The sequence below is a fragment of the Actinocatenispora comari genome, from assembly GCF_017312725.1.
Classification (GTDB): domain Bacteria; phylum Actinomycetota; class Actinomycetes; order Mycobacteriales; family Micromonosporaceae; genus Actinocatenispora; species Actinocatenispora comari.
Map to the genome: position 1 here is coordinate 1 of NZ_BOPO01000123.1, position 48,151 is coordinate 48,151.

Consider the following 48,151-nt stretch of genomic DNA (forward strand, 5'->3'; position numbering starts at 1 on the left):
CGCTGCGTACCCGGCGGCGCCGGCACCGGGCGCGCCGGCTGGTGCGCAAGGCGGTACGGCGGGAGGCTCGCGGCTCGGCGAACCGGCGGGGCGCCAAGGCGCGCGGCCGGCAGGCGAGCCGGCTGACCCGCCGGTTGCAGCGGGCGCAGGGCTGGATCGCGATCACCGCGGCGACCGCGCCCGACCAACTGCCGGCGCTGCGGACCCGGATCACCAGCCTGCGCATCGATCTCGCCCGGTTGGGCGTCGCGCCCGGCGCCAGCGGTACCGAGCGGCGCCGCCGGCACCGCCGCGCCGACCGACAACGCGCCCGCCGCGACGTCAACCGGCAGCGCGAGCAACGCGGTACCGACTGGCAGGGCGACGCCCGGCTGCGGGAGCCGTCCGGCACCGACGCGGCGAACACCGAGCGCGGGGAGCGGTAGCCGGTCGTCGCCGGGTGCGATCAGATCTGCAGCCGGCGGACCGTGACCAGTCCGCCGGCGAGCAGCAGCGCGGCCAGGCCGGCGAGGATCGCGGCGATCGGGCTGGTGGCGAGCAGGTGACCGAGGCGCAGCCAGTTGTGCGTCCAGGTGACGACCGCGGCGAGCAGGGTGAGCAGGACGCCCTGCGCGGCACCGAACACCACGGTGCCGATCAGGCCGGCCCGGCGGTGGACCAGGCCGTACCACATGCCGTAGGCGAACACGAGCACGAACGCGGCGGAGGCGGTCAGCCAGGTCTGCCACCAGGCTCCGTCCAGCACACCGGGCGCCCGGAAGTACGCCATTCGGATGCCCCAGCCGCCGGTGCCGCGCTCGACGAGCTGGCCGATGGTGACGACGGTACCGAAGCAGCCGGCCAGCCCGGCGGCCAGCGCGCTGGCGCCGAGGAAGTAGGTGCGGCGGCTGACGCCGAGTGCCAGGCCGAACGGCAGGGCTCGGGCGACCGTCTGGATGCCGAGAACGAACACCACGGCGAACGCGGCGAGCAGGCCGCCCACCCAGCGCTGCGCGGAGTGGTCGTCGGGGACGAGTTGGAGGATGACGACGTCGAGGCCGAAGGCGAACGCGGCCCACAGCCAGGGCAGTGCCAGGTAGGTGACGCGATCCAGCAGCAGGTAGCGGGCCACGGTGAGGATCGGCGGAACACGCGGTGCGGCGGTGGTGGTCACGATGCCCCCGTCGGGATGAGGGTGGCGCCCGCCGCGGAGTCCACGGCGTGCATGGCCAGCTGTTGCAGGGTGAGGTAGTCGACGTCGAGGTGCAGGTGCTCGGCGAGCTGCCGGTCACGCTGGTCGAGCCGGCCGGCCATCACCACGGTGGTCCGCGCACCGAGGGCACGCCGGCTCAGGGTCGCGCGGTCGGCGACGAAGCGGTCGACGTCGGCGGTGCGGCCGGTGACCGTGACCGCGTTGCCGCGCAGGTCGTCGGTGAGCGCGTCGATCACCAGCCGGCCGTGGTCGATGACCAGGACCCGTTCCAGCAGGTCGGCGACCTCGTCGATGAGGTGCGTCGAGAGCACGATGCAGCGCGGATGCGCGGTGTAGTCGGCCAGCAGGTGCTGGTAGAACATGTCCCGCACGACGGCGTCGAGACCGGCGACCGGCTCGTCCAGCAGGGTCACCTCGGCGTGCGCGGCGAGGCCGAGCACGATGCCCAGCGCGGCGCGCATGCCGCGGGACAGCTTCTTGATGCTGCGCCGCACCGGCAGCTCGTACGCGTCGAGCAGGGTCGCGGCGAGCGCGGCGTCCCAGTTCGGGTGGAACAGCGCGGCCGCGGCGAGCGCCTGCTCGATCTTCAGGTCCGGATAGGTCTGGTCCTCGCGGATCAGCACCATCCGGCGCAGCACCGCGTCCCGCTCCAGCGGCGGGGAGCCGAAGACCCGCACACTGCCGGTGCTGGCGAACCCCTGGCCGGTCAGGATGCGCAGCAGGGTGGTCTTGCCGGCGCCGTTGCGGCCCAGCAGACCGACGATCGACGGGCTCGGGATCTCGAAGCTGACCTCGGACAGCGCCTGGTGCCCGCCGCGTCCCGGGTATCGCAGGCCCAGGCCCGCCACCGCGATCGCCGGCGTCACGACGTGCTCCGGGCGGGTGCCGGGGCAGCCGCGGCGAGGTCGGCGAGCTCGTCCCGCACCAGCGCCAGCAACTCCTGCCGGCCGAGCCCGAGCCGGTGCGCCTCGGTCACCAGCGGCCGCACGTAGCTGTCGGCGAACTGGCGCCGGCGTACCCGCATCAGCCGCTCGCGCGCCCCGGCGGCCACGAACATGCCCACGCCGCGTCGCTTCTCCGCGATCCCCTCGTCGACCAGTACGGACAGGGCACGGGCGGCGGTGGCCGGGTTGACCCGGTGGAACGTCGCGAGCTCGTTGGTCGAGGGGATGCGCTCCCCCTCGGCGAGGGTGCCGTCGGCGACCTCGTCGGTCAGCCGGTCGGCGATCTGGGCGAAGATCGGTCCACTGTCTCTCACGCGTCACTCCCGCGGGGCAGAGCTGGATTGGTTCATTAGTTGAGTAGCATACCCCATAACCAGTGAGCCAGCGAACCGCCTTCCCGCGCCGGCAGGGCCCGGGCGTCTCGACGCAATCTCTACAACGTTGTACATTCCTGGCAGGACTTCTCGCCCCTCGGAGGTCGCCATGGTCCTGCCCTCGTCGTTTCCGTTGCGCCGCTGGTCGACCAGACGAGCGCTGGCGGCGGCCGCACTGGTCACGGTCGCGCTGGTGACCGGAGTGCTGCTGTCCCCCGCCGGCCACGCCGGCACGCCGCCCGCCGACTCGCCGCGCGCGACCGGCACGTTCGCCAACCCGATCCGGGGCACCACCAGCGATCCGTACCTCGTGCGCTGGAACGGGTACTACTACATGACCAGCACCGACGGCTGCGACGGCGGCTGGCTGTGCGTGTGGAAGTCGGCGACGCTGACCGGGTTCGGCAGTGCGGAGAAGCACGACGTGTGGCAGATCCCCAGCGGCGCACCGAACTCCGCCGAGGTGTGGGCGCCGGAGATCCACCGGATCGGCGGCGCGTTCTACATCTACTACACCGCCGGAGCCGGTGCCGCACACCGGATCTACGTGCTGCAGGCCGACGGCGCGGACCCGACCGGCGGCTACCACGAGGCGAACACCGGCGCGGCGCACGGCCAGCTCACCGAGCCGAGCGGACAGTGGGCGATCGACCCGGACGTGTTCACCGGCGCCGACGGCACGCTGTACCTGACCTGGTCGGGCTGGCGGTCCACATCGGACACCGCGCAGCGGATCTACGTCGCGCCGATGAGCGATCCGCTGCACGTGTCCGGCAACCGGGTGGAAATCTCCGCGCCGACCCGACCGTGGGAGACGGTCGGCAACCCCGACCAGCCGGACCAGTCGTCGGTCGGGTACTTCCCGGTGAACGAGGGGCCGGTCGGCTTCCGGCACGGCGGGAAGACCTACCTCACCTACTCGGCGAGCTTCTGCGGCACCCGCAGCTACGCGGTGGGGCTGCTCACCAACGGCAGCAACGACGTGCTGAACGCCGCGGCGTGGAGCAAGACCGGGCCGATCTTCAAGTACCACGGCGGGGTGATCGGATCGGCGTCGTTCCAACCGATCACGTCGGAGGACGGTACCGCCGACTGGTTCATCGTGCACGACAACACGACCGGCTGCGACCCGGGTCGTCGGCTGCGGGCGCAGCAGCTGTACTGGGATCCCCGGGACGGCTCACCGCTGCTCGGCTACCCGGTGAACGACGGCGTGCCGCTGCCGTTGCCCTCCGGTGAGCCGGGTTCGAGCCCGAACACCGACCCGTACGCCTCGGGCTGGGGCGACGCGTTCGGCGACGCGGCCGAGGGCGACACCACCGCGGGCCGGCGTACCGGAAGCTGGACGGTGACCGATCCGCACACCGCGGCGCTCACCTCGTTCGGCGGCACCGGCTGGACCCAGCTGTTCTACGCGGCGAACCCGAACTACGAGAACTTCACCATGTCCGCGGACGTCGCCTGGCACGGCACCGGCACCACCTCCGCGTACCCGAAGTACGGCATCTACGCCTCCTACGCCGATGCCGGCAACCACGTCGAGGTGTTCCTGGACCGGCAGTACGGCGTGCTCGCCACTCATGCGGTGGTGCAGGGCGTCGAGCAGCCGTGGCAGAACTCGCCGCTGCCCGCCGGGTTCGACCCGGCCGCGTACCACACGCTGAAGGTGGTGAAGTCGGGCGCGCACTACACGTTCTTCCTGGACGGCGCCCAGGCGCAGGACCGCACCTTCACCGGGGCGAGCTTCCCGGTGCTGCTCAACGGCCAGCCCGGGCTGGTCACCGAGGACACCACCGCGGCCTACCGCAACGTCACCGTCACCGCCACGTACTGAGCCGAGGGCTCAGGAACGGCAGAGGCAGAACTCGTTGCCCTCCGGGTCCTGCCACACCTGCCAGAGGTCCTCGTACAGCGGGCCGAGCGGGCTCGCGCCGAGCCGGGCGGCGCGGGCACCCGCCCGCTCGAAGTCGTCCGCGACGAGGTCGAGGTGGAGCCGGTTCTTCACCGTCCGGCGCTCCGGCACCCGCTGGAGCGCCAGGTCGGGGCCGAGACTGACCCAGTCCGGTTCGCGCCGGGTGACCGACCGGCCGAGCAGCGCCGCCCAGAACCCGGCCAGCAGGTCCAGATCGTTCGCGTCGATCACGACGCCGCCGATGCGCACCCGCGCGCCGTCGGCCGGTACCGCCCGTGCCTGGTCGTTGCTCATCCGTCCGCTCCGATCCGGCTCCCGGTGGTGGCAGTCGCGACGATCGCCGCCACCGCCCGGTCGGGATCCTCGGCGGCGATCGCGGTGCCGAGCCGCCGGGCCGCACGCGCGTACGCCGGTCCGGTCAGCACCCGACGCGCGCCGTCGGCCAACGCCGCCACCGATGCATCGGCCGGCAACACGATCCCGGCACCATGGTGGGAAACCCGGGCCGCCACGTCGTACTGGTCGCGGCCCATCGGCACGCACACCAGCGGTACGCCGGCCCGCAGGGCGGCGAGCACCGTGCCGTGCCCGGCGTGCGTGATCACCAGCTCGGCCCGGTCGAGTACCGCCGCGTGCGGCACGAACCGCTCCACCGCCACGTTGTCCGGCGGGTCCAGCCGGGCGGGATCGACGACCGGACCGACCGTGACCAACCCCCGTACCGGCAGCCGCTCGAGCGCCGCGACCAGCCGCCGCAACAGCGCGAGCTGGTCCTGTTCCTCGGTGCTCAGGCTGGCGAGCACCAGTGGCCGGTCACCGCGCGGCGGCCGCCAGTCGCCCGTACCGGTGGCGGAACCGAGCTGCGGGCCGACGTACTCGACGTGCGGCGGCGGCTGCACGGTGGGCAGCTCGAAGGCGCGGCTGGTGAGCACCAGTACCCGGTCGACGGCGAGGATCTGGTCGGTCACCGAGTCGACGGCGGGTAGCCGCACCGCGCGCCGCGCCGCGTTGATCCCGGTCAGCACCGTCGCCCAGTGCGGTTGCGCGGCGAGCGCGGACCCGGCGAGCCGGTCGGCGAGGTACACGGTCGGCATCAGGGCCGCGGAAGGCAGCCCGGCGACGGTCGCCGCGATCGGCGCGCCGTGGAGCAGGCAGTCGGCGACGACGATGTCCGCGCCGGACAGCAACCCGCCCGACGGCGGCGTCCGCGCACCGGCCGGGGCCCCGTCGGTGCCGCGCGAAGCGGTGCCGCGCGAAGCGGTGCCGCGCGAAGCGGTGCCGCGGCCGAGCAGTGCCGCGCACAGCGGGGTCGGCGCGAGGTCGGCGAGTGGGTGGAAGGGCAGGCCGGATGCCAGCGGGGCGATGCCCGGCGGCCCGGCGACCCGGACCCGGTGGCCGTGCGCGACCAGCCGGCGGGCGAGCCGCAGCTCGGCCGGGGCGGTGCCGCCGCCGTCTCGTACCACGAACAGTGCGTCGGTCATGGCGGATAGGCTGGCACTTGAACCGCGATTCAAGTCAAGGGGCGGATGATGGCCGAGCTGCTGGACATCGCCGAGGTGGCGCGACGCGGCGGGGTGTCCGCCTCGGCGTTGCGCTTCTACGAGCGCCGGGGGTTGATCGAGGCGGACGCGCGGCACGGGCTGCGCCGGGCGTACCGGCCGGAGGTGCTGACCCGGCTGGCCCGCATCCGGGCCGCCCAGACCGCCGGGTTCACGCTGCGGCAGATCGCCGAGATCCTCGCCGACCGGCCCGCCGACGCGGCGCTGCGCCGGCTGCTGCGCGAGCAGGCGGACAAGGTGGACGCGCAGATCGAGCGGCTGACCGAGATCCGGGACGGCCTGCGGCACGCGACGACCTGCCGGCACCAGCCGTTGAGCAGCTGCCCGCACTTCCTCGCCGCCGGCACCGACGCGAGCCGCTGACCCGAGCGTCGAGGCCGGCGGCGGGTCGTGAGCGCCGCCGGTGGCGAGCCCGGCACCGACGCTGACCGTACCGGCTCGACACGGTGTGCGACCACCGGTGCGCGGATGCCCGGTCGGTACTGCAACGAGCGGCGGCATGGTCTTTACAGGAAATGTACAACGATGTAAAAACATGGTCACCCGCTCCGGCTGGAGGCCGCCATGACCGTGTCGTACCCGCAGGGCACCTCCCGGCGCGCCGCTCTCGGCGCACTCGGGCTGGCCGGAGTCGGCGCGCTGACCGCCGGCTGCGGCAGCCCGATCGCCGCTGGGATCGCCGGCACCGGGCCGAATGCCACCTCGCTGACCTACTGGAACCTGTTCACCGGCGGCGACGGCATCAACATGGTCGCGATGACCGACCGGTTCCGGGCCGCGCACCCGAGCGTGCACGTCGACGCGGTCACCCTGGCCTGGGGTACGCCGTACTACACGAAGTTGGCGCTGGCCGTCATCGGTGACCGGCCGCCGGACGTGGCGATCACCCACCTGTCCCGGCTGCCCACGCTCGCCGAAGGAAACCTGGTCGAGCCGCTGCGCGCCGACGACCTGGCGGCGCACGGGCTGACCGGCGACCGGTTCACCGCGGCTGCCTGGCGCAAGGGGCAGGTCGGCGGGCAGCAGTACGCGGTCCCGCTGGACACCCACCCGTTCGTGATGTTCTACCGCACGGACGTGTGCAAGAAGGCCGGGTTGCTCGACGCGACCGGGAAGCTGAAGCCGATCGAGGGTACCGACGGGCTGGTCGCGGCGCTGTCGGCGTGCGCGAAGGTGACCGGCGGGTACGGCGGGGTGGTCAACGTCAACGCCGACCCGGCGACCTGCTGGCGCTGGTTCGACACGCTGTACGGGCAGCTCGGCGGCCAGGTGCTCGCCGACAACGGCACCCGCATCGTGCTCGACGACGCGAAGGCGGAGAAGGCGCTGTCGTTCGCCCGGGAACTCACCGTGCAGCGCAAGCTGATGCCGTCCAACATCGACGGTTCCGGGGTCACCCAGCTGTTCGCGTCCGGCAAGGTGGGGCTGCTGTTCGACGGCGAGTGGCAGATCCCCACGTACCAGGGTGCCAAGACGCCGTTCTCGGTGGCGCCGGTGCCGAACCTGTTCGGCGGCACGTACCACTGCTTCGCCGACTCGCACGCGCTGATCCTGCCGCGCAACGGCCGCCGCGACGCGCGGCGCCGGGACGAGAGCCTGACCCTGGTCCGCGGGCTGCTCGACAACAGCCTGGTCTGGGCCAAGGGCGGGCACATCCCGGCCTTCCGCGAGGTCCAGGACTCGGCCGCGTTCCGGAAGATGCAGCCGCAGGCGCAGTACGTGCCGGCGGCGAAGGCGGCGATATACGACCCGGCCGGCTGGTACTCCGGTGCCGGCTCCGACTTCGAGAACATCATGGGCTTCGCGGTGTCGGCCGTCGAGGCGGGGCAGCTGCATCCGGCCGCCGCGATCGCGCAGCTGCGCCAGAAACTGGCCGACTACGCGAGCAAGCCGGCCCCGGTGGGAGGGACGGGTTCATGAGCGGATCGCGGGTGCGTGCCCTGGCAGGGCGGCAACGCCCCGACGAAGGGCGAACGGGTCACGAGCGAGCGTCAGCGCGCGAGTCATGGGCATCGCGGGTTCGGTGCCTCGTGAGCGTTCCGACGAAGGAGGAAGGTTCATGAGTACTCCACCGAGGGAGGACCCGTCGTGACTTCCACCGTTGCGGCGCCGCCGGCCGGCGCGTTGCCCGGCGTCAAGGACGAGCCGCGCGCCGCCGGCGCGATCGGCCAGACCCGCGCCGGCTGGGGGCTGCTGACCCCGTTCCTGGTGCTGTACCTGGCATTCCTGATCGGCCCGGCGGTCTACGGGCTGGTGATGAGCTTCTTCGACGGCAGCTCGGTGCGGAGCGGGCTCGGCCCGTTCGCCGGGCTGGACAACTACACCGAGGCGCTGACCAGCGGCGACTTCTGGTCGTCGATGTGGCACACGGTGCTGTTCACCATCCTCACCACACCGCCGCTGGTGATCGTGGCGCTGCTGCTCGCGATGCTCACCGACCGGATCCGGCGCGGCAAGTGGTTCTTCCGGCTGGTGTTCTTCGCCCCGTACGTGATGCCGGTGACCTGCGTCGGTCTCGTCTTCACCTGGATGTACGTGCCGCAGACCGGGCTGTTCGCCTCCTGGCTGAGCGCGCTGGGGCTGCCGGCGCCGGCCTGGCTGGCCGACCCGAACTGGGCGATGATCGCCGTCGCGCTGATGACCGTGTGGTGGACGATCGGCTTCAACTTCGTGCTCTACCTGGCCGGCCTGCAGGACATCCCGCGCGAGCTGTACGAGGCGTCCGCGGTGGACGGCGCCGGCCCCGGCGCGCAGTGGTGGCGGATCACCGTACCGCTGCTGTCACGGACCACGGTGCTCGTCACGATGCTGCAGATCATCGCCTCGTTGAAGGTGTTCGACCAGATCTACCTGCTCACCGCCGGGGGTCCGAACTACTCGACCCGGCCGGTGATCGAGTACATCTACGACGTCGGGTTCACCGACTTCCGCACCGGTTACGGCGCTGCCGCCTCGATGCTGTACTTCGTCGTCATCCTCGCGGTGTCCGCAGTCTGGTTCGCGATCAGCCGCAGGAGGGCCTGACATGGCGACGCTGACCGTACCCGAGGCACCGACCCGCCGCGCGCCGGCCAAGGCGCCGACCGATCCCCGGCACCGCGCCTTCACCGTGCTGTGCGTGGTGGTACTGGTGATCCTCGCGGCGCTGTGGCTGGTGCCGATGCTGTGGGCGGTGGACACCTCGATCCGACCGGAGAGCGAGATCACCACCTCGCCGGCGACCTGGTGGACCAGCCACCCGAGCCTGGACGCCTACCGCCAGGTGCTGTCGGCCGGCCGGATGCCGGTGTGGTACCTGAACAGCTTCCTCGTCGCGCTGCTCACCGCGGTGTTCGCGGTGGTGGTGTGCTCGATGGCCGGCTTCGCGGTGGCCCGGGTGCGCTTCCGCGGCCGGCGGATCGTCACCGGGCTGGTGCTGGCCGGGCTGCTGATCCCGCCGCAGACGCTGATCATGCCGCAGTTCCAGGAGTTCGCCGGGCTGCACCTGCTCAACACGTACTGGGCGCTGATCCTGCCGTCGGTGCCCACCTCGGTGGCGGTGTTCGTGTTCGCGTCGTTCTTCTCCGGGCTGCCGGGCGAGCTGGCCGAGTCGGCGCGCATCGACGGCGCGGGCTGGTTCCGGGTGTACTCGCGGATCTTCCTGCCGCTGTGCAAACCGGCGGCGTCCGCGGTGTTCATCTTCACGTTCGTGTGGAGCTGGAACAACTTCCTGTGGCCGCTCTTGACGATGACCTCGACCGAGGTGATGACGATCCCGGTCGGCCTCAACGTCGTGCAGGACTCCTACGGCATCCGGTACGCGCAGGTGATGGCCTCCGCGGTGCTCGGCGCGCTGCCGCTGTTCGCGGTCTTCCTGATCTTCCAGCGCCGCATCGTCGAGGGCATCGCCAACACCGGCATCAAGTAGCGCCTCGTGGGGAGGGCGGGCGCCCTCCCCACGTCGCCGGGTCAGGCCCCGGTCTCGCTGGCCGCCGGCTGTTGCTGCGCGGCCCGCAGCCGGTCCATGTCGACGCCGGGCTTGACGGTCCGGTCGAAGCGGTAGACGCCGTTCTGCTCCTGGAACACGTCGGTCAGCTGGGTGTAGCAGTAGCCGAACATCCGCGGGTCGGCGAGCAGCGCGCCGACCAGTCCCTCGAACCGCTGGTGGAACTCCTCCACAGTGGACGGACGTTCGCCGTAGCCCCAGGAGTACTCGTCCTCGCCGGCGTCCGGGTTCCACCAGATGCCGCCGAACTCGCTGACGAAGTACGGCTGCCCCGCGTACGGCAGCGACCACGAGCCGGCCTGCTCGCCGCCCGGGTTGGTGTACGGGAAGCCGTCCACCACCTCGGCGGTGAACGTCGCCGGGTCCTGCGTGTAGTTGTGCGAGTCGTACACGTCGGCCGCCGGGACGCGGTGCGAGTAGCCGGAGGCGTCCAGCACCGGCCGGCTCGGGTCGGCGAGCTTGGTGGCGAGATACATCGCCCGGGTCACGTCGTCGAGCACCGTGATCCGATCCGTGCGGCGCTGCCAGGTCTCGTTCAGCGGGCACCAGCCGACGATCGACGGGTGCGAGTGGTCGCGCTCCAGCGCCTCCAGCCACTGCGCCACGTAGCTCGCGTCCGGCCGCTGGTTGTCGCCGTCCGGGCCGTAGCCGTTGCAGCCCCAGTCGCCGAACTCGCCCCACACCAGGTAGCCGAGCCGGTCGGCGTGGTAGAGGAACCGCTCCTCGAACACCTTCTGGTGCAGCCGGGCGCCGTTGAACCCGGCCGCCATCGACAGCTCGATGTCGCGGACCAGCGCCGCGTCGTCCGGCGCGGTGAGGATGCCGTCGGCGTAGTACCCCTGGTCGAGGACCAGCCGCTGGAACACCGGCGCGCCGTTGAGCCGTACCGCGGTGCCGTCGATCGACACCGACCGCAGCCCGGCGTAGCTGTCCGCGGTGTCGACGACCGCGCCGGCCGCGTCGAGCAGCTCCAACCGCAGCTGGTACAGGTGCGGGTCGCCCGGCTGCCACACCCGGCGCCGCTCTTCCGGTACGGCGAGCCGCAGCCGCGGCGCGAGATCCAGGTCGGCGGCGGCGTCGGCGAGGGCGACCGTCCCGTCGGCATCGGCCAGCGTGGCCCGCACCCGGTACCCGGACCGGTTCGCCGACAGCGGCAGCACGACCTCGAACGCGGAGCCGGCGAGGTCCGGGGTGATCCGGGGTCGGCGCAGGTGCACCTGCGGCACCGGTTCGAGCCAGACGGTCTGCCAGATGCCGGTGGTGCGGGTGTAGTCGCAGTCGTGGTTGGCGTACCGGGTGGACTGCTTGCCGCGCGCCTGCGGCCCGGTGCGCGGATCGCGGGCCCGGACCACGATCGTGGCGGTCTCCCCCGGCGTCGCCACGTCGGTGAGATCGACGGTGAAGCCGGTGAAGCCGCCGCGGTGCCGGCCGACCTCGGTGCCGTCGACCCAGACCGTGGCGTCGTGGTCGACGGCGCCGAAGTGCAGCAGGGTACGGCGGCCGGCCCAGTCGGCGGGCAGCTCGACGTCCCGGCGGTACCAGACGGCGGTGAGGAAATCGGTGTCGCCGACGCCGGACAGACTCGACTCGGGGCAGAACGGCACGGTGATCTCGCCGGCCAGCTCGCGGCCGACCAGGCCGCGCTCCAGGCCGCTGTCGCCGCGGTCCGTCTCGAACTGCCAGTTTCCGTTGAGGTTGAGCCAGTCCGCCCGGACGAACTGGGGCCGCGGATGTTCCGGGCGCGGTACGGGGTGGGGCACGGTGGCGCTCTCCTCGGCTGGTGTGCGGCAGGTCCGGGCAGTCTATTACATCGTTGTAAAGAGGTCCTGGCAGGAAGGCGTCGGATGCCCAGCGAGGCTCAGAGCGGGGCTGCCAAGGCGGAAGTGCGAGTGCATACCGGTGTTGTATGCGCTCGTGCCGACAACGCCGGCAGCGTCGTTCTGAGTCCGCTGGGCGCCGACAGTCCTTCCTGCCAGGACCTCTCCACTGCCAGCGGATCGCAGCTGTGACGAGCGGGATACCCTGCGGGGCAGGGTGGGGGTGAGATGGGGAGCAACCTGAAGGACGTGGCGGCACTCGCCGGCGTCTCGGTCAAGACCGTGTCCAACGTCGTCAACGGGTACGTGCACGTGTCCGCCACGACCCGGGAACGCGTTCAGGCCGCCATCGACGAGCTCGGCTACCGGCCCAACGCGACGGCGCGCAGCCTGCGCTCCGGGCGCAGCGGGGTGCTGGCGCTGGCCGTACCGGAGCTCGGCGTGCCGTACTTCGCCGAGCTCGCCAGCCTGGTGGTGGACGCCGCCGCGACCCACGGGTACACGGTGCTGATCGACCAGACCGCCGGCGCCAAGGACCGGGAACTGGTCGTGCTGGGCGGTATCCGGCACCACCTGGTCGACGGGGTGCTGTTCAGCCCGCTCGCGCTGGGCGTCGCCGAGCTGCGCCGGCGCACCGACGCGACGCCGATGGTGCTGCTCGGCGAGCGCGGCCTGCGCGGCCCGACCGATCACGTCGGCATCGACAACATCCGGGCCGCCCGGCAGGCCACCCGGCACCTCGCCGAGCGCGGCTGCCGGCGGATCGCCGCGATCGGCGTGCAGTCGGTCGGTACCGGCGCCACCGCCCGGCAGCGCTACGCCGGCTACCGCAAGGGGCTCGCCGACGCCGGGCTGGAGCTCGACCCGGCCCTGGTGCTGCCGGCGCCGCGGTTCCACCGCGCCGAGGGGTACGCGGCGATGGCCACCCTGCTGGAGCTGCCCGACCCGCCGGACGGGGTGTTCTGCTTCAACGACCTGCTCGCCCTCGGCGCGCTGCGCTGCCTGCACACCCGCGGCGTGCCGGTGCCCGAGCAGGTCGCGCTGATCGGGTTCGACGACGCCGAGGAGGGCTCCTACGCGACGCCGTCGCTGTCCACGATCGCGCCGGACAAGGCGGCCATCGCCACGACCGCGGTCGAGCTGCTGCTGTCCCGGATCCGCGCCGGCGAACCGCCGGACCGGCCGCGCCGGCTCACCGCCGGCTACGCCCTCGTCGCCCGCGAGTCCTCCGCCCGCTGATCGCCGGACGTCACGCGCCGGTGCTCCTCCGGCGGCGCAGGATCAGGGCGCGGCCGGCCAGCCCGACCGCGAACAGCAGCACGCCGGCCAGCACCGAGGGCCAGGGCAGCGTGACCACCAGCGTCAGGCAGCCGACCATGCCGAGCACCTGCAGCGCCCGCGGCCAGCGCCGGTCGGTGGCCGGTTGGGTGAACGCGGACGCGTTCGCGATGCCGTAGTAGACCAGCACACCGAAGGACGAGAAGCCGATCACGCCGCGCAGGTCGACGCCGAGTACCAGCAGCGACACCACCACCGCGAGCGCCAGCTCGGCATGGTGCGGCACCCGGTGGCGCGGGTGCACCGCGTCGAGCCACCGGGGCAGGTCGCCGTTGCGGGCCATGGCGAGGCTGGTCCGGCCGATGCCGGCGATCAGCGCCAGCAGCGCGCCGAGGCTCGCCAGTGCGGCACCGACCCGTACCACCGGGGACAGGCCGCCCGCGCCGGCGTCGGTGACCGCCTCGGCCAGCGGCGCGACGGCGGCGGCGAGCCGGTCGGGTCCGGCGGCGAGCAGCGCCGCAACGCCGACCACCGCGTACACCACGACGACGATGCCCAGCGCGGCCGGGATCGCGCGCGGGATCGTCCGGCGCGGATCGCGCACCTCCTCGCCCAGCGTGGCGATCCGGGCGTACCCGGCGAACGCGAAGAACAGCAGCCCGGCCGACTGCAGGATCCCGTACGGACCACCGACCGTCACCGCCGACCAGCCGCCCAGGTGCGCGGTCGACGCGCCGCCGCCCACGCCGACCCCGACCACCAGTACGGCCAGCGCCACCAGCGTCGCGGCCACCAGGATCCGGGTCAGCAGCGCGGTCTTCGTCACGCCCCGGTAGTTGACCGCGGCCAGCGCCAGCACCGCGACGACCGCCACCAGCCGCTGGATCAGCGCGTGCCCGGGGATCGCGTACGCGGCGAAGGTGAGCGCCATCGCCGCGCAGGACGCGGTCTTGCCGACCACGAACCCCCAGCCGGCGGTGAACCCGAACCAGTCGCCGAGCCGCTCCCGGCCGTACACGTAGGTGCCGCCGGAGGTCGGGTAGACGGCGGCCAGCTGCGCCGAGGAGGTGGCGTTGCAGTAGGCGATGGCAGCGGCGATCGCGAGCCCCACCAGCAACCCGGTGCCGGCGGCGCGGGCGGCCGGGCCGAACGCGGCGAACACGCCGGCGCCGATCATCGAGCCGAGCCCGATGACCACCGCGTCGCCGGTGCCCAGCCGGCGAGCCAACCGTGCGGGCGGATCCGTGGCGTCCGTGCCGCCATCGTACGGGTCGCCCGGCGCCTGGGCCGCCCCTTCGGTCAGCGCGCGACCGGGCGGCGGGACAGCCGGCCCGGCCACCAGCTCGCCCGGCCGAGGTCCAGGATCGCCGCCGGTACCAGCAGCGAGCGCACCAGGATGGTGTCCAGCAGGACGCCGAACGCGACCAGGAAAGCCACCTGCACCAGGAACAGGATCGGCAGCACCGCGAGCGCGGCGAAGGTCGCCGCGAGCACCACGCCGGCGGAGGTGATGACGCCGCCGGTGGCGCGCAGCGCGTGCAGCGTGCCGTCCCGGGTGCCCCGCCGTACCGACTCCTCCCGGACCCGGCTCATCAGGAAGATGTTGTAGTCCACCCCGAGCGCGACCAGGAACACGAACGCGAACAGCGGTACCGCCGGGTCCGCGCCGGGGAAGTCGAACAGGTGGTTGAACACCAGCGCGGCCACCCCGAGCGTGGCGGCGAACGACAGCACCACGCTCGCGATCAGCACCAGTGGCGCCACCACCGCCCGCAGCAGCAGGACCAGCACCACCAGCACGACCGCGAGCACCAGCGGGATGACCACCGTACGGTCGTGCTCGGAGGTGGCGTTGGTGTCGGCCTGGATCGCGGTGAACCCGCCGACCTTCGCGTCGGCACCCGGTACCGACGCGAGCCGGTCCCGCAGCCGGTGCACGGTGTCGATGGCGGCCGCCGAGTCGGGCGCGTCGGCGAGCGTCGCCTCCACCAGTACCCGGCCGTCGACCACCTTGGCCGGTCCGGCACCGGGCCGGCCGCCGGCGCCGACCACCGCCACCGACGTCGGCGCGACACCGGGCACCGACCGGGTCACCGCGACCACCCGGTCGGCGGCGCCGGCGCGGGCGGTGATCTGGGTCGGGTTGCCGGCGCCGGCCGGGAAGTGTTCGGCCAGCACCTGCTGCCCGGTCACCGAGTCCTCGGTGTGCAGGAACACGTCGGTCTGCTTGGTACCGCTGGCGTGCAGCTGCGGCAGGAACGCCACCGCGACGACCAGCAGCACGCCGCCGACCACCAGCCAGCAGCGTCGCGGGTACCGGCCGACGAACGCGGCGATGCGGCCCCACAGCCCCGCACCGCCCGACCCCGCACGGCCCCGGGTGCGGGACGTGCCGTACCGGGGGGCGAACGGCCAGAACGCGGCCCGGCCGAGCAGCAGCAGGCAGGCCGGCAGGAAGGTGAGCGCGGCGAGCAGCGAGGCGCCGATGCCGATCGCCGCCACCGGCCCGAGGTCGTGGGTGGACTTGAGGTTGGTGACGAGCAGGCAGAGCACGCCGAGGATCACCGTGCCGCCGCTCGCCGCGATCGGCTCCAGCGCCGCCCGGTACGCGGCGGTCAGGGCCCGGCGCCGATCCGCGTGCCGGTGCAGTTCCTCCCGGAACCGGGCGACGAGCAGCAGCCCGTAGTCGGTACAGGCGCCGATCACGAGGATGAACAGGATGCCCTGGCTCATCCCGCTCAGTTCCAGCACGTCGTGCCGGGCGAGCTGGTAGATGACCCCGCCGGCGGCGGCCAGCGCCAGCGTCGCGGTGGCCAGGACGACCACCGGCAGCAGCGGCGAGCGGTAGACCACGATCAGGATCAGGAACACCAGGACGCCGGTGACCAGCAGTAACCGCCCGTCGATGCCGGCGAACGCGGCGCCTAGGTCGGCCGACAGCCCGGCCGGCCCGGTCACGTGCGCCCTCAGGCCGGCGCCGTCCCGGGCGGTGTGCCGGATCGTGTCCACCGCGCCGGCCACGTCGCCGGCCGAGTCGAGCGGCACGACCAGCTGCGCCGCGCGGTGGTCGGCGCTGAGGAGCGGGCCGACGACCGCGCCGCGCAGGCCGGGCAGCCGGCCCAGCGACCTCGCGTCGGCGGCGACGCGCGCCCGCTGCGGGCCGGTCAGCGGCGCGGCCGCCGAGTACACCACGACGGCGGGCACGACGCCCGGCTCGGTGAACCGGGAGACCTGGTGCGCGACCTCGGTCGACTCCGACGAGGTGGGCAGGAACGAGGAGTTGTCGTTGGTCTGCACGTCGGCGAGCTTGCCGATGCTCGCGCCCTGCGGACCGGCGCCGACCAGCCAGAGCAACACCAGCAGCGCGGGCACCACCCACCACACCACCCGCCTGGCCGACACGGCCGGACCCCCTCGTCTCTCCGTCGTGTCGACGATCCTGGCACATCCGCGGCGTCCGGGCGCGCCCGAACGCCGACGGGGGCGAGGTGTCTCACCCGGCAGGCGAGATAACGTTCCGTGGTGGAAGTCGGGCGTATCGTGGTCTTCCACCGGTGCCGCTCGCCGTGGTACCGGCAGCCGGCGTCGGGGGGTAGCGCATGGCCGCACGGCCGGAGCTGACCTGGCGGCTGGCCGCCGGGTACTCGGCGTGGATGGTGGTGCTCGCCGCCGGATACTTCGCCCGCCCCGACTGGCACCTGGTCACCTGGGGGTTGATCGGCCTCACCTGCGTCGGCGGCATCATCGCCGGCATCGTGCTGTACCGACCGGCGCGGATCTGGCCGTGGCTGCTGCTGGCCGCCGCCAACCTGGCCTACAGCTCCGGCGACACCGTCTACAACGTGCTCACCACCTACTTCGGCGCGGTGAACCCCTACCCGTCCGCCGCCGACGTGCTGTACCTCGCCACCTATCCGCTGTTCGCGATCGGTCTCACCGGTTTCAACCGGTACCGCACCGGCCGCGACATGGGTGCGGTGATCGACGCGCTGATCGTCACCGGTGGCGTCGCCCTGCTGTCCTGGGTGTTCCTGATCCGTCCGTTGCGCGCCGAGGACGATCCGCTCAGCCGCATCGTCGGCATGGCGTACCCGCTGGGCGACGTGCTGATGCTGCTGATGCTGGCGCGGCTGGTGTTCTCCCCGGACGGCATCCGCAACCCGTCCGTACGGCTGCTGACCATCGGCACCGCCGGCATCCTCGGCTCCGACGTGGTGTACGGACTGCTGCAGCTCAACGGCCGCTGGGCGGTCGGCAGCGGCGTCGACATCGGCTGGCTGCTGTTCTACTGGGCCTGGGGGCTCGCCGCCCTGTGGCCGTCCATGGTGGGCCTCACCAGACCGTTGCCGCACAAACCGGCCGGCCTGCTCCCGCTGTACCGGCTGATCCTGATCAGCGCCGCGGCACTGATCCCGCCGGTGCTGTTGCTGGTCGAGGTGGTCATCCACGACCAGTCGTTCATCCGGGCCGGCATCGGCGCGACGATCGTGCTGTTCACGCTGGTCATCCTGCGGCTGGCCGGGGTGGTCCGGACGCATCGACGGGCGGTGGAACGCGAGCGTGCGCTGCGGGCCTCCGCCGCCGACCTGGTCGGCGCCCTGGACCACGGTCAGATCCGGGACCGGATGCAGCAGGCGGTCGGCCGGCTGGTACCCGCCGGCGTCCCGCACCGGACCCTCGCCGCGGTCGGCCGCGACGACCGGATGGTGGAGGTCACCGACGATCCGGAACCGCTGACCTGGCCACGCGGCAGCATCGCCGCCGTCCGGGAGGTGCGGCTCGGCGAGACACCGACGACCATCACGCCGGCCGCCGGGCTGCCGGCGCCGCTGGCCGACCGGTTCCGCGGCTCCGGCAGCGTACTGATCTGCGCGCTCGCCGCGCAACGCGTGTCGGCGACGCAGCCGGGCGGGGTGCTGATGGTCGGAGCGGACAAGGTGGCGCTCGCCGCGAGCCAGGACGCGCTGGAGACGCTCGCCGCGCAGATCGCGCTCGCGGTCGGCCGGGTCGATCTCGCCGAGGAGGTCGGCCGGCGCAAGAGCGAGGCGTACTTCCGGACCCTGGTGCACAACTCGTTCGACGTCATCCTGATCGTCGACGAGGGCGACATCGTGCGGTACGCGAGCCCGTCGGCGGCGGCGATGTTCGGCGAGCCGCCGCTGCCCGGGCAGCCGCTGCCGGAGCTGGTCGGGGGTACCGACCGGGGCCGGGTGGTGGCCTCGCTGGGCCGGATGCGCGCGTACGACTCGGCCGAGGGACACGAGGAGTGGCGGCTGTCGGCCGACAGCGACGGCGAGGTCTTCTGGGAGGTCCGCTACGCCAACCTGCGTTCCGATCCGACGGTCAAGGGGCTGGTGTTGACCCTGCGCGACGTCACCGCGCGTCGCCGGCTGGAGGCCGAGCTGCGGCACCGGGCGTTCCACGACCCGCTGACCGGCCTCGCGAACCGGCCGCTGTTCGCCGACCGGGTGGCGCACGCGCTGGCCCGCTCCCGGCGTACCGGCAAGCTCGCCGCGGTGATGTTCGTCGACCTGGACGACTTCAAGATCGTCAACGACACGCTGGGACACTCGGCCGGCGACGGGCTGCTGGTCGCGGTCGCCAACCGGCTCGCCGGTTCGGTCCGCAGCGCCGACACCGCGGCCCGACTGGGCGGCGACGAGTTCGCGCTGCTGCTGGAGGACGTCGACTCGGTGGCCGACCTGGAACGCATCGCCGCCGGGCTCACCGACACGCTGGCCCTGCCGTACACGCTGACCGACGGGACCACCCGGGCCACCGCCAGCGTCGGGATCGCCACCTCCGCCGAGTCCGGCGACGTGGACGAGATGCTGCGGCACGCCGACCTCGCGGTGTACGCGGCGAAGGCCGCCGGCCGCCGCCAGTGGTGCCGGTTCCAGCCGGAGCTGCACACCGGGATGCTGGAGAGCCGGGCGCTGTCCGCGCAGCTGGAGGAGGCGGTGCGCGGCGACGAGTTCCGGCTGAGCTACCAGCCGATCGTGGAACTGGCCGACGACCGGATCGTGGCGATGGAGGCGCTCGCCCGCTGGCCCACCCGGCGGCACGGCGTGGTGCTGCCGGAGCGGTTCATCACGCTGGCCGAGGAGACCGGGCACATCGTGCAGCTCGGCGCCTGGGTGCTGCAGCGCGCCACCGCCGACCTGGCCGGCTGGCGGCGCGCCGGCAACTGGCCGACCCCGCCGTACGTCAGCGTCAACGTCTCGGCCCGGCAGCTGCACGACGGCGGGTTCGTCGCCGGGGTCCGCGCGGCGCTGGACTCCGCGCAGCTGCCCGGCGAGGCGCTGGTACTGGAGCTGACCGAGAGCGTGCTGATGGGCCGGCACGACCAGGTCGAGGCCGACCTGCGCGCGTTGAAGGCGCTCGGGGTGCGGCTGGCCATCGACGACTTCGGCACCGGGTACTCCTCGCTGAGCTACCTGCGCGAGCTGCCGATCGACGTGATCAAGATCGACAAGTCGTTCGTCCGCGGGATCGCCCGCAACCAGCAGGATCTGCGCCTGATGGAGGGCATCATCCGGATCACCGACACGTTCGGGGTGCAGCTGATCGCCGAGGGCATCGAGACCGCGCAGCAGCGCGACCTGCTCATCGAGATCGGCTGCGGATTCGGCCAGGGGTACCTGTTCTCCAAGCCGGTGCCGCCGGGCGAGGCGCAGCGGCTGCTCGCCGCCTCCAACGACCGATGACCGACCCGACCCCCAGGAAGGACACCGCCATGGCCCTCCCCTCGACCCGCTGGCCGGACCTCGCCGAGCTGCAGCGGACCCACCCGATGTGCGACGCGGTGATCGACGAGATCGACGGCCGCCGGATCAGGATCGGCGACGACTGGCTGATCGACTTCGCCTCCTGCAACTACCTCGGCTTCGACCTGGAACCGGAGATCCAGGCCGCGATCGCACCGGCGGTGCGCCGCTGGGGCACCCACCCGAGCTGGTCCCGGCTGCTCGGCAGCCCGCGCCTGTACGTCGACGTCGAGGACCGGCTGACCGAGCTGCTGCACGCCCCCGACGTGCTCGCACTGCCCACCATCACGCTCATCCACGACGCGGTCGTACCGGCGCTGGCCGCCGGCGGCACCGTGTTCGTCGAGGCCCGCGGCCACCGTTCCCTCTACGACGCGGCGAAGGCGGCGACCACCACCGGCGCCACCCTGCAACGCTTCCGCGCCGAGGACCTGGACGGGCTGCGTACCGCACTGGCGCGGGCCGCGGCGCCGCGTCTGGTATGCCTGGACGGGGTCAACAGCATGACCGGCAACCTGCCGGACCTGGCGGACATCGCCGCGGTCTGCGCCCGCTACGACGCCACCTGCTACGTCGACGACGCGCACGGCTTCGGCGTGATCGGTGAGCGGCAGCCGGGCGAGACCAGCCCGTACGGGATGCGCGGCAACAGCGTGCTGCGCCACCTCGACGTGGGCTACGACCACGTGATCCTCGTCGGCGGCTGCTCGAAGGCGTACTCGTCGCTGCTGGCGTTCCTCGCGCTGCCCACGCCGGTCAAGGAGCACCTGAAGATCGCGGCCGCCCCGTACCTGTACTCCGGGCCGTCGCCGACCGCGTCGCTGGCGACCGTGCTCGCCGGGCTGGACGTCAACGAGCGGCGCGGCGACGCGCTGCGCGCCGACCTGTACCGGCGCACCGCCCGGGTGCTCGACACGGTACGGACGCTGGGGCTGGTCACGCCGAACCGCAGCGGGCTGCCGGTGATCGAGCTGCCGATCGGCGCCGCCGGGATCGCCGAGGTGGGCCAGTTCCTGTACGACCGCGGCATCTACGTCACGCTCGCGCCCTACCCGCTGGTACCGCGGGACGAGGTCGGCGTCCGCATCCAGGTCACCGCGGCCAACACCGACGCCGAGATCGACACGCTCAACGCCGTGCTGATCGAGCTGGCGGACCGCTTCAAGCTGCCCCGGGAGCAGGCATGACCGCGGAGCCACGGCGCAACGCCGACGCGGACTGGGACGCCTGGCCGGTCGAGCAGTACCTGGCCGAGAACTACCGCACCCTGCATCCCAGCGACGCGGCGGTGATCGCCGCGCATTCGGCGCTGTACCAACGGATCGAGCCCGGGTCGCTGCACCGCACGGTGGAGTTCGGCGCCGGGCCCAACCTGTACCCGCTGCTGCTGGCCGCGGCGGCGAGCCGGCACATCGACGCGGTCGAGCCGGGCGCCGCCGGGGTGGCGTACCTGCGGCGTGCCCTGGCGGACGGACCGGAGCCGAGCTGGCAGCCGTTCTACGCGGAGTGCCGGCGGCTCGACCCGGCGCTGCCGGCGACCATGCGGGAGGCACTGTCGGTGGTGCACGTGCACCGCGCGCCGCTGACCGCGCCGCCGGCCCCGCCGTACGACCTGGCGTCGATGCACTTCGTCGCGGAGAGCGTGACCGCCGAGCCGGCCGAGTTCCGGTCGCTGTGCGACAGCTACGTCGCCGCGGTACGCCCGGGCGGGTACCTGGTGGCGGCGTTCATGGCCGGGATGCCGACGTACCGGCTGGGCGACGGATCGGTCTGGCCCGGGCTGCCGGTCACCGCCGAGACGCTGCACGAGGTGTTCGAGCCGCTGGTCGACGACCTGCAGATCACCGCCGTCGGGCGCGACGACACCCTGCCGGCCTACGGTGACGAGGGCATGCTCGTCCTGCACGCCCGCCGCCGCTGACCCTGCCGGCCACCACCGCGGCGGCGCACCGATTGCGCCGCCCGGCGATCATGGATGGCGTGCCCGCCCGCCGCCGCTGGTTCGTCGTCTCCGTCGTCCTCGCCGCCACGTCGATCGGGCTCTACCTGCTCGGCGGCTACCTCTACCGGCGCGGGCTGAGCCAGGCCGACCAGCTGGCCAGCGTCGGCGCGTTCTTCCTGGCGCTGCTCGCGTTGCTCGGCCCGCTGGTGCTGCGACTGGTGGGCTGGACTCGCCGCCCGCCGCCGCTCACCGACGTCGACGTGCCCGCCATCCTCGACCAGCTGGCCGCCGACCTGGACGCCCGCTGGGCGGGCGAGGAACGCATTCGCCGCATCCACGACCCGGCACCGCTCACGGTGCGCTGGCGGCGCACCGATGGTGCCGACCACGCCGGCTCGCTCGCCGAGGAGTACCTGCGCGCCGAACCGGCCCGGCTGGTCGTGCTCGGTGCGCCGGGAGCGGGCAAGAGCGTCCTGGTGATCCGCCTGCTGCGGGAGCTGCTGGCCCGCCGACCGGGCGGCCGGGTGCCGGTGATCGTCCCGGCGACCGGCTGGGACACCGGATCCGAGCTGGACGAGTGGCTGGCGGCGGAACTGGGCCGCGGGCACCCCGGGCTGTCCCGGCCGGTCCGCACCGCGACCGGCACCCGTACGACGGTCGCCGCGATGCTGGTGACCGGCGGCCACGTCCTGCCGATCATCGACGGGCTGGACGAGGTACCGCCGACCCGACACCCGACGCTGATCGCCCGGATCAACGACGCCGGCTCCACCACGCCGCTGGTGGTCACCTGCCGCACCGAGCAGTACCGGGTCGCGATCGAGCACGGCGGGCGGCCGATCGGCCGGGCCACCGAGGTCGAGCTGCGCCCGGTCGACCCGGACCAGCAGCGCGCCTACCTGTCCGAGGCGACGGCGGTGGTACCGGCGGACCGGTGGTCGGCGGTGTTCGATCGGCTGCGGGACGAACCCGACGGTCCGCTCGCCCGGGCGCTCAGCACCCCGCTGATGCTCTGGCTGGCCCGCACCGCGTACGAGTCGCCGGCCAGCTCGCCGAGTGTCCTGGCCGACCGGGACGCGCTGCCGGACCGGGACGGCATCGAGGGCCACCTGCTCGACACGTTCGTCGCCGCCGCGTATCGCTCCGGCACACCGCGGGCGTGGCCACCGGGCCGGATCGGTCGCTGGCTCGGGTTCCTCGCCACCCAGGCCGACGGCGCGCGTACCGGTGGGCTCACCTGGTGGCAGCTGCGGCGCGGCATGCCCGCCGGCCGGATGCTGTGGCGGGCGATCCGGTTCGGTCTCGCGGCCGGCCTGGTGTGGGGGTTGGCCGGGCTGCTGACCGGCATCGTCGACGCTGCCGCGCGGGGACGCCCGGGCACGGCGCTCGGCGCGCTGCTGGGCGGCCCGCTGGGTACGCCGTTGCGGGCGGAGCTGGCGCTGCTCACCGCGGGAAGCAGCGAGCGGTACGCGGATCGCGGCTGGGCATGGACCACCGTGCAGCTGCGCAGCGCCCCGGTACTCGCCGTCGTCCTGCTGGCCGCCTTCGTCGCGGTCATGGTCGAGCTGGTGGCGGAGGATGCCGAGCCGGTGCCGCGGCAGCTGCGGTGCTCGGCCGCCCGGGTACCGGAACGGTGGCTGTCCGGTGTCGTCGGCTCCGTGTTCCTGGTGACGGGCCCACCGTTCCTGGCGCTGATGCTGTACGAGCCGCAGACGGCGGCTGCACTCGTCGCCGCGACCCTGGCGCACGGGCCTGGCATCGCCGGTGCGACCGTCCTGCTGGGACTGCTCGCGCCGCTCGGGCTCCGGCGGCCGGGCCGGTTCGTGCTCGCGCCGGCCGACGACCGGGCCGCCGACCCGCTGGCGGTGGCGCGGGCCGATCGGCGCGCCGACCTCGCCGACTCGGTGCTCGGTGCGATCGCGCTGGTCGGCCTCACCGCACTGTACGCGGGGCCGATCGTCGTGCTGTTCGTCGCCGGTTACACCGCGGTCATGCTGCCGTTGCGGCTCCTGCTGGGCGGCTCGTCCTCCGCGCCGTCCCAGGCGTACCTGTCGGCCCGGCTGTGGCTCGCCCTGCGCGGGCGGCTGCCGTGGCGCACGCTCGACTTCCTGTCCGACGCGCACCGCCGCGGCGTGCTGCGCCAGGTCGGCACCGAGTACCAGTTCCGGCACGAGCGGCTGCGCGTCCGGCTGCGGGACGACTACCAGCGGTCCCGCTGGTACGAGCGGGTCGTCCCGGCGGCACTGGCCGCGGTGCCGCCGCGGTGGGCGTGGGCGGCGACGGCCGCCCGGCGGTGGGCGGCGGCACCGGCGGCGCAGCGCGAGGCGTACCAGCGGTTCCTCGCCGCGTCGTCGGCGCGCCCGGGCTGGCCGGTCGGGTGGCCGGCGCGCCCGGACGACGCGGACGACGACTTCTGGGGCTCGCTCACCGTCGACACGGCGACGCTCACCGAGCGCGCGGTCGCCGCCGCCCGACACCGGAGCCGCTCGCCGGGGTCGTGGCAGGCGGGCCGGAGCGACCGGTGACGGCGGCGGTCAGCCGGGCAGCAGCGCGACCTTGCCGCGGTGGCCGGTGTCGGCGACGCGGTAGGCGGTGGCGGCGTCGGCGAGGTCGAACCGGTCGGTGACCACGACCTCGGGGTGCAGCCGCCAGCGGGCCAGCCGGTCGAGCAGCTCGGCCATCCGGTACGTGCTGGTCACCCAGGACCCGTGCACGGTCAGCTGCCGGTGCAGCAGCAGCGGGCTCGCCTCGACGTCGAGCCGGGCGCCCTCGCCGAGCAGGACGACCCGTCCGCGGCGGGCGGTGCCGCGGACCGCGAGGGTGCGGCCGGCGGTGGCACCGGAGCAGTCCACCGCCACCTCGCAGCCCGCTCCCCCGGTCAGCTCCGCGATCGCGGTGTCCGCCGCATCGACGGTCACCGCGTGGTCGATCGCACCCAGCTCCAGGGCGGCGGAGAGCCGGCGTTCGTCGACGTCGACGCCGATCCGCAGCGGCGCACCGAGCCGGCCGCCGAGCAGCCCGACCGCCTGCCCCACCGGGCCGAGCCCGACCACCAGCAACCGGTCCGCACCGCAGACCGCGGCGCGGCACAGCCCCTCGTACGCGGTGCCGAAACCGCACGCGACGCAGGCACCGTCCACCATGGACAGTTCCGGGGGCAGCGGCAGGCAGTCGCGCGCCTGTGCCAGCAGGAACTGCGCGTGCCCGCCGTCGCGCTGCCAGCCGTACGCGGCGCGCTCCGGCGAGGTGCAGCTGATCTGGTACCCGAGCCGGCAGTCGGCGCACCGCCCGCACCCGCTGATGTGGTAGACCACCACCCGGTCGTCCACCGCCAGCCCGCGCACCTGCGGCCCGACCTCGACCACGGTGCCGGCCGGCTCGTGCCCGGCGATCACGTCCTGGTACGCCTCCGGGCCGGCGCCGAGGTGCTCCCGGTAGATGGCGCGCAGGTCGCTGCCGCAGATCGTGGAGGCGCCCACCCGCAGCAGCACCTGACCCGGCCCGGGCACCGGTACCGGCACCGAAGCGAGACGCACGGTGCTCCCGCCCGGCAGGTACACCCCGGTCATCGTCTCGCCCATGCGCCCTCCCACCTCGCCGGCCCCGAGGGCCCGCATCCGTGCAGCCGCCACGGCCCTCCCATCGACCCTAGGGTCCGTACCGGCCGGTGGCGGTGTGCAGGTGGTCACGCCGCGGCGACGTCGGCGAGCAGCTGGGCGGCGTTGTCGTGCAGCACCGCGCGCAGCCAGTCCGGCCCGAGGCCGAGCCGGTGCAGCACGGCGAGCTGGTGCGCGTACGGGTACGGGATGTTCGGGAAGTCGGAGCCGAGCACGATCCGGTCGGCCAGTGCGTCGAGCCGCGGCACCAGCTCCGCGGGGAATGGCGCGATCCGCTCGGTGAAGTCGGTGAACGCCATCGTGGTGTCCAGGTACACGTGCTCGTGCTGCTGGGCCAGATCGAGGAAGTCCGCGTAGTCCGGCATGCCCAGGTGCGCCACCACCAGCCGCAGGCCGGGATGGCGGGCCAGCACCTCGGCGATCGGCCCGACGCCGGTGAACGCGCCCTCCTCCGGGCCGCGGCCGCAGTGGCAGACCACCGGGATCCGGTGCGCGGCGAGCAGCGCCCAGACCCCGTCGAGCAGCGGGTCACGCGGGTCGTACCCGCCGACCTGCAGGTGCGACTTGACCACCACGGCACCGCGGCGCAGCGCGCCGGTCAGGTAGCCGACCGCGTCCGGCTCGGGGAAGAACGTCGCCGACGGCAGGCAGTCCGGCGTCGCCGCGGCGAAGTCCAGCGCCCAGTCGTTGAGCCAGCGCGCCATGCCGGGCTTGTGCGGGTAGACCAGCGCCGGGAACCGCAGCACGCCCAGCGAGCGCAGGTGCGCCAGCCGCGCCGGCTGCGCCCAGCGGTACGTGATCGGCCAGTCCACCCCGAGCAGTGACCCCGCACCGTCGAAGTAGCGCCACACCTTGTGCAGCACCCGGTCCGGCAGGAAGTGCACGTGCAGGTCGATCGCGCCGGGCAGGCCGAGCGAGCGCAGGTAGCCCGGCACCGCCCCGTCGTCGTCCGGCGGCAGGATCGGCATCGCCCGATCGTACGAGCCGGCCCGCCCCGGCCACCCACCGGTCAGCGCGAGCGGAGCACGGCGACCGGGCACGGCGCCCGGTGCAGCAGCGAGCGGCTGGTCGAGCCGAGTACCAGTCCGGCGAAGCCGCCGCGGCCGCGCGAGCCGACCGCGAGCAGCCAGGCGTCGGCGCTGCGCTGCAGCAGCTCCGGCACCGGCGTGCCGTGCACCAGCACCGGTTCGACCGGCACGTCCGGGTACTCGGCCCGCCAGCCGGCGAGCGACTCGGAGAGCATCCGCCGCTCCTCCTCGGCCACCTCGTCGAGGTTGTAGTACAGCGGGACGCGGTCGTGCGGGCGGTCGGAGCCGGGCGCCATCCAGGCGTGCACGGCGACCAGCCGGGCCCGCCGCCAGGACGCCTCGGCGAACGCGAACTCGATCGCCGCCTCGGACAGCGCCGAGCCGTCCACCCCGACCACGACCGGGCGGTCGGCGTCGGACGGCGGTACGTTCTCGGTCGCCGGGACGACCACGACCGGGCCGCTGGCGTGCGCGGCGACCTGGGCGCTGACCGAGCCGAGCAGCAGCCCGGACAGGCCGCCGAGGCCGCGCTGACCGACCACGGTCAGCGCCGCATCGGCGGAGCGCTCCACCAGCACCCGGGCCGGCGACGCCTCGACGAAGTCACCGTCGATCGCGATGTCCGGGTACTCGCCGCGCAGCCGGTCGACCTCGGCGGCGAGCTGCCGGCGGGCCTCGTCCCGGATCGCTTCGGTGTCGGGCAGCTCGCCCCGGGCCCGCACCGTGTACGCCTGGGCGGGCCAGCGGAACGCGGCGACCAGCCGCAGCGGGTGCCGGCGCAGCGTCGCCGCGTCGGCGGCCCACCGTGCGGCCGCCAGGCTCGCGGGCGAGCCGTCGACGCCGGCCAGGATCGGCGGGTTGGCGGTACCGGTCATGTCGTTGCCTCCCTACCAACCGTCGGTCTCGTGTTCGTCGGTGCTGCCGACCAGCGGTCCGGTCCGGACCGGACGACGGGGGGGTGGGTACCCATGATCGTACCGGCGCGGCGGCCCGCGGACCCGGTCCTCGCGGCGACGACACCGGCCGATCGGGCGCCGCACCTCGCCCGTTCGGCCGAACGCCGCACCGCGCGGCAACCCCGATACTTGCCCAGGCAAAAATGAGAGGGGATTCAGGCCGGTGACAGCTTTGGGCGCTAGCTGGGTGGTTCCGGCCTTCGGGGCCGTCGCCGGCGCCTATCTGCTTGCCATCGCCACCTGGGTGGTCTTTGAGCTGGTGCAGGATCGCCGCCGCGGCGGCACGGTCGAGGCGACCGACCCGGACGATCCCCGGATCTGGTTCCGCACCGGTACGGTGCGCTGGCTGCCGGAGTCGACCGACGGCCCGGCGCCACCCGCCGGGTCGCAGCTCGGGATGTCGCTGACGCTGTGGCGCGACGTGCTCGGGTTCGACGTGACCGCGGCGAGCGGCCCGGCCGGCCCCTCCGGTACGGGCGGGGCGCCGTCGCTGCACGTGGTGCTCAGCGCCGGTGGCCGCCGCATCGAGCTCGCGCCGGGCCCGCCCGGCCGGTACCGCGCGTTCGACGTCAAGGGCATGCGGCTCGCGCTGATGGTGGACGACCTCGACGCGGTGCTCGCCGCGGCCGACGACGCCGGCTGGCACCGGACGGACCCACCGGTACCGGGTGAATTCGCCGGGCCCGGGCCACGGTACGGCTACCTGCACGACCCGTCCGGCGCCACCGTGGAGCTGATCCAGCCGGCCTGACCGGCGCCCCGCCGCCGAGCGGATCCGCGCCCCGCCGCCCCGCCGCCGCGCCGCCGACCCGGCCCCGCACCCGCCGCCTCGCCGCCGACCTGATCGCGCAGCCGCCGCCTCGCCGCCGACCCGGCGCCGCGCCGCCGCGCCGATCCATCCCGTCCGGGCCGCGCCCGGGCCGTCGCCGGCGGTTCGCGCCGAGCGGTGTGGCCTGGGTCGCCGGGTGCCGCGAACCGGCCCGCCACCACCGATCCGGCCGCACAATGGAGCCACGGACTCGCCCGGGTCCGCGCGCACCGAGACCGGTGCACCCAGCCGGCGGGAGCCGGCAGCCAACCGAGGGCCCCGCGACGACACCGCCGGCCGGGCGGTGCCCGACGACGCGGCGGCGCGGCGTGGGAGGAGTGCGGATGAGCGAGCTCCGCGACCTGCTGCGGCGGGCCGAACGCGATCTGCAGCGCGGGCCGCGCGGCGCCGAGCACTCCGACCCGGCCCGGCTCTGGCGCGAACTGGTCGAGCTGCGCGAACGGGCCGCGCACGTCGACGACGACACGCGGCTGCTCGGCGCCGCCCGGCAACTCGCCGAGCGCGCCTCGGACGTGGCCACCGGCCCGCCGGTGTCCGCCGAGACACTGGCCGGTACGGTCGGCGCGGCGGTCCTGGCGCCGTCGATGCACAACAGCCAGCCCTGGCGGTTCGCCGTCGGTACCGGACGGGTCGAGGTACGGCTGGATCTCCAGCGGCGGCTGCCGGTCGCCGACCCCGACGACATCGCGGCGCGGATCGCCTGCGGCGCCGCGGTGCACAACCTGCGGCTGGCGTTCCCCGTCCGGCTGGGCCGCGCCGCCGAGGTGGCGCTGCTGCCCGACCCGGCCGACCCGACGCTGCTCGCGGTGGTCCGTCCCGGAGCCGCCCGGCCGGCCGCGCCGCGCGAGCACGCGCTGCACGCCGCGATCGCCCGCCGGCACAGCAACCGGTACCCGTTCCGGGACGACGTGACGGTCGAGCCGGCGCTGCGTGCCGCGCTGACCGAGGCGGCCCGTACCCGGGGGTGCTGGCTGGATCTGGTGGTGGAGCCGGCCGCCCGGCGGCTGCTGGGCGAGCTGGTCACCGACGCCGACCGGGTGCTGCGCGCCGACCCGGCGTACGAGCGGGAGCTGTCGGGGTGGATCCGGCGCGAGGCGGGAGCCACCGACGGCGTACCGGGTGGTGCCGCCGGGCCGCGGCCGGAGCCGGGCGACCCGCTGCCGGGCCGCGACTACGGTGGCGCACCGCGGCGGCCGGACCGCGGGTTCGAGCCGGCGCCGCTGGTGGCGGTACTCGGCGGGCCGGGCGAGCATCCGGCCGACCAGCTCGCGGTCGGCGAGGCGCTGCAGGCGGTACTGCTCGCCGCCACCGACGGCGGTCTCGCGGCGTCGCTGTACTCGCAGGTGCTGGAGGTGCCGGAGGCACGGTCCCGGCTGCGGCGGATGGCCGGCCGGCTCGGCTCGCCGTACCTGGTGCTGCGGATCGGCTACCCGTCGCGCCCGATGTTCGCCACCCCGCGTCGCCCGGTGGACGAGGTCGTCGACCGGCTCTGACCGCGCGCACCGCTGCCGCCAGCGACCGCCCCGCTCGGCGCGGTCAGCGGCCCTTGACGCCCCGTCAGACAGGGTCAGCGGCTCTCGACCCCGAAGGCGGGGCAGCGGCTCTCGACGCCGCCGGAGGCGGGGTCAGCGGTCGTCGACGACCGGGAAGCGGCGCGGCGCGATCAGCACGCACGCCACGCCCAGTACGGCGGTGCCCAGCAGCGCCAGGAACACCTGATGGCTGGCGTCGTGCACGGCGGTACGCAGGTAGTGCGCCACCGCGGAGTCGGGGTGGGCGGCGAGGACCCGGCCGATCCCGTCGACCTGCTCCGGCCGCGGCCCGAGGTCGGGTACCGGCCGGGTCAGCGCCGCGGCGAGGCTGGCGTTGCTGATCGCCGCGTACACCGCGGCGCCGATGCTCTGCCCCAGGTAGCGGCCGAACATGGTGCCGCCGGTGACCACCCCGCGCCGGCCGTAGTGCACCGTGGACTGGGTGCCGACCAGCATCGAGGTGGACATCAGCCCGAAGCCGCCGCCCATCACCACGGTCGCGACCACCAGCTGCCAGGCCGGCCCGCTCGGCGGCACCAGCACCAGCACGCCGGTGGCGAGCACCACCAGCAGCGTCCCGGCCAGGGCGGTGTCCCGGAACCCGACCCGCAGGTACAGCCGGTTGGACAGGCTGGACGAGATCGGCCAGGTGATGCTCATCGCGGCGAGCACGAACCCGGCCGCGGTGGGCGACAGCCCGGACACCTGCTGCGCGTAGGTGGGCAGCACGGTGTTCATCCCGATCACGATCAACCCGAGTACGACCATGGTCAGGTTCGCGCCGACCAGGGTGCGGCGGGTCCACAGCCAGCCCGGCATCACCGGCTCGGCCGCGTGCCGCTCCACCACCACGGCCACCCCGGTGAGTACCGCCGCGACGGCGAACACGCCGATGCTTCGCGCAGACAGCCACGGCCACCGGCTGCCGCCGGACAGCAGGCCGACGATCAGCGCCGCGGTCGCGCCCAGCACCAGCGCGGCGCCGGCGTAGTCGATCTTGTGTTTCTTCCGCTCGATGCGTTCGCGCAGGTGCCGCAGCAGCATCCACAGCGCGAACCCGCCGAGCGGCAGGTTGATCAGGAAGATCCACCGCCACGACACGTACTGGCTGAACAGGCCGCCGGCGGCCGGCCCGACCAGCGCCGAGATGCCCCACACGCTGGACAGCCAGCCCTGCACCCGGCCGCGCTCGGCGATCGAGTACAGGTCACCGGCGACGGTGGCGACGGTCGCCTGGATCGAGCCGGCGCCCAGCCCCTGGACGCCACGGAACACGATCAGCGCCAGCATGCTCGGCGCCGCCGCGCAGGCTGCCGAGGCGACGAGGAACGTGGCCACCCCGGCGATCAGCACCGGCTTGCGGCCGTACAGGTCGGCGAGCTTGCCGTACAGCGGGATCGTCACCGTCTGCGCCAGCAGGTAGGTGGAGAACACCCAGGCGAACAGGTGCTGCCCGCCCAGGTCCGCCACCACCGAGGGCAGCGCGGTCGCCACGATCGTGGTGTCCATCGCGGCCAGCCCCATGGTCAGCACCAGCGCGACGAGCACCCGGGCCCGACGGTCGGCCATCAGTCTCCATTCGTCCGCGGCGGCATCCCCGCCACCCGCGAACCTATCGACCGACCACCGACCGGCCGACCGGACCCTCCGGTGACGTCGCACCGACGGCCGGTGTCGGCAGGACAGGGCTCGCGCCGCGGCGACGGGTCAGCGGCCGAAGCCGGCGGCGAGGCCGCGGAGCAGGTGCCGGCGGCCGAACAGGTAGAGGGCGAGCATCGGCAGCGCGGACAGCACGACGGCGGCCATCAGGCCGGGCACGTCGGTACCGTGCTGGCCCTGGAAGTTCCACAGTCCCAGCGGCAGCACCCGCCAGCGGGAACTCTGCGTCAGCACCAGCGGGAACAGGATGCCGTTCCAGGCGTTGAGACCGCTGACGATCCCGACGGTGATCAACCCTGGCCGGGACAGCGGCAGCACCAGCCGGAGGAACACCCGGCCGTTGCCGGCGCCGTCCAGCTCCATCGACTGGTACAGCTCGTCCGGGATGTCGCGCAGCGAGCTGGTCAGCACCACGATCGCCAGCGGCAGCGAGAACGCCGCGGTGGGCAGCACGATCGCGGTGAGCGAGTCGTACAGCTTCAGCCGGGTGATGATCAGGTACACCGGGACGATCACCGCCTGCGCCGGGATCGCGAGGCCGAACAGGAACACCGACAGGCCGGCCCGGACCAGCCGGCTGCGGTTGCGCACGATCGCGTACGCGGCGGGCAGCGCGGCGCCGAGGGTGAGCGCGATCGTCGCGACGGTGACGATCGCGCTGTTGCGCAGGAAGCCGCTGAACCCCAAGCGCAGCGCCCGGCCGTAATTGTCCAGGCTCAGGTCGGTCGGCACCGGCAGCGCGCCGTGCGACAGGTACGCGTCGGCCGGCCGCAGGCTGGTCACCACGATGAAGTAGACCGGGATCGCCACCACCAGCAGCCACAGCACCAGCGCGACCGCGGCCGGTACCCGGGCGCGGCCCCTCACGGCCGCCCGCCCTGCCGAGCGCCGGCAGCCGACCCGGGCGGCCGGGCGACGGTTCGACGCCCGCGGCCGTTCACAGCCCCTCCCGATCGCTGTCCATCCGGGCGAAGCCGCTGGCCCGCACGATCAGGACGGACAGCCCGGCGCCGACCACCACCAGCAGCAACGCCAGCGCGCTCGCGTAGCCCATGTCGAAGCCGACGAAGCCGGTGCGGTACATGTGCAGCGGCAGCACCTCGGTCGCGTCGCCCGGCCCGCCACCGGTCAGCAGCAGGATCGTCTCGAAGTAGGTCAGCGACCCGATGATCATCAATACCGAGGAGGCGACGATCGTGTGCCGCAGCTGCGGCAGCGTCACCGAGACGAACTGCCGCGCGCGGGTGGCGCCGTCCAGCGCGGCCGCCTCGTACAGCTGGGTCGGGATCTGGCGGGCCGCGCCCTGGTAGATCAGCGTGTGGAACGGCACCCACTGCCAGGCCAGCACCGCGACCACCACGTACAGCGCGCGGTGCGGGTCACCGAGCAGGTTCGGCGCCGGGACGTGCAGCGCGCTCGCGAGCGCCGCCGGTACGCCGAAGTTCGGGTCCAGCAGCGCCTGCCAGCTCAGCGCGATCGCGGCGAGCGACAGCAGCAGCGGCAGGAAGAACACCGCCGACAGCACCGCCCGGTGCCGCTGCGGGCCCGCCGACCAGACCCCGAGCAGCAGCGCCAGCGGCGTCTGTACCAGCCAGGACACCACGGTCAGCAGCACCGTGATGCGGATGCCGTGCGGTATCTCGGAGTCGTGCAGCAGCGTCCGCCAGTTCGCCAGGCCGGCCCAGTGCGGTGCGCCCAGCCCGTTCCACTCGGTCAGGCTCAGGTAGGCCACCACCACGATCGGCAGCAGCGCGAACACCGCGAACAGCACCGCCGCCGGCGCCAACCAGCCGAGCCCCGGCCGCTGCCGGTACGCCGCGGACCCCACGCCGCCCGCGGGCGACCGGTCACGGCGCCGGGATCCGCGCGACAGGATCGCGCTGCCGGTACTCACGCCGGCTCCGCGGGAACGATCACGTCGCGGGTACTCATGCCGGCTCCGCGGGAGGAATCACGTCGCCGGTACTCACGCCGGCTCCGCGGGAGGAATCACGTCGCCGGTGCTCATGCCGCGGCGTCCATCGCCTTGACGAAACCGGCCGGGTCGAGCTGCTTGACGAACAGCTTCTGCACGTTGGTGTTCACCGCGGTGCCGACCGACGGGGACAGCGCCTGGTCCCAGGCGAGCTGGAAGTGCGGCGCCGCGGACACCAGGTCGTAGCAGAACGTGGCGAAGTCGGCGGCCTTGCTGGCGGCGAGCTTCGGCTTGATCCCGTTCACCGGCGGGATCTCACCGATGCCGATCATGGCGTCGACGTACGGGTCGCCGGCGAGCGTGTCGAGCAGGAACCTCGTCGCCTGCTCGACGTGCTTGCCGCCCTTGACCACCGAGAAGTAGTTGGTGGGCACGCCGACCACGTTCTTCGCGTCGCCCTTGCCACCGGGTACCGACGGGAACGGCACCCAGCCGAGCTGGTGCCCGGACACGAACTTCGGGCTGGACGCGACCTGCGTCTGGTACTCCCAGGAGCCCATCACGTGCATCGCGCACTTGCCGGTCGCGAGCAGCTTCGAGGCGGCCTGGTTGTCCGAGCTGACCGACGGGTAGTTCGTGCCGAAGGCCCCCCGCTCGACCAGCTCCACGCAGTGCTCCGCGGCGGCGCGGATCGCCGGATGCCGCCAGGCGCCGGGCTTCTTCGCCACCAGCGCGTCCACCACGTCGGGGCCGCCGATCCGGTCGGTGAAGTACATCAGGTAGATCAGCTCGGTCCAGCCCTGCGCGCCGGCGAGCGCGATCGGGGTGATCCCCTTGCGCTTGAAGGTGTCCACCAGCTTCAGCAGGTCGGAATAGCTGGCCGGTGGCTTCGCGCCGGCCGCGTCGAACACCGTCTTGTTGTAGAACAACACCTCCGGCTGCATGCCGGACATCGGCAGCCCGTACCGCTTGCCGCCGAGGGTGGCGCCGGCCAGCACGCTGGGCAGGAACGCCTTGGCGACGGCGGGATGATCGGCGAGGGCGGCGTCCAGCGGCTGCACCTGGCCGGCGTCGACGAACTGGGCGAGGTTGCCGCCACCCCAGTTGAAGAAGATGTCCGGCGCGTTCGGCGAGCCCATCGCCACCTGGAGTTTCTGCTTGTACGGGTCGTTGACGTAGGTGGTCATCGCGACCTTGACCGAGGAGTGCTTGTCGAACGCGTCGATGCGCTTTTTCAGCACCGGGTTCTCGGTGTCGCTCTGCAGCACCCACAGCTGGATCGCGCCGCCCCCACGGCCGGCCGGTCCCGAGGTGCCGCAGCCGGCCACGGTGAGCCCGGCGGCGGCCGCGCCGGCCAGGCCGAGTACCGAGCGTCGGGTCATCCGCATGGTCATGTCTCGCCCTCCCGCGGGATCGGGCCACCCACCGTGCCGGCGGGCGTGACTTACATCCGAAAACTCACCGAAAGTTTCGGATCGCTCGTAAGCTACGTCGAGGAGAGCCGCCGGTCAAGACCTCCCCATCGCCCGATTCTGCCGGTATGTTGGGTCCGGTTTGCCCATCGCGCCGCACCGAAACTTTCGGTCCGGCACCGCGGCCGGGAGGAGACGGATGGCCACCTGCGACAAGGACACCGCGGTGTGGCGGGACGCGTCCCGGCCCGTCGCCGAGCGGGTCGCGGACCTGCTCGCCCGGCTCACCCCGGCCGAGAAGATCGCCCAGCTGTACGGGGTGTGGGTCGGCGCCGACGCCGACGGTGCCGGCGTCGCGCCGTACCAGCACGACCTCACCGACGAACCGGTCGACTGGCCGGTGCTGATCGCCGACGGGCTCGGCCACCTGACCCGGCCGCTGGGTACCGCACCGGTCGAGCCGGCCCGCGGTGCCGCCGCGCTCGCCGCCGCGCAGGCGGAGATCGTCGCCGCCGGCCGGTTCGGCATCCCGGCGATCGCGCACGAGGAGTGCCTGTCCGGGTTCACCGCCTGGGGCGCCACCGTCTACCCGACGCCGCTGGCCTGGGGGGCGAGCTTCGACGCCGAGCTGGTCGAACGGGTCGGCGCCCGGATCGGTACCGCGCTGCGCTCGGTCGGCGTGCACCAGGGCATGGCGCCGGTGCTCGACGTGGTCCGCGACCCGCGCTGGGGCCGTACCGAGGAGACCATCGGCGAGGACCCGCACCTGGTCACCGCGATCGGCACCGGGTACGTGCGGGGTCTGCAGTCCGCGGGCGTGATCGCCACCCTCAAGCACTTCGCCGGGTACTCCGCCTCCCGCGCCGGCCGCAACCTCGCGCCGGTACCGATCGGGCCGCGCGAGCTCGCCGACGTGATCCTGCCGCCGTTCGAGGCCGCGGTGCGGGAGGCGGGCGCCGGCTCGGTGATGCACTCGTACGCGGAGCTCGACGGGATGCCGGTCGCCGCCGACCCGGCGCTGCTCACCACCCTGCTGCGGGACCGCTGGGGGTTCACCGGCACCGTCGTCGCCGACTACTTCGGGGTGTCGTTCCTGCAGACGCTGCACGGCGTCGCCGCCGACCCGGCGCACGCGGCGGCGCTCGCCCTCGCTGCCGGGGTGGACATCGAGCTGCCCACCGTCCGCTGCTACGGTGCGCCGCTGCGCGCCGCGCTCGCCGCCGGCCGGGTACCGGCGGAGCTGATCGACCGGGCCGCCCGGCGGGTGCTGACCCAGAAGTGCGAGCTGGGACTGCTCGACCCCGACTGGGACCCCGCTCCCCCGGCACCGGATGCCGGCTCCGGCGCGGGCAGCCCCGCCGCCGGCGGCCCGATCGACCTGGACGGCCCGGCGGACCGGCGGCTGGCGCGCCGGCTCGCCGAGGAGTCCGTGACCCTGCTGCGCAACGAGGGCGCCGCGCTGCCGCTGCCGCCGGCGGCCCGAATCGCCGTGGTCGGGCCCAACGCCGACGACCCGCGGGCGATGCTCGGCTGCTACTCGTTCCCGAACCACGTCGGGATCCACCATCCCGAGCTGCCGCTGGGCATCCCGGTACCGTCGCTGCTCACCGCGCTGCGGGCCGAGCTGCCGGACGCCACGATCGCGTACGCCCGCGGCTGCGCCGTCGACCCCCGCCTCGACGCCGCCGCCGGCACCGACGACGCGGACGGTCCGGACGCGGGAACCGACGACGCGGACGGTCCGGACGCAGGCACCCACGACGCGGGCGGTCCGGACGCGGGCACCGAGGACGCGGGCGATCCGGACGCGGGCACCGACGACGCGGGCGGGCCGGCGCGGGCCGCTGCGCTGGCCGCGGACGCGGACGTGTGCGTCGCGGTGCTGGGTGACCGCGCCGGGCTGTTCGGCCGCGGTACCTCCGGCGAGGGCTGCGACGTGGGCGACCTGCGGCTGCCGGGGGCCCAGCACGAGCTGCTCGCCGCGCTGGTCGCGACCGGTACGCCGGTGGTGGCGGTGCTGCTCACCGGCCGGCCGTACGCGCTGGGCGAGCTGGACGAGCGGCTCGCCGCCCGGGTGCAGGCGTTCTTCCCCGGCGCGGAGGGCGGCCCGGCGCTCGCCGGCGTGCTGTCCGGCCGGGTCAGCCCGTCCGGCCGGACCCCGGTGTCGGTGCCGCACCGGCCGGACGGCCAGCCGGCCACGTACCTGGCGCCGCCGCTCGGCCACCGCACCGAGGTGTCCAGCATCGACCCGACCGCCCGGTACCCGTTCGGGCACGGCCTGTCCTACACCCGGTTCCGCTGGTCGGAGCTGCTCGTCGACGGCCGCCCGCCCGGCGACGAGCCGCCCCGCGTCCGGACCGACGGCACGCTGCGGCTGTCGGTGCTGGTACGCAACGTCGGCGACCGCACCGGCACCGAGGTGGTCCAGCTGTACCTGCACGACCCGGTGGCCGAGGTGACCCGGCCGGTGGTCCGGCTGATCGGCTCGGTGCGGGTCCCGCTGCCGCCCGGACACGCCGCGCGGGCCCACTTCACCGTCCCGGCCGAGGCCGCCGCCTACACCGGCCGGGACCTGTACCGGCTGGTCGAGCCGGGCGAGCTGGAGCTGCGGCTGTCGGCCTCCAGCGCCGAGCACCGGTACGCCGTGCCGCTGCGGCTCACCGGGCCGCACCGCCGGCTGGACGACCGGCTGCCCGGCGCGGTGCGCGCCCGGGTCGAGGGCGCACCGTAACCTGCGACAGCAGTACCGTGCGCCGCCGACCGGCTGCCGCCGACGGCGACCTGCGACACCAGTACCTCGTCTGCGAAGGAGGCAGCGTGGCCGACGACTCCCGCGTCACCATCACGGCGATCGCGCGCGAGGCGGGCGTGTCCGTACCGACGGTGTCCCGGGTCCTCAACGGCCGCTCGGACGTCGCACCGGACACCCGTGAGCGCGTCGAGCAGCTCCTGCACGCCCGCGGGTACCGGCGTCGCCAGTCCAGGTCGCGGCCGGCGGCGGGGCTGATCGACCTGGTGTTCAACGACCTGGACAGCCCGTGGGCGGTCGAGATCCTGCGCGGCGTCGAGGAGGTCGGGCACGCCGCCGGCGCCGGGACGGTGGTGTCGGCGCTGCACCGGCGCACCGGCCCGACCCGGCAGTGGTTGGAGAGCGTGCGGGACCGGTCCACCGACGGGGTCATCCTCGTCACCTCCGACCTGGAGCCCACGCTGCGGGCCGAGCTGCACCGGCTGGACGCGCCGGCGGTCGCGGTCGACCCGGCCGGTACGCCGGCGCTGGACGTGCCGACCGTCGGCGCGACGAACTGGGCCGGCGGGCTGACCGCCACCGAGCACCTGCTCTCCCTGGGGCACCGGCGGATCGGGCTGATCGCCGGGCCGCCGCGGCTGCTGTGCTCCCGGGCCCGGCTCGACGGGTACCGGGCCGGGTTGGAGTCGGCCGGCATCGCGGTCGACGACGCCCTGATCGCACCGGGCGACTTCTACCACGAGTCCGGTTTCCGCGGCGCCGACGCGCTGCTGGACCTGCCCGACCCGCCCACCGCGATCTTCGCCGCCAGCGACCAGATGGCCTTCGGCGTGTACGAGGCGGTCCGGCGCCGTGGCGCCCGGGTACCGGACGACGTCAGCGTGGTCGGCTTCGACGACCTGCCGGAGGCGCGCTGGGCCAGCCCGCCGTTGACCACCGTGCGCCAGCCGCTGGCCGACATGGGGCGGGTCGCCGCCCGTACCGTGTTGCAGCTCGCCGCCGGGCAGGCACCGGACAGCCGGCGCGTCGAGCTGGCCACCGAACTGGTCCGGCGGGAGAGCACCGCCCCGCTCGGCCGCTGACCGCCGCAGGTCCCGCGTCGCGCACGTCTCTCTCGCGTCCCGGGCGGCGGGCGGTCGGACTGCGTCCCGGCCAGCGCGCACCTCGACTGCCTCCCGGATGGCGCGAGCCTCGGCTGCGCCCAGGCCGGCGCGGGGCCGCGGCTCAGCGGTACAGGGTGCGCATGCTGACCTCGTCGCCGCCGCGCCGGGGCGTGGTCGGCGCGGCGCGGGCGTAGCGCCGGGCGGTGGCGTCGGCGTAGCGGCGCAACCGCCGCTCGGTGCGCCACGCGCTGTACAGGACGACCGTCGCCGCGATGTCGACGCACAGCAGCGTCACCAGAAGCACGATCGCGAGCCGCATCTGCAGACCCTCCCGAGGTGCCGCCGCGCGTGGGGACCTCGCGCGGCGGGCTGGCGCACATCGGGGCGGGTGGGGCCGGGCGCGGTCGGGGTCGGCGGCGCACCGGACGAACCGGTACGGCCGGCGAGCGCATCGGCGGAGGCCGCTTCGATGGGCGTCGGTATGAATCGCGCGGCGGCGGGGGCGCGTCGGACAGGCTCGGCACCGAACCGTTCGGGCCCACCCGCGCCGGGGCGTTGGACACGGCAGCTTAGTACCAGAAACGCTGGGTGACCAGCGACGTGCCGGCGAGCCGGGCGAAACCCGCCCGAAGATCACGTTTGGTGATCGACACCGCGCCGCCCAGTCACCGCACCGGATCCACCCGCATCGGGTCGCAGCCGACCGGTCGGGTGGCGCGTGTATCGACGCGCGCCGGGCGCGGCTGGGGTGTGTCCGGCGCGCACCTCGGGGGCGGGGATGGTCGGGTCGCGGGCCGCGGGGAGGACGGCCCGCGACCCACCCACCCGCCGCGGTCGCCGGAATCGGGCATGCTTGCGCCATGGCGGACAGCGACGACCAGCGGCCCAACGCCGCCCGGATGTACGACTACTTCCTCGGCGGTGCGCACAACTTCGCGGTGGACCGGCAGGCGGCCGAGGCGGCGAGGTCCGCGTTCCCGGCCCTGCCGGCGACGATGCGCGCCGGCCGGGCGTTCCTGCGCCGCGCGGTGCACTTCCTGCTCGACACCGGCATCGACCAGTTTCTCGACCTGGGCTCCGGCATCCCGACCGTCGGCAACGTGCACGAGATCGCCCAGCAGGCGAGCGTCCAAGCACGCGTCGTGTACGTCGACGTGGACCCGATCGCCGTCGCACACTCCCATACGCTGCTCGCCGACGAGCCGGCCACGGTGATCATCGACCACGACGTCCGCGACGTCGCCGGGGTGCTGGCCGATCCGCAGACCCGCCGCATCCTCGACTTCGACCGGCCGATCGGGCTGCTGTTCAACGGCGTGCTGCACTTCGTCCCGGACGCCGACGACCCGGCCGGCCTGGTCGCCGCGTACCGGCAGGCGGTGGCGCCCGGCAGCTACCTGGTGATCGGTCACGCCACCGGTACCCGGCGCAGCGCCGACGGCGAGGCCGAGATCGGCCGCGCCCGCAAGGTCTACTCCGACGCCGGCGAGCGGGTCAGCCTGCGCAGCCGGGACGAGATCGCGGCGCTGTTCACCGGTACGACGCTGGTGCCGCCCGGCGTGGTCGAGGTCGACCGGTGGCGGCCGGACGAGGCCACCGAGACGTTCGGCCTCGCCGGCTACGCCGGCGTCGCCCGCATCGACTGACCACCCGCACGCCGGCGACACCGCCAGCGCCGGCGCCAGCGCCACGATCGCCGCACCGGCCACAGCGCCACGATCGCCGCACCGTGCGCGGCGCAGCGATCGCCGCACCGGTCGTCGTGCCGCGATCGCCGCGGCGCGCGGGCTATGCCGGCGTCGCCCGGGGCGACGTACCGCCCGCACCGCGGCGCCGGCGGTACCAGAGCGCCCCGGCCGCGCACAGGATCGCGACGAGCAGCGCCACCCCGCCGACGACGGTACGCAGCCACCAGGCGGGCGGCGGCCCGTAGTCGGCGGCGGCACCGGTCACGGCCAGGTGCCGCGAGTCGATCAGCGCAACGGCGACGTCGTCGAGCGTGGCGCCGGCCGGCACGGTACCGATCCGCCGGACGGTACCGGTGTGCGCCAGCGGTTGCCGCAGCAGCGCCCCGCCGTCGGTGACCAGCAGGGTCTGCGCGTCGGCCCAGCCGACGAACCGGGCGTGCTGGTCGCCGAGCGGCGCCGGGGGTGTGTCCCCGCTGCCCGGGTCGGTGGACGCGAAGTGCACCGACCGGCCGTCCGCGCCGGCCAGGGCGAGCCAGCGGCCGTCCGGCGACCAGGCGTGCGGCCCCGCGAGCGTGCCGCCGATGTCGGGCAGCCGCCCGGCAAGCACGCCGCTGCTGTGCGCGACCTGGATGTCACCGCCGAGCTGCACCGCGATGCTGCCGCCGTCCGGGGAGAACGCGGCGCCGCGGGCGGTGCCGGTCGCCAGCGGCACGCTGGTGCCGGCCTTCGGGTCGAGCAGGACCACGCTGTCCGGGCCGGAACCGGCCGCGGTCACCGCGCAGACGATCCGGGTGCCGTCCGGAGCGAACGCCAGCGCGCGCACCCGCCTGGCACCGTGGATCCGGTACGAGCGAACCGATCCGTCGCCGAGCCGGACCAGCCGCAGCACGTCGTCGATGCCGCCCACCGCGACGCTGCGCCCGTCCGGGCTGAGCAGGCCGTCCCCGTCGGTGTGCCCGGTGAACACGTGCCCGCCGAGCACGCTGCGGTAGTCGGTGCCGTCCGCACCGATCACGAGCTGCCCGGAGTCGCCGTACCCGACGAGCGCGATCGCCGCCCCCAGCGGCGCCCGCCGCACCGACGAGGCGGTCGACGACCAGCCCCCGACCGTACGGGGAAAGGACGGTCGCCGCGGCGCCGGCTGCCGCCCCGGATCGGCCGCCAGCCACGGCACCAGCACCAGCGCCACGACCACCACCAGTACCCCGGCCGCCACGAGCAACGGAGTCCTGACCCGCCGAGCCGCCGCCGGCGCCTGCTCAACCAGTTGCATTGCCCCATCTTGCCCGGATCAACCCCCACGAGTGACCCCGCACCCGCCCACCGTCCACCGGGCCAGCGGCAACGTGCGCCGGCGGCAGCACCTTGCGCAAGTACGGAGCCAGACTGCCGCGACCGACCGGACGCCGGATGCCTCACCCCAGGGCGCCGCTGGTCACCCGGCGTGGCGACTCAAGAACTTCACGAAAGCGTAGAGCGCACAGAGGAAAGCGACGACGCCCACCGATGCCAGCACCATGGCAACCACCTCGCCCGAGAACATCGACGGCCGTGCACCGAAGTCACTCAGACCCGACGCTCGCCGCTCGCCGTCTCCCGTCCTTCGCCAGTTCCGCCAAACCAGCCAACCGCCGACGATCGCCAGGCAGGCCACGATCATCCCGGTCAGGCTCGGCCACATCGTCGTGGTGTCCATCAGGTCGATCGAAGGACGGGAAGACGGGCCCATCATCCATCACATCCCCACCCGGCAACGCAGCGTCGAACTCGCACCGTTACCCCCCTTGGACCGAACACGAAAGCAATCAACGGATCAATTCCGGCCGGAGTGTGGATCGAAGGACTTCCACCGTCTCAAGCTCGAAACGTCTTCGATCAAGGCCGAGAAGAAGTCCGCCTGAACAGACATGTCACTCAGGTTTCTCACGATGTCCACGCTGTTCATGACGGGATTGATCACGGCAACGACCACGGTGCCGAAAGAAATGATGGAGATTACGGCGACGAATGCCCCAAACCCCATGAGATAGACGAAGAACTTGCCCTGGCATCCGAGCAAGATCGCTGTCATGCCAGTTGCCGCGACGGCGACTCCGAGGATGGCGAACCGAGCGGAGATGATGAACACCGACCACTCGGGGCGCCTTCTGATACGCGGAATGCCGTCATCAAATCCCATCGGCGCGGCCCCTGTCTGTCTCGTGGAACTCAGAACCGTCGGTCGGGCCAGGACGAGAACGTGTCGACAAGCGTCGGCACAGCAGGTTCACGCCGAGCCCTACGACTCCACTGAATACGGCGATCAGCATGGTGATCGGATTCAGTCGCCTGCCGATCACGAAGCAAGCGATGAGAACGACCGCTATCCCGGGAACGCCCGAGCCAGCCAACCTGCGCAAGAGCCGCGTCCAGTTATTCATCGATCACCCGAGTCGCGACCGATCGCCAACGGCGGCGGTCGGAGAACCACCGCTCCAGCGGGCACACCCGTCGCTGCAGTCTTGTTCGCAACTCTTACCTTCGCTTCGTGCGGCAACCGAGATTCTTCGAGCACAGATAGCGTGCTGATTGTCGCGAGCGATGGGCTGTCGGCGCGACCCGGCTGGTCGATATGCCGCGAAGGACGCAATCTCGCCATGTCCGTGACTAGCAGCCCAGGTTCGTCAGGAACCATGACCGTCACTCGGACCGATGCTTCGTCTCCGCACCGTCACGCCGGCCGTGGCGGCCCGGCGCGGTCGAGGACCGCACCGCGCACGTTTCGTCGACGCGTTGGGTCAGGTGGCGCGTTGGGCGACGCGGAGGCTGGCGCCGGAGAGTACCGGTGCGGCCCGGTCGGTGCCGCCGCCGTCCGGGAAGACCGCGACGTCGAAGTAGAGGTGCTGGCCGTGGTGGGCGTAGCGGCGCACGGGCACGTTGACGTACTGGTCGCCGGTGGTGCAGACGCCGTCGTCGAGCACGTCGATGCCGGCGATGCGCTTGGACTTGTTGTGCGTGGTGTCCCAGTCGTGGATCACCAGCCGGGTCTGGTAGTGGTCGCCGGGCTTGGTTCCGGTGATCCGCAGCAGCAGTACACCATCCACATAGGACGAGACCGGTGCGACGTAGCCGGGGTAGGTGCCGTTCTCGTGCGCGTTGCCGGGGTCGGCGTACTCCTTGCTCCACCGGATGAGGGTGAAGTCGCCGAACGACAGCGTGGTGTCGCTCGCGCCGAGGCTGGTCTCGATCATCTGCTCCTCCTCGTCGACCAGCTGCCGCAGTGCGGCCAGCGAGCCGGCGTACTCGTTGGTGTCACCGATCGACGGCCGCGCGTCGTACTGCAGGATGGTGAGCTTGTCGTAGCCGCCGTAGCCGGCGACCCAGTCGCTGGTGCGCACGTTCTCGGCCTTGCCGACGTAGCCGCGGTTCGGCGCCGCCCACAGCCCGGCGAAGCCCAGGCTCGCCACGTTCCAGCCGCGCGGCCGCAGCCACCAGTCGCCGGTGTAGAACAGGATCGGCGCACCGCCGCTGAGCGAGTCCCAGCGGTGCTTGAACGCCTTCACGTCGGCCCATCCGGCGTCGTCCTCGCAGTCGAGCTGCCACAGGAACCCGCGCAGCTCGTGCCCGAACAGTGCCCGGGCCCGCGCGACGAAGTGGTCGGCCTGCCCGGACCCGTTGCCGGACCGCACGTAGTGGTAGCCGCCGAGCACCGGCACGTGCCGGCCGCGGGCGAACGCCAGGTTGTGCGACGCGTACGGGTCGGTGTAGGTGGTGCCCTCGGTCAGCTTGTGGCACAGGAACGAGGTCGCCACTCCACCGAACCCGGTCATGTTGCCCTGGTGGTTCGAACAGTCGATGCCGTACAGGGTCATGACGACTCCTCGCCGCCGGTGTCCATCGTCCCGCTCCCCCACACTGTCATCACGGACCTGACCGTACTGAACAACAAATAGCTGTTAAGTAGCCTATGTCCGATAACGACGACCGGCGAGCCGGGGCACCGTGCCGCGCACGACGATCATCCGATCGGTACCGGCGGAGCGCCGGTACCGGCCGCGCGCGCTGCGGTGCCGGACCGGTCTGGCAGGTCTCAGGCGCAGCCGAGCCGGGTGGTCAGCTCGGTGAGGGCGGCGCCCAGGGGCCGGTCGACCCGGACCGCGGCGAGCGGGTCGCCGCGGGTCTCGCCCCGGTTCACGATCAGGATCGGGATGCCGCGCTTGCCGGCGTGCCGGACGAATCGCAGGCCGGACATCACCGCGAGCGAGGAACCCAGTACCAGCAGCGCCTCAGCGGAGTCGACCAGGCGGTAACAGTGGTCGACCCGATCGCGCGGTACGCCCTCGCCGAAGAACACCACGTCCGGTTTGAGCACGCCCGATCCGCAGACCTCGCAGTCGACCAGCCGGAACCGGCGGACCTGGTGCTCGGCCAGCTCGACGTCACCGTCCGGGTTGACCGCGCCGGCCGCGGCGGTGAAGTCCGGGTTCGCGGCGCGCAGCCGGTGCTCCAGCTCGACCCGGTCGCTGGTGGCGCGGCAGCCCAGGCAGATCACCCGGGACAGGCTGCCGTGCAGTTCGGTGACCTCGCGCGCGCCGGCGGCCTGGTGTAGGCCGTCCACGTTCTGGGTGATGATCCCGGTCAGCCGGCCGGTGGCCTGCAGCGCGGCCAGCGCGCGGTGCCCGGCGTTCGGTGCGGCGCCGGTGATGGTGCGCCAGCCGAGGTGGCTGCGCGCCCAGTACCGGCGGCGGCCGTCGACGCTGCCGACGAACTGCTCGTACGTCATCGGGGTGTGCCGCCGCAGCGTGCCTGATTCGCCGCGATAGTCCGGGATTCCGGACTCGGTGGACAGCCCGGCGCCGGTCAGCACCAGCACGTTCCCGGCCTCGACCACCTCGGTCAGTTCGGTCAGGCTGGTGGTCGCCGGCACGGCGTCGCCGGACGGCGCCCAGGTCAGGGTGGGTCGGATGCGCACGATCGCAGCCTACGTCGGCCCGCGCGCGCAACTCCCCTCGACGAGCGCGGGCCCCGAACGAGCACGGTGCCCGTTGCGACGACGCGAGCACCCATGGAAGTGGCGTACGTTGCTGCCCAGCAGGGCCGATCGGGAGGACGAGATGGCAGCTGAACCACACGGTGCGCCGACACCGCCACCCGGCGCGGTCGACATGTCGGTACCCAACCCGGCCCGCATCTACGACTACCTGCTCGGCGGGGCGCACAACTTCGCCGTCGACCGGGAGACCGCCGACCGGGTGATGGCCGCCGGCCAGGTCGGCCCGAAGATCGCTTGGGCGAACCGCTCGTTCCTGCGCCGCTCCGTGCGGTACATGATCGCGAACGGGATCGACCAGTTCCTCGATCTCGGCTCCGGGATCCCGACCGTCGGCAACGTGCACGAGATCGCGCAGGCGGCCGACCCGGCGGCCCGGGTGGTGTACGTGGACAGCGATCCGGTCGCGGTCACCCACGCCCGGCAGCTGCTCGCCGGCAACGCCAACGCCACCATCCTGGACGCCGACCTGCGCGACGCGGACGCCGTACTGCGGGCCGCCGACGCCACCGGCCTGCTCGACCTGTCCCGGCCGGTCGGCATCCTGCTCGTCGCGGTCTTCCACTTCATCCCGGACTCCGCCGACCCGGCCGGCATCCTGCACCGGTACTGCGACGTCGCCCGCGGCGGCGGCCTACTCGCGCTGTCGCACTACACCGACGAGGCGTACACGGCGGAGAAGCGCGAGCGGTCCAGGGTCGGCGTGCGGGAGTACCAGCAGCGCACCAGGACGGCGCCGATCTCGCGCGACGGCGACCAGCTGGCCGCGCTGCTCACCGGGCTCGACGTGGTCGAGCCCGGCATTGTCTGGGCGCCGCAGTGGCGGCCCGACCCCGGCGACGAGGTACCGGACGACCCGTCCGACACCGAGATCCGCGCCCTGGTCGCCCGCATCCCCGCGCACTGACCGGGCCGGCCGACCCGAGCGACCGGCCGCCCGGCGCGGCGTGGCCGGCACTCCTCGCACCGGCCACGCCGCGCCGGGAGCCGCACCCGCAGCGGCCCCTCACGGCGCCAGCGCGAGCCACCCGGCGCCGACGAGGGCGACGGCGCCCACGGCGAACAGCAGCAGCGAACCCGGTACCGGCAAGGCTTCCAGCGCCACCAGGACCAGCACCGCGGCCAGCACGACGAGCAGCGGTCGACCGCGGCGGCGCAGCCAGGGCCGCAGGCCCGGCCAGTGGTCGTCGGCCGCCTCGGCGGACAGCAGGTAGCCGGTCAGCGCGAACCCGCTGCAGCAGCCCAGCAGCGCACCGGCCAGCGGGGAGGACGCGCCGGCCACCGCGAGACCGCCCAGCAGTACGCCCTGGACCGCGGTCAACGTCACCGCGGCGCCGCGGTGCCACAGCGCACCCAGTACCAGGGTGAGGGTGCCGGTGATCAGCAGCAGCCGGCCGCTGGTCGGCCCGAACAGCGCCGGTACCACCAGCAGCACCGCACCGGTGAGCAGTTGCGCGACCCGTACCGCCCTCACCGCGACCGCCCCCGCGGCGGCATCCGGCGGGCCAGTTCCAGCGCCGCGGACAGGCTCGCCGGCTCCGCCGCCGGCAACGTCATCCCGCCCAGCGCGGCGATCTCCCGGGCCACGATCGCCCGCTCCGAGCGCCACAACCGCAACGCCGCGCCAGCCGGAAACGACTCGTCACCCGCCGGGCGTGCACCGGCCGCCGGCAGGGCACCGATCGCCGGCAGGGCACCGATCGCCGGCTCGGCCGGGAGGGTGTCCAGGACCAGCATGGCCATCCCCCGCTCCCCCAGCCGCTGGACCACCTCGACGATGCGGTCGGACAGCAGCGGCGTCAGCAGTACCACCAGGGCGCCGGGCGGCAGCGCCGGCAGCGGGATGCGCGGCGGCCCGGCGATCGGCACCGCGCGGTCTCGACGCACCGACAGCACCGAGTCGACGATCGGGTACAGGGTGCGCCGGCCCAGGCCGACCGGCAGCCAGCGCAGCAGACCGGACAGCGTCACCACGCCGACCCGGTCACCGGTCGCGAGCCACGACTCGGCCAGGCTCGCCGCGGTCCGTACCGACACGTCCAGGCTGCTGCCGCCCGGCGGCCCGACATCGGAGTACCCGTCGATCATGAGCACCACGTCGGCCAGCCGCTCGGCGTGGCGCAGCACCACGTGTGGCCGGCCGTACCGGGCGCTCGACGCCCAGTGCACCTGCCGCACCGGGTCACCGGCCTGGTACGGGCGGATCCCGGCGAACTCCACGCCGGTACCGGTGCCGGCCACCACGTGCTCGCCGACCAGCTGCGGCAGCCGGGCCGGGCGCGGCGGTGCGGCCGGCGGCGCGGTCCGCGGGTACACCGTCAGCTCGCCCAGCGGTACCCGCAGCCGGGCCCGGTCCAGGCCGCCCGGGGCGAGCAGCGTCACCAGCGCGGTACCCAGGTCCAGCCGCGCCCAGCGCTGCGGGGCCAGCGTGAACCTCAGTACGGTCGACGCGGTCTGCACGGCGACGCCGTCGTCCGGTCCGTCCACCGGGAGTCCGTCGCCGAGCGTCACCGACAGCTGGTCGACCGGCGCCGGCAGCGTCAGCCGCACCGAGAGGGTGACCCGGTCGCCCTCGATGCAGCGAGGCGGATCGAGCGACACCGTCGCGGTCAGCGTGTCCGGCCGCTCCCGCCGGGAGCGCAGCGCGAGCAGCAGCAACGGCGGCGCGGCGAGCGCGAGCACCGCCGCGTGGTCGACGATCAGCGCGACCACCACCGCGGCGACCGCGAGCACGCCGAGCCGGGCGGCGGCGAGCGTGCGCCCGAACCGTACCGGCAGCGTCACCTGCGCCCCGGCCATCGGCTCCGGCGGGGTACCCGGCTCCGACCGGCCGGCGCGCGGCGTGGCCGGCCCGACCGGCGACG

Annotated in this window: 40 protein-coding genes; 17 read left to right on the forward strand and 23 right to left on the reverse strand. The window is 73.8% G+C overall.

Going from position 1 to position 48,151, the window contains the following annotated elements:
• Window positions 1–425 (forward strand): hypothetical protein (locus NUM_RS29080; protein WP_207128154.1); only part of this gene is annotated, 425 nt, incomplete at its 5' end.
• Window positions 426–445: 20 nt separating this feature from the next.
• Here the strand turns inward: NUM_RS29080 and NUM_RS29085 are convergent.
• The 3 genes from NUM_RS29085 to NUM_RS29095 are packed head-to-tail and all read right to left on the reverse strand — an operon-like array spanning window position 446 to window position 2,450.
• Window positions 446–1,153, reverse strand: a complete 708-nt coding sequence (locus tag NUM_RS29085) for a hypothetical protein (protein WP_207128155.1) — start codon at window positions 1,151–1,153, stop codon at window positions 446–448.
• A complete protein-coding gene (locus tag NUM_RS29090) occupies window positions 1,150–2,058 on the reverse strand; it encodes an ATP-binding cassette domain-containing protein (protein ID WP_207128156.1) in 909 nt (302 codons plus the stop codon). Before NUM_RS29090 ends, NUM_RS29085 begins: the two co-directional genes overlap by 4 nt.
• Window positions 2,055–2,450, reverse strand: a complete 396-nt coding sequence (locus NUM_RS29095; RefSeq protein WP_207128157.1) for a GntR family transcriptional regulator — start codon at window positions 2,448–2,450, stop codon at window positions 2,055–2,057. Before NUM_RS29095 ends, NUM_RS29090 begins: the two co-directional genes overlap by 4 nt.
• A 169-nt stretch (window positions 2,451–2,619) precedes the next feature.
• Here NUM_RS29095 and NUM_RS29100 point away from each other — a divergent pair, with 169 nt between their 5' ends.
• Entirely contained in the window at window positions 2,620–4,344 is a 1,725-nt protein-coding gene (locus NUM_RS29100) for a glycoside hydrolase family 43 protein (RefSeq protein ID WP_207128158.1), read from the forward strand.
• Window positions 4,345–4,353: 9 nt separating this feature from the next.
• Here NUM_RS29100 and NUM_RS29105 read toward each other — a convergent pair whose 3' ends face one another.
• Together NUM_RS29105 and NUM_RS29110 are read right to left on the reverse strand one after the other, a co-directional pair.
• On the reverse strand, window positions 4,354–4,716 hold the full coding sequence (locus NUM_RS29105) for a VOC family protein (RefSeq protein ID WP_207128159.1): 363 nt from the start codon (window positions 4,714–4,716) through the stop codon (window positions 4,354–4,356).
• Window positions 4,713–5,903 carry a glycosyltransferase gene (locus NUM_RS29110; RefSeq protein ID WP_207128160.1) on the reverse strand — a complete coding sequence of 397 codons (1,191 nt, stop codon included), beginning with the start codon at window positions 5,901–5,903 and terminating at the stop codon, window positions 4,713–4,715. The genes NUM_RS29105 and NUM_RS29110 overlap by 4 nt, the downstream gene beginning before the upstream one ends.
• 48 nt (window positions 5,904–5,951) lie before the next feature.
• Here NUM_RS29110 and NUM_RS29115 point away from each other — a divergent pair, with 48 nt between their 5' ends.
• The 4 genes from NUM_RS29115 to NUM_RS29130 all read left to right on the forward strand — a co-directional run bounded on the left by NUM_RS29115 (window position 5,952) and on the right by NUM_RS29130 (window position 9,888).
• The gene (locus NUM_RS29115; RefSeq protein WP_207128161.1) at window positions 5,952–6,344 is read left to right on the forward strand and encodes a MerR family transcriptional regulator; all 393 of its coding nucleotides are present in this window, start codon (window positions 5,952–5,954) and stop codon (window positions 6,342–6,344) included.
• Window positions 6,345–6,545: 201 nt separating this feature from the next.
• Window positions 6,546–7,901, forward strand: coding sequence for an extracellular solute-binding protein (locus NUM_RS29120; protein ID WP_207128162.1), 1,356 nt, complete (start codon window positions 6,546–6,548; stop codon window positions 7,899–7,901).
• A 168-nt stretch (window positions 7,902–8,069) separates the two neighbouring features.
• Entirely contained in the window at window positions 8,070–9,005 is a 936-nt protein-coding gene (locus NUM_RS29125; RefSeq protein WP_225918925.1) for a carbohydrate ABC transporter permease, read from the forward strand.
• A gap of 1 nt (window position 9,006) precedes the next feature.
• Window positions 9,007–9,888, forward strand: coding sequence for a carbohydrate ABC transporter permease (locus tag NUM_RS29130; protein ID WP_207128163.1), 882 nt, complete (start codon window positions 9,007–9,009; stop codon window positions 9,886–9,888).
• Window positions 9,889–9,929: 41 nt separating this feature from the next.
• On the opposite strand, the gene NUM_RS29135 is transcribed toward NUM_RS29130, so the two are convergent.
• Entirely contained in the window at window positions 9,930–11,726 is a 1,797-nt protein-coding gene (locus NUM_RS29135) for a glycoside hydrolase family 2 protein (RefSeq protein WP_207128164.1), read from the reverse strand.
• A 285-nt stretch (window positions 11,727–12,011) separates the two neighbouring features.
• Here NUM_RS29135 and NUM_RS29140 point away from each other — a divergent pair, with 285 nt between their 5' ends.
• Window positions 12,012–13,022: a LacI family DNA-binding transcriptional regulator gene (locus tag NUM_RS29140; RefSeq protein ID WP_207128165.1), complete on the forward strand. Its 1,011-nt coding sequence runs from the start codon at window positions 12,012–12,014 to the stop codon at window positions 13,020–13,022.
• A gap of 10 nt (window positions 13,023–13,032) precedes the next feature.
• Here the strand turns inward: NUM_RS29140 and NUM_RS29145 are convergent, their stop codons facing one another.
• The gene (locus NUM_RS29145; RefSeq protein WP_225918926.1) at window positions 13,033–14,289 is read right to left on the reverse strand and encodes an APC family permease; all 1,257 of its coding nucleotides are present in this window, start codon (window positions 14,287–14,289) and stop codon (window positions 13,033–13,035) included.
• Window positions 14,290–14,360: 71 nt separating this feature from the next.
• Window positions 14,361–16,463, reverse strand: coding sequence for an MMPL family transporter (locus NUM_RS29150; protein WP_207128166.1), 2,103 nt, complete (start codon window positions 16,461–16,463; stop codon window positions 14,361–14,363).
• A 197-nt stretch (window positions 16,464–16,660) separates the two neighbouring features.
• On the opposite strand from NUM_RS29150, the gene NUM_RS29155 reads away from it, so the two are divergent.
• From NUM_RS29155 to NUM_RS29170, 4 genes are read left to right on the forward strand one after another with little or no spacing between them, the layout of a single operon-like run.
• Entirely contained in the window at window positions 16,661–19,768 is a 3,108-nt protein-coding gene (locus NUM_RS29155; protein WP_207128167.1) for a putative bifunctional diguanylate cyclase/phosphodiesterase, read from the forward strand.
• Between the two features lie 29 nt (window positions 19,769–19,797).
• Window positions 19,798–21,015 carry an aminotransferase class I/II-fold pyridoxal phosphate-dependent enzyme gene (locus tag NUM_RS29160; protein ID WP_207128168.1) on the forward strand — a complete coding sequence of 406 codons (1,218 nt, stop codon included), beginning with the start codon at window positions 19,798–19,800 and terminating at the stop codon, window positions 21,013–21,015.
• Window positions 21,012–21,749: a hypothetical protein gene (locus NUM_RS29165; protein WP_207128169.1), complete on the forward strand. Its 738-nt coding sequence runs from the start codon at window positions 21,012–21,014 to the stop codon at window positions 21,747–21,749. The genes NUM_RS29160 and NUM_RS29165 overlap by 4 nt, the downstream gene beginning before the upstream one ends.
• A 59-nt stretch (window positions 21,750–21,808) precedes the next feature.
• On the forward strand, window positions 21,809–24,295 hold the full coding sequence (locus NUM_RS29170) for an NACHT domain-containing protein (protein ID WP_207128170.1): 2,487 nt from the start codon (window positions 21,809–21,811) through the stop codon (window positions 24,293–24,295).
• A 9-nt stretch (window positions 24,296–24,304) separates the two neighbouring features.
• Here NUM_RS29170 and NUM_RS29175 read toward each other — a convergent pair whose 3' ends face one another.
• The 3 genes from NUM_RS29175 to NUM_RS29185 all read right to left on the reverse strand — a co-directional run bounded on the left by NUM_RS29175 (window position 24,305) and on the right by NUM_RS29185 (window position 27,290).
• Window positions 24,305–25,351: a zinc-dependent alcohol dehydrogenase family protein gene (locus NUM_RS29175; protein WP_207128171.1), complete on the reverse strand. Its 1,047-nt coding sequence runs from the start codon at window positions 25,349–25,351 to the stop codon at window positions 24,305–24,307.
• Between the two features lie 104 nt (window positions 25,352–25,455).
• Window positions 25,456–26,355: an amidohydrolase family protein gene (locus NUM_RS29180; protein ID WP_207128172.1), complete on the reverse strand. Its 900-nt coding sequence runs from the start codon at window positions 26,353–26,355 to the stop codon at window positions 25,456–25,458.
• 41 nt (window positions 26,356–26,396) lie between these two features.
• Window positions 26,397–27,290 (reverse strand): universal stress protein, encoded by an 894-nt coding sequence (locus NUM_RS29185; protein WP_207128173.1) that lies wholly within the window; start codon window positions 27,288–27,290, stop codon window positions 26,397–26,399.
• 244 nt (window positions 27,291–27,534) lie between these two features.
• On the opposite strand from NUM_RS29185, the gene NUM_RS29190 reads away from it, so the two are divergent.
• Both NUM_RS29190 and NUM_RS29195 read left to right on the forward strand, forming a co-directional pair.
• Entirely contained in the window at window positions 27,535–28,122 is a 588-nt protein-coding gene (locus tag NUM_RS29190; protein WP_207128174.1) for a VOC family protein, read from the forward strand.
• Window positions 28,123–28,523: 401 nt separating this feature from the next.
• Window positions 28,524–29,693: an Acg family FMN-binding oxidoreductase gene (locus NUM_RS29195; RefSeq protein ID WP_225918927.1), complete on the forward strand. Its 1,170-nt coding sequence runs from the start codon at window positions 28,524–28,526 to the stop codon at window positions 29,691–29,693.
• A 132-nt stretch (window positions 29,694–29,825) separates the two neighbouring features.
• Here the strand turns inward: NUM_RS29195 and NUM_RS29200 are convergent, their stop codons facing one another.
• The 4 genes from NUM_RS29200 to NUM_RS29215 form a co-directional block, all read right to left on the reverse strand.
• Window positions 29,826–31,301: an MFS transporter gene (locus NUM_RS29200; protein WP_207128175.1), complete on the reverse strand. Its 1,476-nt coding sequence runs from the start codon at window positions 31,299–31,301 to the stop codon at window positions 29,826–29,828.
• Window positions 31,302–31,439: 138 nt separating this feature from the next.
• On the reverse strand, window positions 31,440–32,258 hold the full coding sequence (locus NUM_RS29205; RefSeq protein ID WP_225918928.1) for a carbohydrate ABC transporter permease: 819 nt from the start codon (window positions 32,256–32,258) through the stop codon (window positions 31,440–31,442).
• Window positions 32,259–32,328: 70 nt separating this feature from the next.
• Entirely contained in the window at window positions 32,329–33,285 is a 957-nt protein-coding gene (locus tag NUM_RS29210; protein WP_225918929.1) for a carbohydrate ABC transporter permease, read from the reverse strand.
• Window positions 33,286–33,395: 110 nt separating this feature from the next.
• The gene (locus NUM_RS29215) at window positions 33,396–34,700 is read right to left on the reverse strand and encodes an ABC transporter substrate-binding protein (protein WP_207128176.1); all 1,305 of its coding nucleotides are present in this window, start codon (window positions 34,698–34,700) and stop codon (window positions 33,396–33,398) included.
• A gap of 217 nt (window positions 34,701–34,917) precedes the next feature.
• On the opposite strand from NUM_RS29215, the gene NUM_RS29220 reads away from it, so the two are divergent.
• Window positions 34,918–37,449, forward strand: a complete 2,532-nt coding sequence (locus NUM_RS29220; protein WP_207128177.1) for a glycoside hydrolase family 3 N-terminal domain-containing protein — start codon at window positions 34,918–34,920, stop codon at window positions 37,447–37,449.
• Window positions 37,450–37,535: 86 nt separating this feature from the next.
• Window positions 37,536–38,549: a LacI family DNA-binding transcriptional regulator gene (locus tag NUM_RS29225; protein ID WP_207128178.1), complete on the forward strand. Its 1,014-nt coding sequence runs from the start codon at window positions 37,536–37,538 to the stop codon at window positions 38,547–38,549.
• Between the two features lie 142 nt (window positions 38,550–38,691).
• Here NUM_RS29225 and NUM_RS29230 read toward each other — a convergent pair whose 3' ends face one another.
• Window positions 38,692–38,889, reverse strand: a complete 198-nt coding sequence (locus tag NUM_RS29230) for a hypothetical protein (protein WP_207128179.1) — start codon at window positions 38,887–38,889, stop codon at window positions 38,692–38,694.
• Between the two features lie 541 nt (window positions 38,890–39,430).
• Between NUM_RS29230 and NUM_RS29235 the strand changes: the two genes are divergently transcribed.
• Window positions 39,431–40,216 carry an SAM-dependent methyltransferase gene (locus NUM_RS29235; protein ID WP_207128180.1) on the forward strand — a complete coding sequence of 262 codons (786 nt, stop codon included), beginning with the start codon at window positions 39,431–39,433 and terminating at the stop codon, window positions 40,214–40,216.
• A gap of 142 nt (window positions 40,217–40,358) precedes the next feature.
• Here the strand turns inward: NUM_RS29235 and NUM_RS29240 are convergent, their stop codons facing one another.
• The 5 genes from NUM_RS29240 to NUM_RS29260 all read right to left on the reverse strand — a co-directional run bounded on the left by NUM_RS29240 (window position 40,359) and on the right by NUM_RS29260 (window position 45,164).
• On the reverse strand, window positions 40,359–41,531 hold the full coding sequence (locus NUM_RS29240; protein WP_207128181.1) for a WD40 repeat domain-containing protein: 1,173 nt from the start codon (window positions 41,529–41,531) through the stop codon (window positions 40,359–40,361).
• A gap of 162 nt (window positions 41,532–41,693) precedes the next feature.
• A complete protein-coding gene (locus tag NUM_RS29245; RefSeq protein ID WP_207128182.1) occupies window positions 41,694–41,954 on the reverse strand; it encodes a hypothetical protein in 261 nt (86 codons plus the stop codon).
• Between the two features lie 117 nt (window positions 41,955–42,071).
• Entirely contained in the window at window positions 42,072–42,437 is a 366-nt protein-coding gene (locus tag NUM_RS29250; protein ID WP_207128183.1) for a hypothetical protein, read from the reverse strand.
• A 598-nt stretch (window positions 42,438–43,035) separates the two neighbouring features.
• The gene (locus NUM_RS29255) at window positions 43,036–44,109 is read right to left on the reverse strand and encodes a GH25 family lysozyme (RefSeq protein ID WP_207128184.1); all 1,074 of its coding nucleotides are present in this window, start codon (window positions 44,107–44,109) and stop codon (window positions 43,036–43,038) included.
• Between the two features lie 218 nt (window positions 44,110–44,327).
• Window positions 44,328–45,164 carry an NAD-dependent protein deacetylase gene (locus tag NUM_RS29260; protein ID WP_225918930.1) on the reverse strand — a complete coding sequence of 279 codons (837 nt, stop codon included), beginning with the start codon at window positions 45,162–45,164 and terminating at the stop codon, window positions 44,328–44,330.
• Between the two features lie 187 nt (window positions 45,165–45,351).
• On the opposite strand from NUM_RS29260, the gene NUM_RS29265 reads away from it, so the two are divergent.
• Window positions 45,352–46,194, forward strand: coding sequence for an SAM-dependent methyltransferase (locus NUM_RS29265; protein ID WP_207128186.1), 843 nt, complete (start codon window positions 45,352–45,354; stop codon window positions 46,192–46,194).
• Window positions 46,195–46,293: 99 nt separating this feature from the next.
• Here NUM_RS29265 and NUM_RS29270 read toward each other — a convergent pair whose 3' ends face one another.
• Window positions 46,294–46,761, reverse strand: a complete 468-nt coding sequence (locus NUM_RS29270; RefSeq protein ID WP_207128187.1) for a hypothetical protein — start codon at window positions 46,759–46,761, stop codon at window positions 46,294–46,296.
• The coding region (locus tag NUM_RS29275) for a DUF58 domain-containing protein (protein WP_207128188.1) at window positions 46,758–48,151 on the reverse strand (1,394 nt) is incomplete at its 5' end. The genes NUM_RS29270 and NUM_RS29275, both read right to left, overlap by 4 nt.

Excerpts from the sequence above, each read along its gene's own strand:
- NUM_RS29160 (WP_207128168.1), top strand. The coding sequence starts at position 19,798 with ATGGCCCTCCCCTCGACCCGCTGGCCGGACCTCGCCGAGCTGCAGCGG.
- NUM_RS29255 (WP_207128184.1), bottom strand. The coding sequence starts at position 44,109 with ATGACCCTGTACGGCATCGACTGTTCGAACCACCAGGGCAACATGACC.
- NUM_RS29165 (WP_207128169.1), top strand. The coding sequence starts at position 21,012 with ATGACCGCGGAGCCACGGCGCAACGCCGACGCGGACTGGGACGCCTGG.
- NUM_RS29250 (WP_207128183.1), bottom strand. The coding sequence starts at position 42,437 with ATGGGATTTGATGACGGCATTCCGCGTATCAGAAGGCGCCCCGAGTGG.
- NUM_RS29180 (WP_207128172.1), bottom strand. The coding sequence starts at position 26,355 with ATGCCGATCCTGCCGCCGGACGACGACGGGGCGGTGCCGGGCTACCTG.
- NUM_RS29115 (WP_207128161.1), top strand. The coding sequence starts at position 5,952 with ATGGCCGAGCTGCTGGACATCGCCGAGGTGGCGCGACGCGGCGGGGTG.
- NUM_RS29195 (WP_225918927.1), top strand. The coding sequence starts at position 28,524 with ATGAGCGAGCTCCGCGACCTGCTGCGGCGGGCCGAACGCGATCTGCAG.
- NUM_RS29100 (WP_207128158.1), top strand. The coding sequence starts at position 2,620 with ATGGTCCTGCCCTCGTCGTTTCCGTTGCGCCGCTGGTCGACCAGACGA.
- NUM_RS29155 (WP_207128167.1), top strand. The coding sequence starts at position 16,661 with ATGGCCGCACGGCCGGAGCTGACCTGGCGGCTGGCCGCCGGGTACTCG.
- NUM_RS29105 (WP_207128159.1), bottom strand. The coding sequence starts at position 4,716 with ATGAGCAACGACCAGGCACGGGCGGTACCGGCCGACGGCGCGCGGGTG.
- NUM_RS29200 (WP_207128175.1), bottom strand. The coding sequence starts at position 31,301 with ATGGCCGACCGTCGGGCCCGGGTGCTCGTCGCGCTGGTGCTGACCATG.
- NUM_RS29110 (WP_207128160.1), bottom strand. The coding sequence starts at position 5,903 with ATGACCGACGCACTGTTCGTGGTACGAGACGGCGGCGGCACCGCCCCG.
- NUM_RS29265 (WP_207128186.1), top strand. The coding sequence starts at position 45,352 with ATGGCAGCTGAACCACACGGTGCGCCGACACCGCCACCCGGCGCGGTC.
- NUM_RS29240 (WP_207128181.1), bottom strand. The coding sequence starts at position 41,531 with ATGCAACTGGTTGAGCAGGCGCCGGCGGCGGCTCGGCGGGTCAGGACT.
- NUM_RS29130 (WP_207128163.1), top strand. The coding sequence starts at position 9,007 with ATGGCGACGCTGACCGTACCCGAGGCACCGACCCGCCGCGCGCCGGCC.
- NUM_RS29140 (WP_207128165.1), top strand. The coding sequence starts at position 12,012 with ATGGGGAGCAACCTGAAGGACGTGGCGGCACTCGCCGGCGTCTCGGTC.
- NUM_RS29230 (WP_207128179.1), bottom strand. The coding sequence starts at position 38,889 with ATGCGGCTCGCGATCGTGCTTCTGGTGACGCTGCTGTGCGTCGACATC.
- NUM_RS29120 (WP_207128162.1), top strand. The coding sequence starts at position 6,546 with ATGACCGTGTCGTACCCGCAGGGCACCTCCCGGCGCGCCGCTCTCGGC.
- NUM_RS29185 (WP_207128173.1), bottom strand. The coding sequence starts at position 27,290 with ATGACCGGTACCGCCAACCCGCCGATCCTGGCCGGCGTCGACGGCTCG.
- NUM_RS29235 (WP_207128180.1), top strand. The coding sequence starts at position 39,431 with ATGGCGGACAGCGACGACCAGCGGCCCAACGCCGCCCGGATGTACGAC.
- NUM_RS29175 (WP_207128171.1), bottom strand. The coding sequence starts at position 25,351 with ATGGGCGAGACGATGACCGGGGTGTACCTGCCGGGCGGGAGCACCGTG.
- NUM_RS29245 (WP_207128182.1), bottom strand. The coding sequence starts at position 41,954 with ATGGACACCACGACGATGTGGCCGAGCCTGACCGGGATGATCGTGGCC.
- NUM_RS29220 (WP_207128177.1), top strand. The coding sequence starts at position 34,918 with ATGGCCACCTGCGACAAGGACACCGCGGTGTGGCGGGACGCGTCCCGG.
- NUM_RS29215 (WP_207128176.1), bottom strand. The coding sequence starts at position 34,700 with ATGACCATGCGGATGACCCGACGCTCGGTACTCGGCCTGGCCGGCGCG.